Origin of the sequence: Kitasatospora phosalacinea (assembly GCF_000717185.1) — a bacterium.
GTDB classification, from domain to species: Bacteria; Actinomycetota; Actinomycetes; order Streptomycetales; family Streptomycetaceae; genus Kitasatospora; species Kitasatospora phosalacinea_A.
In genome coordinates this window covers 1-51,493 of the sequence record NZ_JNYE01000085.1, presented here as the reverse complement: position 1 = coordinate 51,493, position 51,493 = coordinate 1, and the positions used below count along the sequence as shown (strand labels likewise).

The 51,493-nt window shown below is 75.1% G+C and carries 54 protein-coding genes and 2 pseudogenes; 25 read left to right on the top strand and 31 right to left on the bottom strand.

All coding sequences use genetic code 11. The annotated features are described in order from the left end of the window. Window positions 1-92 precede the first annotated feature (92 nt). From OO57_RS28940 to OO57_RS28925, 4 genes are all read right to left on the bottom strand, one after another. Window positions 93-692, bottom strand: a complete 600-nt coding sequence (locus OO57_RS28940) for a hypothetical protein (protein ID WP_033255641.1) — start codon at window positions 690-692, stop codon at window positions 93-95. Between the two features lie 45 nt (window positions 693-737). Beyond that, complete coding sequence (locus tag OO57_RS28935; protein WP_051778370.1) at window positions 738-1,673, bottom strand: WXG100 family type VII secretion target; 936 nt, start codon at window positions 1,671-1,673, stop codon at window positions 738-740. Continuing rightward, entirely contained in the window at window positions 1,670-1,996 is a 327-nt protein-coding gene (locus OO57_RS28930; protein WP_033255640.1) for a type VII secretion target, read from the bottom strand. Before OO57_RS28930 ends, OO57_RS28935 begins: the two co-directional genes overlap by 4 nt. Before the next feature lie 144 nt (window positions 1,997-2,140). Continuing rightward, entirely contained in the window at window positions 2,141-2,497 is a 357-nt protein-coding gene (locus OO57_RS28925; RefSeq protein ID WP_033255639.1) for a DUF6204 family protein, read from the bottom strand. Between the two features lie 94 nt (window positions 2,498-2,591). On the opposite strand from OO57_RS28925, the pseudogene purB reads away from it, so the two are divergent. Next, window positions 2,592-3,839: pseudogene (purB, locus tag OO57_RS28920) on the top strand (adenylosuccinate lyase); the annotation flags it as partial. A gap of 85 nt (window positions 3,840-3,924) precedes the next feature. Here the strand turns inward: purB and OO57_RS28915 are convergent. After that, window positions 3,925-5,400 carry an MFS transporter gene (locus OO57_RS28915; RefSeq protein ID WP_234337546.1) on the bottom strand — a complete coding sequence of 492 codons (1,476 nt, stop codon included), beginning with the start codon at window positions 5,398-5,400 and terminating at the stop codon, window positions 3,925-3,927. Between the two features lie 56 nt (window positions 5,401-5,456). Continuing rightward, window positions 5,457-6,383 carry an AurF N-oxygenase family protein gene (locus OO57_RS28910; protein WP_033255638.1) on the bottom strand — a complete coding sequence of 309 codons (927 nt, stop codon included), beginning with the start codon at window positions 6,381-6,383 and terminating at the stop codon, window positions 5,457-5,459. Window positions 6,384-6,528: 145 nt separating this feature from the next. On the opposite strand from OO57_RS28910, the gene OO57_RS28905 reads away from it, so the two are divergent. Next, window positions 6,529-7,533, top strand: coding sequence for a PHP domain-containing protein (locus OO57_RS28905; RefSeq protein WP_033255637.1), 1,005 nt, complete (start codon window positions 6,529-6,531; stop codon window positions 7,531-7,533). A gap of 66 nt (window positions 7,534-7,599) precedes the next feature. Then, window positions 7,600-8,274, top strand: coding sequence for a VOC family protein (locus tag OO57_RS28900; protein ID WP_033255636.1), 675 nt, complete (start codon window positions 7,600-7,602; stop codon window positions 8,272-8,274). A gap of 7 nt (window positions 8,275-8,281) precedes the next feature. Here the strand turns inward: OO57_RS28900 and OO57_RS28895 are convergent, their stop codons facing one another. Beyond that, the gene (locus tag OO57_RS28895) at window positions 8,282-9,082 is read right to left on the bottom strand and encodes a tyrosine-protein phosphatase (protein WP_033255635.1); all 801 of its coding nucleotides are present in this window, start codon (window positions 9,080-9,082) and stop codon (window positions 8,282-8,284) included. 261 nt (window positions 9,083-9,343) lie between these two features. Between OO57_RS28895 and OO57_RS28890 the strand changes: the two genes are divergently transcribed. Both OO57_RS28890 and OO57_RS28885 read left to right on the top strand, forming a co-directional pair. After that, the gene (locus OO57_RS28890) at window positions 9,344-9,910 is read left to right on the top strand and encodes a DJ-1/PfpI family protein (RefSeq protein ID WP_033255634.1); all 567 of its coding nucleotides are present in this window, start codon (window positions 9,344-9,346) and stop codon (window positions 9,908-9,910) included. Between the two features lie 57 nt (window positions 9,911-9,967). Further along, entirely contained in the window at window positions 9,968-10,567 is a 600-nt protein-coding gene (locus OO57_RS28885) for a TIGR03086 family metal-binding protein (protein WP_033255633.1), read from the top strand. Between the two features lie 15 nt (window positions 10,568-10,582). Here OO57_RS28885 and OO57_RS28880 read toward each other — a convergent pair whose 3' ends face one another. Continuing rightward, a complete protein-coding gene (locus tag OO57_RS28880; protein ID WP_033255632.1) occupies window positions 10,583-11,161 on the bottom strand; it encodes a TetR/AcrR family transcriptional regulator in 579 nt (192 codons plus the stop codon). A 320-nt stretch (window positions 11,162-11,481) separates the two neighbouring features. Between OO57_RS28880 and OO57_RS28875 the strand changes: the two genes are divergently transcribed. Further along, window positions 11,482-12,930, top strand: coding sequence for an MFS transporter (locus OO57_RS28875; RefSeq protein WP_033255631.1), 1,449 nt, complete (start codon window positions 11,482-11,484; stop codon window positions 12,928-12,930). Between the two features lie 353 nt (window positions 12,931-13,283). On the opposite strand, the gene OO57_RS28870 is transcribed toward OO57_RS28875, so the two are convergent. Next, a complete protein-coding gene (locus OO57_RS28870) occupies window positions 13,284-14,858 on the bottom strand; it encodes a glycoside hydrolase family 53 protein (protein ID WP_033255630.1) in 1,575 nt (524 codons plus the stop codon). Window positions 14,859-15,052: 194 nt separating this feature from the next. Continuing rightward, window positions 15,053-15,442 carry an SCO5389 family protein gene (locus tag OO57_RS28865; protein WP_033255629.1) on the bottom strand — a complete coding sequence of 130 codons (390 nt, stop codon included), beginning with the start codon at window positions 15,440-15,442 and terminating at the stop codon, window positions 15,053-15,055. Window positions 15,443-15,623: 181 nt separating this feature from the next. On the opposite strand from OO57_RS28865, the gene OO57_RS28860 reads away from it, so the two are divergent. After that, a complete protein-coding gene (locus tag OO57_RS28860) occupies window positions 15,624-15,902 on the top strand; it encodes a DUF2630 family protein (protein ID WP_033255628.1) in 279 nt (92 codons plus the stop codon). Between the two features lie 35 nt (window positions 15,903-15,937). On the opposite strand, the gene OO57_RS28855 is transcribed toward OO57_RS28860, so the two are convergent. Together OO57_RS28855 and OO57_RS28850 are read right to left on the bottom strand one after the other, a co-directional pair. Beyond that, window positions 15,938-16,438 carry a hypothetical protein gene (locus OO57_RS28855; protein ID WP_051778369.1) on the bottom strand — a complete coding sequence of 167 codons (501 nt, stop codon included), beginning with the start codon at window positions 16,436-16,438 and terminating at the stop codon, window positions 15,938-15,940. Between the two features lie 94 nt (window positions 16,439-16,532). Then, the gene (locus OO57_RS28850; RefSeq protein ID WP_051778368.1) at window positions 16,533-17,012 is read right to left on the bottom strand and encodes a MarR family winged helix-turn-helix transcriptional regulator; all 480 of its coding nucleotides are present in this window, start codon (window positions 17,010-17,012) and stop codon (window positions 16,533-16,535) included. A 105-nt stretch (window positions 17,013-17,117) separates the two neighbouring features. Between OO57_RS28850 and OO57_RS28845 the strand changes: the two genes are divergently transcribed. After that, complete coding sequence (locus OO57_RS28845; protein WP_033255627.1) at window positions 17,118-17,528, top strand: organic hydroperoxide resistance protein; 411 nt, start codon at window positions 17,118-17,120, stop codon at window positions 17,526-17,528. Between the two features lie 122 nt (window positions 17,529-17,650). On the opposite strand, the gene OO57_RS28840 is transcribed toward OO57_RS28845, so the two are convergent. Continuing rightward, the gene (locus tag OO57_RS28840; RefSeq protein ID WP_033255626.1) at window positions 17,651-18,433 is read right to left on the bottom strand and encodes an SGNH/GDSL hydrolase family protein; all 783 of its coding nucleotides are present in this window, start codon (window positions 18,431-18,433) and stop codon (window positions 17,651-17,653) included. Between the two features lie 149 nt (window positions 18,434-18,582). Here OO57_RS28840 and OO57_RS46090 point away from each other — a divergent pair, with 149 nt between their 5' ends. After that, window positions 18,583-18,717 (top strand): DUF6126 family protein, encoded by a 135-nt coding sequence (locus OO57_RS46090; protein ID WP_234337545.1) that lies wholly within the window; start codon window positions 18,583-18,585, stop codon window positions 18,715-18,717. Between the two features lie 36 nt (window positions 18,718-18,753). Here OO57_RS46090 and OO57_RS28835 read toward each other — a convergent pair whose 3' ends face one another. Then, entirely contained in the window at window positions 18,754-19,077 is a 324-nt protein-coding gene (locus tag OO57_RS28835) for a MazG-like family protein (RefSeq protein WP_033255625.1), read from the bottom strand. A 127-nt stretch (window positions 19,078-19,204) separates the two neighbouring features. Further along, a complete protein-coding gene (locus OO57_RS28830) occupies window positions 19,205-19,567 on the bottom strand; it encodes a UBP-type zinc finger domain-containing protein (protein ID WP_033255624.1) in 363 nt (120 codons plus the stop codon). A 261-nt stretch (window positions 19,568-19,828) separates the two neighbouring features. Between OO57_RS28830 and OO57_RS28825 the strand changes: the two genes are divergently transcribed. Together OO57_RS28825 and OO57_RS28820 are read left to right on the top strand one after the other, a co-directional pair. Next, window positions 19,829-20,404, top strand: coding sequence for a TerD family protein (locus OO57_RS28825; protein ID WP_033255623.1), 576 nt, complete (start codon window positions 19,829-19,831; stop codon window positions 20,402-20,404). Between the two features lie 183 nt (window positions 20,405-20,587). Beyond that, a complete protein-coding gene (locus OO57_RS28820; RefSeq protein ID WP_033255622.1) occupies window positions 20,588-21,583 on the top strand; it encodes an aldo/keto reductase in 996 nt (331 codons plus the stop codon). A gap of 135 nt (window positions 21,584-21,718) precedes the next feature. Here OO57_RS28820 and OO57_RS28815 read toward each other — a convergent pair whose 3' ends face one another. The 9 genes and pseudogenes from OO57_RS28815 to OO57_RS28775 all read right to left on the bottom strand — a co-directional run. Then, window positions 21,719-21,949 (bottom strand): DUF6296 family protein, encoded by a 231-nt coding sequence (locus OO57_RS28815; protein ID WP_033255621.1) that lies wholly within the window; start codon window positions 21,947-21,949, stop codon window positions 21,719-21,721. A 337-nt stretch (window positions 21,950-22,286) separates the two neighbouring features. Continuing rightward, window positions 22,287-23,186, bottom strand: a complete 900-nt coding sequence (locus tag OO57_RS28810) for an NAD(+)/NADH kinase (RefSeq protein WP_033255620.1) — start codon at window positions 23,184-23,186, stop codon at window positions 22,287-22,289. Continuing rightward, on the bottom strand, window positions 23,183-24,253 hold the full coding sequence (locus OO57_RS28805) for an SPFH domain-containing protein (RefSeq protein ID WP_051778367.1): 1,071 nt from the start codon (window positions 24,251-24,253) through the stop codon (window positions 23,183-23,185). Before OO57_RS28805 ends, OO57_RS28810 begins: the two co-directional genes overlap by 4 nt. 113 nt (window positions 24,254-24,366) lie before the next feature. Continuing rightward, a complete protein-coding gene (locus tag OO57_RS28800) occupies window positions 24,367-25,275 on the bottom strand; it encodes a CehA/McbA family metallohydrolase (RefSeq protein WP_033255619.1) in 909 nt (302 codons plus the stop codon). Window positions 25,276-25,468: 193 nt separating this feature from the next. Next, window positions 25,469-26,365: an NAD(P)-dependent oxidoreductase gene (locus OO57_RS28795; RefSeq protein WP_267884994.1), complete on the bottom strand. Its 897-nt coding sequence runs from the start codon at window positions 26,363-26,365 to the stop codon at window positions 25,469-25,471. Window positions 26,366-26,815: 450 nt separating this feature from the next. Beyond that, window positions 26,816-27,400, bottom strand: coding sequence for a S1 RNA-binding domain-containing protein (locus OO57_RS28790; protein WP_033255652.1), 585 nt, complete (start codon window positions 27,398-27,400; stop codon window positions 26,816-26,818). 206 nt (window positions 27,401-27,606) lie between these two features. Then, window positions 27,607-28,503: an SGNH/GDSL hydrolase family protein gene (locus OO57_RS28785; protein WP_081974033.1), complete on the bottom strand. Its 897-nt coding sequence runs from the start codon at window positions 28,501-28,503 to the stop codon at window positions 27,607-27,609. Between the two features lie 78 nt (window positions 28,504-28,581). Next, window positions 28,582-29,781 carry a glycosyltransferase gene (locus tag OO57_RS28780; protein WP_033255617.1) on the bottom strand — a complete coding sequence of 400 codons (1,200 nt, stop codon included), beginning with the start codon at window positions 29,779-29,781 and terminating at the stop codon, window positions 28,582-28,584. Between the two features lie 218 nt (window positions 29,782-29,999). Next, window positions 30,000-31,136 (bottom strand): annotated as a pseudogene (locus tag OO57_RS28775) (glycosyltransferase family 4 protein); the annotation flags it as partial. Between the two features lie 174 nt (window positions 31,137-31,310). On the opposite strand from OO57_RS28775, the gene OO57_RS28770 reads away from it, so the two are divergent. Both OO57_RS28770 and OO57_RS28765 read left to right on the top strand, forming a co-directional pair. Further along, a complete protein-coding gene (locus OO57_RS28770; protein ID WP_051778366.1) occupies window positions 31,311-32,414 on the top strand; it encodes a hypothetical protein in 1,104 nt (367 codons plus the stop codon). Between the two features lie 157 nt (window positions 32,415-32,571). Then, window positions 32,572-33,318 (top strand): nucleotidyltransferase domain-containing protein, encoded by a 747-nt coding sequence (locus OO57_RS28765; RefSeq protein ID WP_033255649.1) that lies wholly within the window; start codon window positions 32,572-32,574, stop codon window positions 33,316-33,318. Window positions 33,319-33,427: 109 nt separating this feature from the next. Here OO57_RS28765 and OO57_RS28760 read toward each other — a convergent pair whose 3' ends face one another. Beyond that, window positions 33,428-35,191 carry a PP2C family protein-serine/threonine phosphatase gene (locus OO57_RS28760; protein WP_051778365.1) on the bottom strand — a complete coding sequence of 588 codons (1,764 nt, stop codon included), beginning with the start codon at window positions 35,189-35,191 and terminating at the stop codon, window positions 33,428-33,430. A 295-nt stretch (window positions 35,192-35,486) separates the two neighbouring features. Between OO57_RS28760 and OO57_RS28755 the strand changes: the two genes are divergently transcribed. Both OO57_RS28755 and OO57_RS28750 read left to right on the top strand, forming a co-directional pair. After that, window positions 35,487-36,317: a pentapeptide repeat-containing protein gene (locus OO57_RS28755; RefSeq protein WP_033255647.1), complete on the top strand. Its 831-nt coding sequence runs from the start codon at window positions 35,487-35,489 to the stop codon at window positions 36,315-36,317. Between the two features lie 134 nt (window positions 36,318-36,451). After that, on the top strand, window positions 36,452-36,691 hold the full coding sequence (locus tag OO57_RS28750) for a hypothetical protein (RefSeq protein ID WP_158715258.1): 240 nt from the start codon (window positions 36,452-36,454) through the stop codon (window positions 36,689-36,691). Between the two features lie 202 nt (window positions 36,692-36,893). Here OO57_RS28750 and OO57_RS28745 read toward each other — a convergent pair whose 3' ends face one another. From OO57_RS28745 to OO57_RS28735, 3 genes are all read right to left on the bottom strand, one after another. Further along, window positions 36,894-37,469 (bottom strand): rhodanese-like domain-containing protein, encoded by a 576-nt coding sequence (locus OO57_RS28745; RefSeq protein WP_033255614.1) that lies wholly within the window; start codon window positions 37,467-37,469, stop codon window positions 36,894-36,896. A gap of 168 nt (window positions 37,470-37,637) precedes the next feature. Beyond that, on the bottom strand, window positions 37,638-38,621 hold the full coding sequence (locus OO57_RS28740) for a sulfite exporter TauE/SafE family protein (RefSeq protein ID WP_033255613.1): 984 nt from the start codon (window positions 38,619-38,621) through the stop codon (window positions 37,638-37,640). Continuing rightward, window positions 38,618-38,992 carry a rhodanese-like domain-containing protein gene (locus tag OO57_RS28735; protein WP_033255612.1) on the bottom strand — a complete coding sequence of 125 codons (375 nt, stop codon included), beginning with the start codon at window positions 38,990-38,992 and terminating at the stop codon, window positions 38,618-38,620. The genes OO57_RS28740 and OO57_RS28735 overlap by 4 nt, the downstream gene beginning before the upstream one ends. A 231-nt stretch (window positions 38,993-39,223) precedes the next feature. Between OO57_RS28735 and OO57_RS28730 the strand changes: the two genes are divergently transcribed. Together OO57_RS28730 and OO57_RS28725 are read left to right on the top strand one after the other, a co-directional pair. Continuing rightward, on the top strand, window positions 39,224-40,597 hold the full coding sequence (locus tag OO57_RS28730) for an MBL fold metallo-hydrolase (protein ID WP_033255611.1): 1,374 nt from the start codon (window positions 39,224-39,226) through the stop codon (window positions 40,595-40,597). Between the two features lie 197 nt (window positions 40,598-40,794). Further along, entirely contained in the window at window positions 40,795-41,061 is a 267-nt protein-coding gene (locus OO57_RS28725) for a metal-sensitive transcriptional regulator (protein WP_033255610.1), read from the top strand. Window positions 41,062-41,158: 97 nt separating this feature from the next. Here the strand turns inward: OO57_RS28725 and OO57_RS28720 are convergent, their stop codons facing one another. The 3 genes from OO57_RS28720 to OO57_RS28710 all read right to left on the bottom strand — a co-directional run bounded on the left by OO57_RS28720 (window position 41,159) and on the right by OO57_RS28710 (window position 43,317). Further along, complete coding sequence (locus OO57_RS28720; protein WP_033255609.1) at window positions 41,159-41,425, bottom strand: metal-sensitive transcriptional regulator; 267 nt, start codon at window positions 41,423-41,425, stop codon at window positions 41,159-41,161. 63 nt (window positions 41,426-41,488) lie between these two features. After that, window positions 41,489-42,382: a lysophospholipid acyltransferase family protein gene (locus tag OO57_RS28715; protein WP_051778364.1), complete on the bottom strand. Its 894-nt coding sequence runs from the start codon at window positions 42,380-42,382 to the stop codon at window positions 41,489-41,491. Further along, window positions 42,379-43,317 carry a GNAT family N-acetyltransferase gene (locus OO57_RS28710; protein WP_081974031.1) on the bottom strand — a complete coding sequence of 313 codons (939 nt, stop codon included), beginning with the start codon at window positions 43,315-43,317 and terminating at the stop codon, window positions 42,379-42,381. Before OO57_RS28710 ends, OO57_RS28715 begins: the two co-directional genes overlap by 4 nt. A gap of 332 nt (window positions 43,318-43,649) precedes the next feature. Between OO57_RS28710 and OO57_RS44195 the strand changes: the two genes are divergently transcribed. The 8 genes from OO57_RS44195 (at window position 43,650) to OO57_RS28670 (ending at window position 51,415) form a co-directional block, all read left to right on the top strand. Further along, complete coding sequence (locus tag OO57_RS44195; protein ID WP_033255608.1) at window positions 43,650-43,850, top strand: hypothetical protein; 201 nt, start codon at window positions 43,650-43,652, stop codon at window positions 43,848-43,850. A gap of 41 nt (window positions 43,851-43,891) precedes the next feature. Beyond that, on the top strand, window positions 43,892-45,019 hold the full coding sequence (locus OO57_RS28700) for a DUF4037 domain-containing protein (protein WP_033255644.1): 1,128 nt from the start codon (window positions 43,892-43,894) through the stop codon (window positions 45,017-45,019). 169 nt (window positions 45,020-45,188) lie between these two features. Continuing rightward, complete coding sequence (locus OO57_RS28695; protein WP_418909918.1) at window positions 45,189-46,313, top strand: MFS transporter; 1,125 nt, start codon at window positions 45,189-45,191, stop codon at window positions 46,311-46,313. Continuing rightward, entirely contained in the window at window positions 46,310-48,610 is a 2,301-nt protein-coding gene (locus OO57_RS28690) for a molybdopterin oxidoreductase family protein (protein ID WP_033255607.1), read from the top strand. Before OO57_RS28695 ends, OO57_RS28690 begins: the two co-directional genes overlap by 4 nt. 5 nt (window positions 48,611-48,615) lie before the next feature. After that, window positions 48,616-49,233, top strand: a complete 618-nt coding sequence (locus OO57_RS28685) for a 4Fe-4S dicluster domain-containing protein (RefSeq protein ID WP_033255606.1) — start codon at window positions 48,616-48,618, stop codon at window positions 49,231-49,233. Next, the gene (locus OO57_RS28680) at window positions 49,230-49,901 is read left to right on the top strand and encodes a ubiquinol-cytochrome c reductase iron-sulfur subunit (RefSeq protein ID WP_081974030.1); all 672 of its coding nucleotides are present in this window, start codon (window positions 49,230-49,232) and stop codon (window positions 49,899-49,901) included. The genes OO57_RS28685 and OO57_RS28680 overlap by 4 nt, the downstream gene beginning before the upstream one ends. Window positions 49,902-49,958: 57 nt before the next feature. Further along, window positions 49,959-50,327, top strand: coding sequence for a hypothetical protein (locus tag OO57_RS28675; protein WP_033255605.1), 369 nt, complete (start codon window positions 49,959-49,961; stop codon window positions 50,325-50,327). Window positions 50,328-50,542: 215 nt separating this feature from the next. Next, window positions 50,543-51,415, top strand: a complete 873-nt coding sequence (locus tag OO57_RS28670; protein ID WP_033255604.1) for a hypothetical protein — start codon at window positions 50,543-50,545, stop codon at window positions 51,413-51,415. The last annotated feature ends 78 nt before the right edge of the window (window positions 51,416-51,493 follow it).

The window sequence follows — 51,493 nt, the reverse complement described above, 5'->3', positions numbered from 1 at the left end:
TGGCTCCACACCTACAATCACCACCGCGGACACACCGCACTCGCCGGCCAACCACCCGCCAGCCGCGTCCCCAACCTCACAGGACAGAACACCTAGGGCAGGCCGAACGCGGCGGCGAGTTCGTCCGCCGCGGACGGCAGCGGGGTGGTGAGGGCGATCCAGGAGCCGTCACGGAAGTGCAGGTCGACCCGGCCGCGCTGGGTGACGCCCTTGGCGTTGCGCCGCGCGGCGGTGACCTCCGGGCGCGGGAGCTCCAGTTGGAGGGCGTGCTGCTCGGTGAGCTGCCACGGCTTGGCGCGGTCGGCGAGCAGCAGCAGCCGCCGGTCGGTGAGGGCGAGCAGGGCACTGCCGTGGGCGCCGTCCTCGTGCAGGCGGATCACCAGGCGTCCGGCGGTGGAGTGCCAGCCGCCGTCCATCCCGGTGCCGTGCCACACCGATTCGGGCACCGCGTTCAGCATCCGGTCCTCGACCGCCCCGACGACGGCGGACGCCGGGTTGACCACCGCGTACGCGCGCCGCAGCAGGCCGAACGGCTTGGCGAGCCGCTGCTCCAGTTCACCGGGCTGCCGGGGCGTCAGCAGCTCTTCGGGCGGCCGCGGGATGCCGGGCGCGAGCGAGACCGGCGCGGCGGCCCGGAGCTGCTCCCCGGTGGCGAGGAACGGTGCGGCGAACTGGCGGTCCCGGTCGAGCACGGGTCAACTCCTCGGTGGGTGCGGGTCGGTGGAGCGCGGGCCTGCTCAGCCGAAGGCGTCCTCGAAGCGCTGGCGGCGCTCCTCGGGGCTGAGCGCGGGCGGCTGCGCGGGCTGGGCCGCGCCGAGGCGCTCGCGCAGCGCCGTGCTGGGGCCGGGCGTGCCGCCGATCCGGTCGTCGGCCTCGTCGCCGAGGATGCCCGCGCCGCTCTGCACCGCCTGCTGGACGGTCTGCCCGACCGGGTCGCCGGTCAGGCCGATGCCGTGCAGTCCGGCCTTGCCGATGGCTTTGACGCCGGTCTTGGCCAGGTACGCCTCGACGTCCAGCGGCTTGTTCCAGGTCCAGGGCTTCTTCGGGTTGAGGTGCGGACGCTTGGAGACCGCCTTGAGCGCCTTCATCGCGTCGGCGATCTTCTTCAGCGCGCTGGCGAGCTTGCGCACCAGGTTGGCTATCCGGACGCTGGCGATCGAACCCTCGGCCGCGGCCGCGGCCGCCTCGGCGGCGAGCGACACCCCGGCGGTGATCACGCTGAAGGCGAGCGAGGCGGCGAAGGTGATGATCGCCCATTCGATCAGCTCGCGGATCACCGTCTCGACCAGGTCCTGCGCCATCCGGCACTCGGCGGCGGCCTCGGAGAGCAGCTCGGCGGTGCCCTCCATGTCCGCCGCCTCGGCCTCCAGGGCCTGCTCCAGCTCGGCGAGTTCGGCCTGCAGGGCGTCGGCTGCCGCACCCTCCCACTCGCCGGCCAGCCCGGCCCGGTCGCGCCGCTGGTCGGCGATCAGCTCGCGCAGCTGCTCGGCCTGCCGCTGCCACAGCCGGGCGGCGTCCTCCAGCCCCTCGGGGTCGCCGGTGACGAACTCCAGGGGCTCCGCGAGCGGTTCCACGAGGGGCCGCATGATCCCGTCGACCACGCTGCCCAGCGGGCTCATCCAGCTGTTGATCTTCGTGTAGGCGTCGACCGCGCCCGAGACCGGCCCGCTCATCCGCCCAGCCCCGCCGAGATCGCCCGCATGTCCTGCCCGGTGGCCTCGTCCGCCCGCTCGTACGCCGCGGCCATGCCCTCGGCGTACTCGGCGATCCGGTCCATGGTGTCGCCGGCCGCGCCCGCGTTCTCGATCGCCGACTCGGACCGCTCCACGTAGTCGCGGCCGGTCTCGTCGGCCTCCGGGAGCTTCCCGAACGCCGACACCGACAGCTGGTGCGCGCCGAGCTCGGAGCGGATCGCCCGCAGCCGCTCGGCCCGCTCGTTGCTGGTGCGGGCGAACCGGCGAAGCGCGTCCGGATCGACCCTGAATTCCCCCGCCATCGCGGTGCCCCTCTTCTTCCCCGTTGCCCGGCCCGCGAGTATGGGTGGCACCATGCGCAGGCCATGAGTTGGTCAAGAAGCTAACACGGGGTCACCCGATCCAGACAGGGCGGGCGTCGGTCCGGCCGCCCGGGCCCCGGCGGCTCAGCCCTTCCTCCGGGCCTCCTGCTTCTGCCGCGCCCCCAGCGCCGCCAGCGCCATGTCCTGCGCCTGCGACTTCAGGTTCTTGTAGCCGTACCCGCGGTCGGTCAGCCACAGCTCCGCCGCCGTCTCGGCCCGCACCGACGCCGCCACCACGTCCTCCTCCGCCTCCCCGTGCTCCAGGAAGCGGAAGGTGAAGAACGGCCGCGCCGACAGGTCGTACACCAGGTGCCCCTCCTCGGTGAACTCCGCCCGCAGCACGTCGTGCTCGGCGGCCTCGGCCTGCAGCTCGGCCCGCTGCTCGTCGGTCAGGGCGTCGAAGGAGCCGCGGACCGTGATCCGGAAAGTGCGCTTGGTCATGCCCCGGACCCTAACCCGCCGCCCCCGCCGCGCTCATCCCGGTTTCCGGACGCGCTTCGTCCTCCCCTGAGCTTGACTGTTAGGCTTGCGAAACGTGAGCGCGAAGCCCAAGATCCCCAATGTCCTGGCCTCCCGGTACGCCTCGGCGACCCTGGCCCAGCTGTGGTCCCCCGAGCACAAGGTGGTCCTGGAGCGCCACCTGTGGCTGGCCGTCCTCAAGGCGCAGCAGGACCTCGGCATCGAGGTGCCGCCCACCGCGATCGCCGACTACGAGCGGGTCGTCGACCAGGTCGACCTGGCGTCCATCGCCGACCGCGAGAAGGTCACCCGGCACGACGTGAAGGCCCGGATCGAGGAGTTCTCCGAGCTCGCCGGGCACGAGCAGATCCACAAGGGCATGACCTCGCGCGACCTCACCGAGAACGTCGAGCAGCTGCAGATCCGCCAGTCGCTGGAGCACGTCCGCGACCGCACGGTGGCCGTGCTGGTCCGCCTCGGCCGCCTCGCCGCCCAGTACGGCGAGCTGGTCATGGCCGGCCGCTCGCACAACGTCGCCGCCCAGGCCACCACCCTCGGCAAGCGCTTCGCCACCGCCGCCGACGAGGTGCTGGTCGGCTACGTCCGGCTGGAGGAGCTGATCGCGCGCTACCCGCTGCGCGGCATCAAGGGCCCGGTCGGCACCGCCCAGGACATGCTCGACCTGCTCGGCGGCGACGCCGACAAGCTCGCCGAGCTGGAGCGCCGGGTGGCCGGCCACCTCGGCTTCGAGAACGTGTTCACCTCGGTCGGCCAGGTCTACCCGCGCTCGCTCGACTACGACGTGGTCTCCGCGCTCGTCCAGCTCGCCGCCGGGCCCTCCAGCCTGGCCAAGACGATCCGCCTGATGGCCGGCCACGAGCTGGTCACCGAGGGCTTCAAGGCCGGGCAGGTCGGCTCCTCGGCGATGCCGCACAAGATGAACACCCGCTCCTGCGAGCGCGTCAACGGCCTGGCCGTCATCCTGCGCGGCTACGCCTCGATGACCGCCGAGCTCGGCGGCGACCAGTGGAACGAGGGCGACGTCTCCTGCTCCGTGGTGCGCCGCGTCGCGCTGCCGGACGCGTTCTTCGCCTTCGACGGCCTGCTGGAGACCTTCCTGACCGTCCTCGACGAGTTCGGCGCCTTCCCCGCCGTCATCGAGGCCGAGCTGGACCGCTACCTGCCCTTCCTGGCCACCACCAAGGTCCTGATGGGCGCGGTGCGGGCCGGCGTCGGCCGCGAGGCCGCGCACGAGGTCATCAAGGAGCACGCGGTGGCCGCCGCCCTCGCCATGCGCGAGGGCGCCCGCGAGAACACCCTCGTCCCCCCCCCCGCCCCCCCCCCCGCCCCCCCCCCCCCCCCCCCGGGCGCCCCCCCCGGCCCCCCCCCCCGGGGGGGGCCCGCCGTCGTCAGCGCTCCTGGTCCGGGTGCATCGGGGGCGTGGTCGGGGCGCAGTACCAGTCGCAGTCCGGTTCGGCGACCGGGTGCGGCGGGGCGAGGGCGTCGGAGCGGACGGTGGTGAGGGCCAGGACGGCGCCGGCGGCGAGCAGGGCGGCGCAGATCAGCACGGCGGTGGTGAAGGCGGCGTCGACCTCGGCCGGGACGCGGTAGGCGTCGCCGCTCAGGCCCGCCAGCGGGGGGATCGCGGCGACCGCGAACAGGCCTGCGGCGCGGGCGGCCGCGTTGTTGACGCCCGAGGCGATGCCCGCCCGCCGGACGTCCACGGCGGCCAGCACCGTCGCGGTCAGCGGGGCGACCAGCAGGGTCATCCCGGCGCCCTGCACGGTGACGGCGGGCAGCACGTCCAGCCAGTAGTTCGCGTCCGGCCCGATCCGCAGCATCAGCAGCACGCCCGCGGCCACCACCAGCGGCCCCACCGTCAGCGGCAGCCGCGGCCCCGCCTTCCGGCCCAGCCGCCCGGCCCGGCCGGAGAACAGCAGCATCAGCACGGTGATCGGCACCAGCGCGACCCCCGACAGCAGCGGCGTGAACCCGGCCACCACCTGCAACTGCACCGTCAGCAGCAGGAACACCCCGCTGAACGCCCCGTACACGCAGAGCGTGACCAGGTTGACGGAGGTGAACAGCCGGGAGCGGAACAGCGACAGCGGCAGCATCGGGTGCGCCGAGCGGTGCTCGACCAGCAGGAACGCCCCGGTCAGCACCAGGCCCGCGACCCCGGCCGCCACCGCGCCCGGGGCCGGCCCCGCACCGGCCTCGGTCAGCGCGTAGGTGATCCCGGCCAGCGCCAGCGCCGCGAGCAGCGCGCCCAGTACGTCGAAGCGGCCGGACGCGTCCGGGTCGCGGCTCTCCGGGACGTGCCGGGCCGTCACCGCGACCACCGCCGCCGCCAGCGGCAGGTTCAGCAGGAAGATCCACCGCCAGCCCGGCCCGTCCACCAGCCAGCCGCCCAGGAACGGCCCGACCGCGGCCGCGACCCCGCCCAGCCCCGACCAGGCCCCGACCGCGCCCGCCCGGTCCTCCTCGGCGAACACCGCCTGCAGCATCGCCAGCGAACCGGGCGTCAGCAGCGCCCCGCCCACCCCCTGCAACGCCCGTGCCAGCACCAGCAGTTCGACGTTCGGCGCGGCCGCGCACCCGGCCGAGGCGAGCGCGAACCAGCACACCCCGATCAGGAACACCCGCCGCCGCCCGTACCGGTCGCCGAGCGAGCCGCCCAGCAGGATCAGCGCCGCCAGCGTCAGCATGTAGGCGTTGACCGTCCACTGCAGCGCCGACAGATCGGCGCCCAGGTCCTCGCCGATCCGGGGCAGCGCCACGTTCACCACCGTGCCGTCCAGCATCGCCATGCCGGAGCCCAGCGCCGTCGCCGCCACCACCCACCGGCCGCGGCCCGTGCCGAGGCGGATCCCGTTGTCGTCCACGGTCAGAGTCTCGGGCAGCGCGGGTGGTGGCGGGGGCGCGGCGCGCAGGCGGCGGGTCAGGGGAGCAGGTGGGCGCGGCGCCAGGCGCGGGCGGTGGCCGGGGTGAGGACGCCCAGGTCGGCGAAGAACTCCAGCGCCTTGCGGGCCCAGTCGATCCGGGCCTGCCGCCAGTGCGGGTTGGCCTCGGCGGCGCGGCGGGCCCCGGCCGGGTCGAGCCCGGCCAGCGCGTACACCCGCGGGTGCACGATCTCGGCCACCGCCTGCCGGGCCAGCAGCGCCAGCGCCCGCCGGAACACCGCCCGCCGGGCCGCCGTCATCGCCGCCCAGCGGCGCTCCAGCTCCGGCTTGGCGTAGCCGATGTGCCGGGCCTCCTCGACCACGTGGATCCGGGCCACCGAGCGGGCCAGCGGCTGCAGCGACTCGTCGCGGACCATCTCGCGCTGCATCGCGTCGGTGAACTCCTCGACGAAGATCGCCCCGGCGAAGGTCATGGTGGTGTCGTTGAGCAGGAAGTGCAGCTTCCCGAGGCGGTCGGCGCGCCGGGTCGGCCGGGCCGAGGGGTAGCCGGTCGCGGTGATGTAGCGGGCGAACATGGTCGAGTGCCGGCACTCGTCGGCGACCTCGGTCAGCGCGTACTGGGCGTGCCCGGTGGTCAGGTCGCCCGCGTAGACGTGCCGGATCAGGCCCTCCATCAGCACCAGTTCGAACCAGATCCCGGCGGCCGTGGTGGACGCGAACTGGTGCACGCTCAACCGGGCCCTGGCCCGCTCGTCCAGCCGCTCCCACAGCGGGGTGCCGTACAGCGCGACGCGGTGCGCGGGCAGCGCGTAGTGGTCCGGGTCGACGGGGGCGGACCAGTCGATCTCGGTGAGCGGGTCGTACGAGTGCTTGGCGGAGGCGCGCAGCAGGCGGGCGGCGTTGAGCTCGCGGTCGGCGTTGCGCTGCCGGGCGGGGGAGTGCGGCGGGGTGGTGGTGTCGGGCACGGGCGGGCTCCGGAGGGTGGGGGTGCGGCGGGGGCTCCGGGACGAGTAAACCAATGAGACAGACTGTCAACAAGGGGTCGGGGCGGATCGGCGGCGGCGGACCCGTCCGCGTGCGACCCCGTCCGGCCCCGCGCAGACTGGCCGCATGGACCCGGTCACCGCCCTGGAACGCATCGCCTTCCTGCTGGAACGCGAACTCGCCTCCCCCCACCGGGCCGAGGCGTTCCGCACCGCCGCCGTCGCCGCCGCCGCCCTGCCCCCCGAACCGATCGACGCCGCCCAGGCCGAACGCCTCCCCGGCGTCGGCCCCGTCACCGCCCGGGTGATCGCCGACGCCTCGGTCGGCCGCACCCCCCAGTACCTGCTGGAGGCCGAGGCCCGCGCCGCCGCCGGACCCGCCCCGTCCACCGCCGCGCTCCGGCTGCGCGAGAAGCTCCAGGGCGACTGCCACCTGCACTCCGACTGGTCCGACGGCACCGTCCCGGTCGAACGGATGGCCCGCACCGCCCGCTCCCTCGGCCACCACTGGGCCGTCCTCACCGACCACTCGCCCCGCCTCACCGTCGCCCACGGCCTCAGCGCGGACCGCCTGCGCGAACAGCTCGACCTGGTCGAGGAGCTCAACGCCCGGCTCGCCCCGTTCCGGCTGCTCACCGGCATCGAGTGCGACGTCCTCGCGGACGGCACGCTCGACCAGGACGAGGAACTGCTGGGCCGCCTCGACGTGGTGGTCGCCTCCGTCCACTCCGAACTGCGGATGGACGCCGACGCGATGACCCACCGGATGCTCGCCGCCGTCCGCAGCCCGCTGGTCGACGTCCTCGGCCACTGCACCGGACGGCGGCTGGGCGACGAGCCCCGCCCGCCCTCCGCGTTCGACGCCGAGGCCGTCTTCACCGCCTGCCGCGAGCACGACACCGCCGTCGAGATCAACTGCCGCCCCGACCGCCAGGACCCGCCCGACGACCTCCTCGCCCTCGCCGCCGACCTCGGCTGCCTGTTCGCCATCGACACGGACGCCCACGCACCGGGCCAGCTCGACCGGCAGGTCGACGGGTGCGAGCGGGCGGTGGGGGTGGGGCTGGGGGCGGAGCGGGTGGTCACGGCGTGGTCGGTGGAGCACCTGCTGGCGTGGGCGGGGGCGCGCTGACGCGCTGCGCGCTGCGTGCCGGGGGCGCGGTGACGTGCTGTCAGTGTGGGGCGGTAACCTGCGCGGATGGCTGACGTGTACGAAGAGACGAGGATCAGGCCGCTGGCGTTCCACGCCGCGGGTGGGACCGAGGACTGGCGGGTGCTGGGGGAGGGGGCGTGCGCGTTCTTCCGGACGGGGTCGTTCGGGGCGGGGGCGCGGCTGGTCGGTGCGCTCGGGGAGGCGCTGGACGGGGTCGGCGAGGTGGACGTGGACCTGCGGCCGGAGGGCGTGACCGTCCGGCTGGTCGAGGTGGGCGAGGAGTACTACGGCCTGACCGGGCGGCACGTCGAGCTGGCCCGGCTGGTCTCGGCGACCGCCCGCGGGCTCGGCGCGGTCGCCGACCCGGAGGGCCTGCAGACCGTCCAGGTCACGGTCGACGCGCTGGACGTGCCCGCCGTGGTCGCGTTCTGGCGGGCGCTGCTCGGCTACCGGGACCGCTCCGGCAGCCCGGAGGACCTGATCGACCCGGCCCGCCGCGGCGCGCCGTTCTACTTCCAGCAGATGGACGCGCCCCGCCCGCAGCGCAACCGGGTGCACGTGGACGTCTGGGTGCCGCACGACCTCGCCGAGGCCCGGATCGCCGCCGCGATCGCCGCCGGGGGCCGCCTGGTGACCGACGAGCACGCGCCGAACCACTGGGTGCTGGCCGACCCGGAGGGCAACGAGGCCTGCGTCGGCGCCGCCGGGGCCGCGGGCTGACGGCCGCTCAGGCGGCCCCGACCAGGCGCTCGCGCAGGCTGTCCAGGGTGTCGTCCTTGAGGCCGAGCCCGGCCCGGGCGTAGCTCTCGGCGTCGCCCCAGTGCCCGGCGAGGACGTCCAGCGCGGCGTCCAGGTACTCGGCGCGGACGGAGAACACGGCGTCCGCGACCTCCGGGTCGCCGCCCGCCGCGACGAAGCGCTCCACCAGCGGGGCGTAGTGCGTGCGCACCGCCGGGTCGACCGCCAGGTACTCGGTGCGGACGGTCTCCTCGTCCGCACCGAGCAGCAGCAGGACCAGGGTGGCGCCCCAGCCGGTGCGGTCCTTGCCCGCGGTGCAGTGGAAGAGCACCGGGCCGCCGCCCTGGTGGGCGAGCGCCGTGATCAACTGCTTGTAGGCCTGCCGGGCGGCGGGCGAGGTGACGAACGCCCGGTAGTCCTCGCGCAGGGCGCCCGCGGCCCGGCCGCCGCCCAGGGCGCGGTTCGCGCCGGACGGGTCGGCGAGCGCCGCGGTCAGCGCGGCCGTCGCACCGCTGCCCGCCTCGTCGGCGAGCACGTCCGCGACCAGCAGGTGCGCCCCGCCGGGGACGCGGTCGGGGAAGGCGGCGCGCTCGGCTGCGGTGCGCAGGTCGACGACGGTGCGCACGCCCAGCGCGTCGAACACCGGGTCGCCCGCCGGGTCGAGCCGGTCCAACTGGCCGGAGCGCAGCGCCAGTCCGGGCCGGACCCGGGCCCCGCCGGGCAGGTCGATGCCGCCGAGGTCGCGCAGGTTGGCGACGGTGGCGGAGTCCACGAGGTGCGAGTGCTGCATGACGGCCTCCCTGTCGACGGACCCGGAGAACGGGCGGACCTTGCCAGCACGCTAGGCGCGCCCCGGGCGGGTCGCCCCCGGAGTACCCCCGGCCGGGGGCCCCGCGCGGCGGACGGCGGAGCGGTCGGGGAGCGCGCGCCCGTGCGCCGCGCCGCGCCGCGCGCGCCCCTTGATTGACGCGGCGTCAGCGGGCAGGGTGGTCACCGCCCGGCCCCGTCGGGGCGGGGCGTGCCTGGTGCGACGAAGGGACGGAATCCCCGGATGGCAGCGAAGATCCTGATCATCACCGGTGACGCGGCGGAGTCGCTGGAGGTGTTCTACCCGTACCAGCGGCTGCTGGAGGAGGGCTACGAGGTCGACATCGCCGCGCCGACCAAGAAGACCCTGCAGTTCGTGGTGCACGACTTCGTCCCGGGCTACGACACGTACACCGAGAAGGCCGGCTACACCTGGCCCGCCGACCTGGCGTTCGCGGACGTCGACCCCGCGCAGTACGTGGCGCTGGTGCTGCCCGGCGGCCGGGCGCCCGAGTACCTGCGCAACGACCCGGAGGTGCAGCGGATCGTCGCCGCGTTCGTCGAGGAGGACAAGCCGCTCGCGCAGATCTGCCACGGCCCGCTGATCACCCTGCGGACCGGCTCGCTGGCCGGGCGCCGCACCGCCGCCTACCCGGCGCTGGAGCCGGACGTGGCCGCGGGCGGGGCGGACTTCGTCGACGGCGACGCGGTGGTGGACGGCGTGGTGGTCTCCGCCCGGGCCTGGCCGGACCACCCGTCCTGGATGCGGGCGTTCGTCAAGCTGCTGCGCGAGAAGGCCCCGGTCGAGTAGCGGCCGCCCGGGGTGTCGGCTTGCCCGCCCCGCCCCGGGCGGGCAAGCGTGTACCCCATGGCAGCACACCTCGACGGACCGGCCCTGCTCGCGCTGCACGCCCGGGCGCTGGAGCACTTCGGCGACCTGGTCCGGGCCGTGCCCGACGGCGCCTGGCAGGCGCCCACCCCGTGCACCGACTGGACGGTCCGGCAGCTGGTCGGCCACCTGACCTCCGAACAGCTCTGGGTGCCCGACCTGCTGGCCGGGGCCACCGTCGCCGAGATCGGCGACCGCTTCGACGGCGACGTGCTGGGCGACGACCCGGTCGCCGCCTGGACGGCCGCCGCCGACGCCGCCCGGGCCGCGTTCGCCGCCCCGGGCGCGCTGGAGCGCACCGTGCACCTGTCGTACGGCGCGCGGCGGGCCGACGGGTACGCCCGGGAGATGACCGTGGACGCGGTCGTGCACGCCTGGGACCTCGCCCAGGGCACCGGCGCCGACCCGACCGTCGACCCGGCCGCCGCCGAGTTCGCGCTCGCCGAACTCGCCCCGCAGGCCGACGCGTTGGCCGCCTCCGGGCTGTTCGCCGACCCCGTCCCCGTCCCGGCCGGTGCGGACGCCGCGACCCGGCTGCTGGGCCTGGTCGGCCGCGACCCCGCGCACCCGCTGGGCTGAGGACCCGGGCCGCGCTCAGCGGCGGGTGCGTACCCCGTCCAGGGCGATGGCCAGCACGCGGTCGCGCTGCCCCTCCTCCGGGAACGCCACCGAGGTGATGCCGGAGACCATCCGCAGCAGGTCCTCGATGCTCATGTCGCTGCGCGCCTCGCCCGCCGCCTGGGCGCGCAGCAGCAGCGGGGTGCCTCCGGAGTACATGGACTGCAGGCAGGCCTGGAAGACGTCCGACTCCTCGCCCGCCAGGGCCTCGCGGATCGCCCGCTTGGTCGTCGCGTAGTCGACGAAGCGGCGCAGCCAGGTGGTCAGCGCCTCCCAGGGCGGCAGGTCGGCGACCGCGAGGGAGGCCTGGTAGAGGTCGTCGACCTCGGCGGCGTACACCGCCTCGAACAGGTGCCGGCGGGTGGGGAAGTTGCGGTAGAGGGTGCCGATGCCGACGCCGGCCCGACGGGCGATGTCCTCCAGGGAGGCCTCGGCGCCGTGCGCGGCGAACGCCTCGCGGGCGGCGGCGAGCAGCGCGTCGAAGTTGCGGGCGGCGTCCGCGCGGCGCGGGCGCTGGGCGGCGAGGAACTCGCTCACCACGATCTGATCCGGCACGGGGACCTCGTTCTCGACACATCCGGGAATTCGAATTGAACCGGAGGCATGCCTCCGCTAATCTGGAGGCATGCCTCGACTTTAGCACCGGGGCCCGGACTCCGGCCCGCCCGCGTACGGGCGGACCTGCCGTTTCGCCGTGCCCGCACACCCGCCCGACGACGCCGGGTGACCGCACGGCGACCGTGAGCACCGCCATCGTCCCACTGCTCCGCTGCCCCGCCGTTCCTGCGTTCCTCCGTCCTACCGTTCTGATGCCCGGCCGCCGCGGTGCACCCCGTGCTGCCCGCGTGCGCCGTCCCGAGTCCCGAGAGGGTTCGATGAACCGCCACTCCCCCCGCCTGACCTTCGGCGTGCTCGCCGTCGGAGCGGGCGTGTACGCGCTGCTCCAGTCGCTGATCACGCCCGCCCTCCCGATCGTCCAGGAGGAGATGCACACCACGCAGTCCACCGTCACCTGGGTGATGACCGCCTACCTGCTCTCCGCCTCGGTCTTCACCCCGATCCTCGGCCGGGTCGGCGACCTGGTCGGCAAGAAGCGCACCCTGGTCGCCGCGCTGGTCGCGCTGCTGGTCGGCTGCCTGGTCGCGGCGCTCGCGCCGAACATCACCGTGCTGATCGTGGCCCGGGTGATCCAGGGCATCGCCGGTGCGCTGTTCCCGCTCTCCTTCGGCATCATCCGCGACGAGTTCCCGCCCGGACGGGTCTCCGGCGGCATCAGCAACATGTCCGCGGTGATCGCCGTCGGCAGCGGCCTCGGCATGGTCCTGGCCGGGCCGATCGTCGGCGCCCTCGACTACCGCTGGCTGTTCTGGCTGCCCGTCATCGTGGTCGCGGGCACCGTCCTGCTGGCCCACCGCTACGTCCCCGAGTCGCCCAACCGCAGCGAGGGCAGCGTCGACTGGCTCTCCTCCGTCCTGCTCTCCGGCTGGCTGGTCGCCCTGCTGCTGCCGGTCAGCCAGGCCTCCCAGTGGGGCTGGGCCTCGACCAAGGTGCTCGGCCTGCTCGCCGTCGCCGTGGTGCTGTTCGCCGCCTGGGCGTTCAACGAGTCCCGCTCCCGCAACCCGCTGATCGACCTGCGCGTCATGCGACTGCCCGCCGTGTGGACCACCAACACCGCCGCCCTGCTGTTCGGCGCGGGCATGTACGCGGTCTGGGCCTTCCTCCCGGGCTTCGTCCAGATGCCCACCAGCGCCGGGTACGGCTTCGGCTCCAGCGTCACCGGCGCCGGACTGCTGATGCTCCCGATGGTCGCCGCCATGTTCGTGGCGGGCGTGGTCGGCGGACGGCTGGCCGGACGCTTCCCCGCCAAGGCCCAGCTGGTCACCGGCGCCCTGTTCGGCGCGATCGCCTGCGCGCTGCTCGCCGCCCGGCACGGCAGCCCCGCGGACGTCGCGGTCGCCGCGGGCGTGTTCGGCCTCGGCATCGGACTCGCCTTCGCCTCGATGAGCAACCTCATCGTGCAGGCCGTCCCCGCCGCCCAGACCGGCGCCGCCACCGGCATGAACGCCAACATCCGCACCATCGGCGGCTCGATGGGCGCCGCCCTGATGACCGGCCTGGTCACCGGCCACCTGCAGTCCGACGGCCGCCCCGCCGAATCCGGCTACACCCACGGCTTCGCCCTCCTGGCCGCGTTCTGCCTGGCCGCCGCCCTCGCCGCCCTGCTCGTCCCGGCCCGCCGGGCCACCGCGGCGACCGTGCCGGTGGAGGCCGCGGCGGCGGAGCGGCAGGCCGCGGCCGCGGAGCGCGAGACGGTCGGCGGCTGACCCGCGGCGGCCGGGAAGCGGCAACGGCCGCCAGGCGGGCCCGGGGCTGTGCCCGGGTCGGCCGGTCCCGGGGCTCGGCCCAGGGGGCTTGGGAGTGGCTCGGGGCCGGCTCGGGGCTGATCCCCACGGGCCCGGGGCCGTGCCGGGGCGGCCCCGGGCTGTGCCCGTTGGTTTCGTGGCTGCGCCTGGCGGGTCGGAGCGGTGCCCGGCTGGCGCGGGCCGAGCCGAGCCGTCCTGGGGCAGCGCCCGGGGCGGCTCTGGCGGGGGTGCGCCCGGCTGGTTCCGGGCCGGGCCCGGCCGATGGGAGGGGTGCCGTCGGCCGGGCGGTGGCTCGGTGGTGGGTCAGCGGTGGGTCAGCGGTGCTTCAGCCAGCTCATGGCGCTGGTCGGCCTGTCGTTGTAGTCGAACAGCGCCTGGTTCTCCCAGGCGTCCCCGGACGCCGGGTCGGTCGGGTCCCAGCCGTTGCCCGTCACGGCCGTCCAGGTGGGCTCCCAGTAGAAGACGCCCAGCCCCCGGCCGTTCGGTACGGCCTCCACCACGTTCATCACGTCGCGCAGGTTGGCGGCCTGCCCGGCCTGGGTGGCGGGGTAGCCGGCCACCAGCTGGGAGGAGGTCGCGACGTTGTTCTCCAGCGCGTCGTCGTTCGCCAGGGTGAAGGCGTACGCGGTCTCGGCGACGAACACCTGCTTGCCGTAGCGGGCGGCCATGTCGTCCAGGGTGGTCTGCAGGTCGCTCAGCGGGCCGTGCCAGTAGCCGTAGTACGAGAGGCCGATCAGGTCGAACGGCACCCCGTGCGAGACCGCCTGGTCGAAGAAGGCCCGGGCCCCGGCGTCGTCGCCGCCCTTCGCGAGGTGCAGCGCGACCTTGGTCGAACTGCTCACGGCCTTCGCCGCGTTCGCTCCCTGGGTGAGGAGCGCCGCCAGGTTGGACCAGTTGGCGGTGGAGCCCTCGTTCCACAGGATCCCGGCGTTGATCTCGTTGCCGATCTGCACCATGTCGGCGGTGGTGCCCTGGGCCTTCAGCGCGTTCAGCACGTCGTAGGTGTGGTTGTAGACCGCCGACTTCAGCTGGGCCAGCGAGTAGCCGGACCAGGCGGCGGGCTTGGTCTGCTTGCCGGGGTCGGCCCAGCTGTCGGAGTAGTGGAAGTCGATCAGCAGGCCCATGCCGAGCGCCTTGGCGCGCTTGGCCATGGCCAGGACCCTGTCCTTGTTGTTGTAGCCGTCGGCGGGGTTGACCCAGACCTTGAGCCGCACGTAGTTCGCGCCGTTGGAGTGCAGGATGCTCAGCGCGTCCCCGGCGGTGCCGTCTGCCCAGCGGTAGGTGCCGCCCTTGTCCTCGCTCTTCTTCAGCGTGGAGACGTCCACGCCGCGGGCGGCCAGGCCGGTGCTGCCGGGGGTGAGGGAGAGGTCGTCGACGTTGATCCAGTTCCCGGCCTTGGCGTCGGAGTTGATGCTGACGGTGCACTGGCCGCCGGTCACGGCGACCGAGGTGACCAGCCGGATCCAGGCGCCGTCGGGGGTCGGCGGCAGGTCGGTGCGCTGCTCGGCGGAGCCGCAGTTGCGCAGGGCCAGGTACGCCGAGTTCTGCCCGCCGCTGGAGCGGACCCAGGCGGTCAGCGTGTAGGTGCCGTTGGCCAGCCCGGACAGGTACTGGTAGGTCTCGACCTTGTAGGCGGCGGCCGCGTAGTGGGTGAGCCGGTACGAGCCGCTGTGGCCCCCGGCCTCGGTGTACGAGGCGCTGTTCTGTCCGGCGGCCGAGTAGGTGGACCAGCCGGCGGGGGCGGCCGTTCCGGTGCCGCCGGACTCGAAGCCGGTGTTGGTGAGGGTCGCGGCGGCGCCGGCCGCGGTGGGGAGGCCGGTGACGGCGGTGGCGGCGAGCGGGAGTGCCGCCGCGGTGGTGATGAGTGCGCGCTTGATGCCCTGGTGCATCGTCGTCCTTGGCGGGGAGTGGGGGCGGGGTGGGGGAGTGCCTGTGAACGTACACAGAAGTCGTCTGTAGCGTTCCGCCATAGGAAACCCCAATATTCGGTGGGGCTGCAAGCACTAGGAGCCATTTTCTTGTGAACGTTCACAGGAAAGGGAGGGCGGTCCGGGTAGGCCCGCGACCACCCTCCCGGGCGGGCTCAGCAGTCGCGCAGTTCCGGTGACTGGTTCAGCAGTTGGGCCCGCGGGGAGGTGAACTCCCGGTAGGCGGCGGTGTGTTCGGCGTGCGGGTGGAAGGCCGCGAGGCGGTGGCAGTTCTGGAAGGCCAGCTTCACCGAGAAGTGCCGCTCCAGCGCGCCGCGGATCGAGTCGCTGGCCAGCGCGCGCAGCAGCTGGGCCCGTTCGGCCTCGCTCGGGGCGACCGTGTTGTCGGCGAACTCGGCGTCGGTGAGGGCGAGTTCGGCCGTCAGGTCGTTGACCAGGCGGTAGGCGTAGGGCAGCGAGGTGCGGACGGTGGCGAGGAAGTCGGCGTCGGCGACCTCGTCGCGCTCGGCCAGGGCCAGCAGGGTGGGGGAGACGTCCAGCGACATGGCGGATCCGGCCTTCCGGGGTTAGTGGTAGTGGGAGTCGTTTTCAGTAGGTGATCCTTTCGCCCGCCTGACGCCCTGTCAATTACGCTCCCCGTTCGGTGCGGCCCCGCGTCGCCCGGCTCGCGGCCGCCACCGCCCCTTCCTAGAGTGGAGGGGCCGGACGACCGCGAGGAGGCCACCGATGGACGAGCAGAGCCGCGACGGCGGCAGCGGCAGCACCGACCGCCGCATCCTGGAGCGGATCAGCGAGATGGTCGAGGCCGAGCGCGACCTGCGCGCCGCCCTCGTCGAGGGCCGGATCGACCAGTCCACCGAGCACCGCGAACTCAAGGACATCGAGGAGCAGCTCGACCAGTGCTGGGACCTGCTCCGCCAGCGCCGCGCCCGGGTCCGGGCCGGTGAGGACCCCGACGGGGCGAGCGTGCGCAGCGTCGAAGAGGTCGAGCGCTACGAGTCGTAGGCGCGGGCGCGGGCGCGGGCGCGGCGGGGTGTGGGTCAGCCGGTGTGCGCGCCGTGCCGCCAGACGGCGTGCTCCAGCCCGGCGCGGTCGTGGCCGAGCGCGTCGGCGGCCCGCTCGTACGCGGCCCGCAGGCCTTCGTAGCCCAGCTCGGGCAGGCCCGCCCCGGCGGCGAAGGCGCGCAGGTGGGTGTCCACGGCGACGTGCGAGCGGCCGACCAGGTTGGCGAGGTAGTCGACGGTCTTCGGGCCCACGCCCGGCACCTGGCGCAGGGCGGCGCGGTGCACCGGGGCGTCGAGCCAGGCGTGCAGGTCCGCGCGGGTCTCGACGCCGTGGGCGGCCAGCAGGTCCGCGAGGCCGCGGGCGGTGGCGACCCGGCGGGGGCTGCGGAACGTCATCGCGGTGGCGAGGTCCTCGGTGGCGATCCGGGTCCGGAAGGTGCTGACGGTGGTGGCCTCCGGCCAGGCCGCGACGAGCCGGAGCAGGGCGGGCCGGACCTGGCAGACGGGGGCGGGGTCGGGGGCGGTGGGAGCGGTCATCCGGTCATCATGGCGGCGGGCCGGGTGCGGCGGCGGCCGATCGGCGGATCCGGGTCTGGGTCCGGCTGTGCCGGTGTGCGGGGCGTTGCGGGGGTCAGGCTCCGGCCGCGTCCAGGTTGGCCGTGACGCGGGTGAGCAGTTCGCGCAGGGCCCGCAGGTCGTCCAGGGGCAGCCCGGCGGCGGCCAGGATGCGGCGGGGGACGGCCAGGGCGCCCTCGCGCAGCTCGCGTCCGGCCGCGGTGGCGGCGACGATCACCGAGCGCTCGTCCTCCGGGCAGCGCGCGCGGGTCACCAGCCCGGCCGCCTCCAGGCGCTTGAGCAGCGGGGAGAGGGTGCCGGAGTCCAGGCGCAGGCGCTCGCCGAGCTGCTTGACCGGCACCGCCCCGTCCTCCCACAGCACCAGCATCACCAGGTACTGGGGGTAGGTCAGGCCGAGGTCCTTGAGCGCGGTGCGGTAGACGCCGCCGAAGGCGCGGGAGGCGGCGTTCAGCGAGAAGCAGATCTGCTGGTCGAGTAGGAGCAGGTCCGCGCCCTCGTCGCGGGGGGAGCGGGGGTTCTCGCCGTGCCAGGTCATGGCTCCAGGGTAGCAAGCGGCCGATTGAGTTGTGCGCAATTGAATTGTGTGCTGTAGTTCTGGGGTAGGAAGCAGTGCAGCAGAAGGACGAAGGAGACAGTCGCGATGAACCCGCTCTACACCGCAGCCGCCACCGCGAACGGCCGCGAGGGCCGCGCCGTCAGCTCCGACGGCAGGCTCGACCTCAAGCTCTCCCCGCCGCCCGCGCTCGGCGGCGACGGCGAGGGCACCAACCCCGAGCAGCTGTTCGCGGCCGGGTACGCGGCCTGTTTCGCCAGCGCGCTGGGCGTGGTCTCCCGCCAGCAGAAGGTCGACGTCTCGGACGTGTCGGTGACCGCCGAGGTCACCATCGGCAAGGACGACAGCGGTTTCGGCCTCTCCGTCGTCCTGCGGGTCGAGCTGCCGGAGTCGCTGGCGGGCGAGGCCGGCGAGCTGCTGGTCAAGCAGGCCCACCAGGTCTGCCCGTACTCCAGGGCCACCGCCGGGAACGTTCCGGTGGAGCTGGTCGTCGAATAGGCGAGGCAGGGGTCTCACTGGGGTCTCCCGGTGCCCTCCCGGTGCCCTCCCGGTGCCCTCCCGGTGCCCTCCCGGTGCCCTCCCGGTGCCCTCCCGGTGCCCTCCCGGTGCCCTCCTGCGGTTCAGAGCGGGAGCAGCTCCGGGCGCTTGGCCTCGACGTGGTCGCCGGAGGACTCGCCGCGCAGGCGGCGGCCCACCCAGGGCAGCAGGAAGGTGCGGGCCCACTGCAGGTTCTCCCGGCGCTGGTCGGCCGGGGTGAGGACGGGCGCGGGCGGCCAGGCGGCCTCCGGGTCCGCGTCCACCGGCAGGCCGAGCGCGCGCGCCGCCAGCAGCGCCACCCGCTGGTGGCCCTCCGGCGACAGGTGCAGCCGGTCCTCGGACCAGGCCCGCCGGTCGTGCACCGCCCGCAGCGACCACAGGTCGGCGACCGCGAGGCCGTTGCGGTCGGCGATCGCCCGCAGGTGCGCGTTGTACGTGGCGATCTTGCCGCGCAGGTGGCGCAGCACCGGGACGTTGCGGGTGTCGAAGCCGGTGCAGATCAGCACCGTCCCGGCGTTCTCGCGCAGCTCCAGGACGGCCGACTCGAAGTGCTCGGCGATCAGGTCCGGGTCGCTGCCCGGGCGCAGGATGTCGTTGCCGCCCGCGCACAACGTCACCAGGTCGGGCCGGAGTTGACGGACCTTCGGGACCTGCTCGGCGACGATCTGGTCCAGCAGGCGGCCGCGGACGGCCAGGTTGGCGTACCGGAAGTCGTGCTCCGGTCTGCGCGCGGACAGCATCCCGGCCAGGCGGTCGGCCCAGCCGGCGAACTGGCCGTCGGGGCCGGGGTCGTTGAGGCCCTCGGTGAAGCTGTCACCGAGGGCCGCATAGGAACTGAGGTCAAGGGTCTCCTGGTAGTCGGCCATGCAGGAGATAGTTCACCTTGTGAAGTGACTTACGCCACCGTAGGTGCCCCGTGGCGCAGCGTGATCTCCGCCACGGGGGCGGGGCCGGTACCCTGCAAGGGTTCCGGGCGGTGGACGACCCGGCGGGCAGGCGGACAACGAGGGCGGCCGTGACCAGTGACGGAGTGCGCGAGGAGAGCTCGCGCCGCAAGCAGATGCTGATCCGGGCGCTGATCTACATCGCCGGGACGCACGTGTTCGCGGGCTTCGTCGTCCTGCTGTTCGCGGTCGGCGGCCGCCACTGAGCCGCGGCGCTGCGGGTGCTGAGGGCTCTGCGGCCGCTACGGGTGCCGGGGCAGGGCGCGCTCCGCGACCTTCGCCAGGTGGGCGTCGAACGCGGCGGGCGGGTCGGGGTGGACGCGGGCCAGGGCGACCAGCGCGGTGATCACGACGTCGCACAGCTCGTCCGCGACGTCGTCCCAGGTGTGCGAGAAGCCCTTGCGCGGGTTCTGGCCGAGCGCACCGATCACCGCCTCGGCGACCTCACCGGCCTCCTCGCTGAGCTTCAGGCACTGCAACACCCGCTGCATCTCCGGGGGTTGGGTGCTGCCCTCGGCCAGCCAGTCGGCCAGCCGCCGCACCGTCTCCCACTGCCGCTCGTCCACGCCGCACCGCCGATCGCCGGAGCCTCCGGCGGTGCGGGCGCCCCGGGCCGACTGCCCGCCGCCCGCACACCGCCCGCCCGCCGCTCGACGACGATCGTACCGACCGGGGCGGCCCGCTGGCGGACGGTCAGCGCAGGCGCTGCTGCCAGTCGATCGGGACGTGGCCGACCGGGCCGGGCGCGGGCTGGGTGACCGGGTGGGCGGTCGGGCCGGTCAGTGGCGGGCCCTCGTAGAACTGCTCGGTCTCGGTGTTCCAGAACCAGTCCTCGCCGGGCTCGAAACTGGTGAGGAACGGGTGTCCGGCCGACCGGGCGTGCGCGGTGGCGTGCTGGGACGGAGAGGAGTCGCAGCAGCCGATGTGCCCGCAGGCGGCGCACCTGCGCAGGTGGAACCACCAGCCCTGGCCCTCGCCCGCCAGGCACTCCACGCAGCCGTCGCCGCTCGGCGGGACGGTGGGGTCGATGCCGGGGATCGTCGTGTCGTCGCTCATCGTTGCACCTCCTCGGCCAGGGTATGCCCGGGGCGGCGGGCGCGCGGCGGAAGCGGATCCGGCGCGGCGGGGTGGGGCCGCGCCCGCCGGGGAAAAGGACGGGTGGGGCGGCGGCGCGGAGGTGGATTCCGTACTGATCTACAGTGCTGTAGATTCGGTGCGGGCCCGGGCCCGACCGAGGGGCCGGGCGGCGGCCGTCCGCGCGGAGCGGAACCGGCCGAACTGCCGGGCCCGGTACGGGGAAACCACAGGAGGGCACACATGGGAGTCTCGCTCGCCAAGGGCGGAAACGTCTCGCTGACGAAGGAGGCCCCGGGGCTCACCAACGTCATCGTCGGCCTGGGCTGGGACGTGCGGGCCACCACGGGCGCCGACTTCGACCTGGACGCCAGCGCGCTGCTGTGCAGCGAGGCCGGCCGGGTGCTCGGCGACCAGCACTTCGTCTTCTACAACAACCTGCGCAGCCCCGAGGGCTCCGTCGAGCACAGCGGCGACAACCTGACCGGTGGCGGCGACGGCGACGACGAGCAGATCAAGGTCGACCTGACGGCCGTCCCGCCGCAGGTCGCCAAGATCGTCTTCCCGGTGTCGATCTACGACGCGGAGAACCGGCACCAGAGCTTCGGCCAGGTCCGCAACGCGTTCATCCGGGTCGTCAACGAGGCCGACGGCAGCGAGGTCGCCCGCTACGACCTCTCCGAGGACGCGTCCACCGAGACCGCGATGGTCTTCGGCGAGCTGTACCGGTACGGCAGCGAGTGGAAGTTCCGCGCCATCGGCCAGGGTTACGCCTCCGGCCTGCGCGGCATCGCGCTCGACTACGGCGTCAACGTCTGACCTGCCGCCTCCGCCCGTACGGGCTCCGTCCCGCCGCTGGCGCTGGCGCTGGCGCTGGCGCTGCCGCTGGCGCGGCCGCGGTCGCGTCAGCGGTGCGCCGGGGCGGCCCGTGCGCGCCGTCCGCCGTTCCCCGGTGGGGTGTCGGCGTGTGAGCGGCGCGCGGGGCTGTGGCAGGCTCGGGGCATGGAACAGCGTGTACTTGGCAGGACCGGGCGCCCGGTCTCGGTGATCGGTCTCGGAACGTGGCAGCTCGGCGCGGACTGGGGCGCCGTGCTGGAGGACGACGCCCTCGCGGTGCTGGACGCCGCGGCGGACGCCGGGGTGACCTTCTTCGACACCGCCGACGTCTACGGCGACGGCCGTAGCGAACAGTTGATCGGCCGCTTCCTGAAGGGGCGCCGCAGCGGCGGCGACGGCGGCGAGTTGACGGTCGCCACCAAGCTCGGCCGGCGGCTGCCGCAGCTGCCGGAGAACTACACCCTCGCCAACTTCCGGGAGTGGACCGACCGTTCGCGCCGCAACCTGGGCGTCGAGCGGCTCGACCTGGTGCAGCTGCACTGCCCGCCCAGCGCCGTCTACTCCGACGACGAGGTGTTCGACGCGCTCGACACCCTGGTCGCCGAGGAGGTCGTCGCCGCGTACGGCGTCAGCGTGGAGACCTGCGAGGAGGCGCTGACCGCGATCGCCCGGCCCGGCGTCGCCAGCGTGCAGATCATCCTCAACCCGTTCCGGCTCAAGCCGCTCGACCGGGTGCTGCCCGCCGCCGAGAAGGCGGGCGTCGGCATCATCGCCAGGGTGCCGCTGGCCTCCGGGCTGCTCTCCGGCAAGTACACCAAGGAGACCCTGTTCGGGAGCGACGACCACCGCAACTACAACCGGGACGGCTCCGCGTTCGACCAGGGCGAGACCTTCTCCGGCATCGACTTCGAGACCGGCGTGGAGGCCGCCGACGAGTTCGCCCGGCTCGCCCCGCCCGGCGCCAGCTCCGCCCAGACCGCGCTGCGCTGGATCGTCCAGCAGCCCGGCGTCAGCACCGTCATCCCCGGCGCCCGCACGCCCGAGCAGGCCCGGGCGAACGCCGAGACGATGGCGATGTCGCCGCTGCCGGAGCAGACCCTGCAGGCCGTCCGCGACCTGTACGACCGGCGGCTGCGGGCGCAGGTGCACTCGCGCTGGTAGTGCGCGGGCGGCGGCTCGGGCGGGGCGCTCGCCCGGCGGCTCGGGCGGGGCGCTCGGTGGTGGGCGCCCCGCGGGCCGCGTCGCGACGGGCCGCGACGGGGACGGGATGAGCCGGGCGGGGACGGGGCGGGGGGCTCAGGGCAGCGGTTCGGCGTGCAGCGGGGTGCGGGGGAGCTGGTGGCCGCCGCTGGCCAGCATCCGGACCTCGCCCCGGTCGCTGATCTCGGCCTGCACGATGCCGGACGGGTCCGCGTACACCGGGTGCCCGCCCGGGCCGCGGGCGCCGGTCGCCTCGACCACCACCACGTCCTGCTCGGCGTGGCCGCCGGTCTCCCCGGGGAACGTGAGTGCGAATCGTTGAGTCATTGCCGAGCCTTCTTCCCGTGGGCGTCGTTCCATCGTAGGCAGGCCGGGGCGAGCGGTCGCGACCTGGCGGACCGGGCGGCGTCGCGGCGGCGTCCGGGCGTACGGGCGGCCGGGCGGGTGATCAGGCGGGGCGGGCGGGTGCCGGGGGTGCTCAGGTGGGTGTGCAGGGCCCGGGTGGACGGCCCGGGCGCCGGAAGGGGAGCCGTCGGCGCCGAGCGCGACCGGCACGAGGTCGGCCAGCCCGCTGCGGGCGGCGTCGGCGCCGTTCGCCGGGGGCGTCGGCAGGCGCAGCAGCAGGGGCGTGGCGGGCGCGGGGCGTCGGTGGGGGCGGCGGTGGTCAGGCCAGCAGGTGCAGGCGTTGCGCGGCCGGGCCGATCCGGACGGTCTGGCCCCAGGTGAGTTGCAGGGCGTCCGACTCGATGCCGTCGCCGAACGCGACCAGGAGTTCCGACTCGACGGTCAGGACGAGCTGCTGCTCGGCGTCCAGCAGGCCCTCGACGCGGGAGGTGCCGGTCACCGGGGACGGCCAGGCCTCGCGGACGAACCAGGACAGGCGCGGGGCGGTCGGCGCGGGCAGGTCCAGGCGGCTGGAGCGCTCCAGCCAGGCCGAGCGGCACCACCCGGTGGCGCCGGTGCCGGTGCCGACCAGCACGCCCGAGGAGGCCTGCGACTCCGCCGCGCCGCCGGGGGCCGCCAGCCGGTAGCGGGCGGTCTGGTGGCCCGGCTGCCCGAGGTAGATCTCGTTCAGCGCGAGCAGCCGCTGGGTGTCGTCCGCGACCGCCTCCACCATCGTGCGCAGCTCCAACCGCCGTTCCGCGCCCGGCAGTACGGCCGCCCGCAGCAGCGGCCCGGCCTGCTCGGCCCGGTGCCGGACCAGGACGCCCGCGTTGCGGCCCGGTTCGGCGTCGATGCCGACCACCGGCTGGCCCGCCAGGTACTTCGCGGCGTTCGCGACCAGGCCGTCCTGGCCGACCACCACGACCACGTCCTCCGGAGCGAACAGGAAGCGGTCCAGGTCGGAGCGTTCGACCCGGGCCTGCCGCCAGTCCAGCGGTACCGCGGCCGACACCTCGGCGAGCGCGGCCCGGGCCCGGTGGTGGCGCTCCTCGGCCTCGGCCAGCGAGCGGCCGCGCCGGGAGAGGAAGAACTCGGCCTGGCCACGGGTGCCGTGCCGGGCGATCAACTCCTCGTACTCGGTGCGCCGGTGGATCAGCACCACGCGGGGGGAGAGGCTCACCGGACCGGGCCCTCGGGGGCGGCCGGGGCAGCGGGCGCGGCGGGGGTGCTGAGGCGGCTGAGCAGGCCGGTCAGCACGTCCGGGGTGAGGGTGATGCTGTCGATCCGCGGCAGGTGCTCGGCCAGTCGGATCAGGGCCAGCGCCTGCAGGACCTCGGGGCCGGCCTGCTGGTGGGCGGCCAGCCAGGCGGCCTCCGCGGCGGCCTTCGCCTCACCCAACGACCGTACGGCCTCGGCCTGTTGGGTGGCCAGGGTGCCCGCGGCCTCGGCCTCGGCGACCGCCATCCTGGTCCGGCGGGCCGCGTCCGCGTCGGTGCGGACCGCGTCCGCGGCGGCCTTCTGCTCCGCCTCGCGCCGCGCGTTGGTGCCTCGCTGGCCGACCAACTCCTCCTCGCGGCGCGCCAGTTCGATCTGGCTGGCGAGTTCGTTCTCGGCGATCGTGCGCTCCCGCTCGACCGCGACGGCGCGGCGCTCGTACGTGGCCCGGTCGGCCTCCTGCTGGACCTGCTCGCGGGCCGGGGTGCGCAGCGCCCGCTCCATCTCGGCCTCCGGCCGGACGGCGGTGACGCGCACCGCGAGCACCGACACCCCGATCTCGGCCAGCCGGGGTTCGGCGGCCAGGCCCTCGGAGATCCGCTCGCGGACGGCCGTGACGCCGTTGACCAGGGTGTCGGCGAGCGGGGTGCGGGCGATCAGCTGGAGTGCGTGCTGCTGGGCGGTCTCGGTCAGCAGGGTGCCGAGCTGGGCGAGCGGTTCGGCGCGCCAGCTGCCGGTGTCCGGGTCGATGCCGAAGTCGAGGCGGGTGGCGGCGGTGGTCGGGTCGCTGATCCGGTAGGTGACGGTGGCCTGCACCGCGAGGTCCTGGAAGTCCGCCGTGCGGGCGTGGAACATCATCGCCAACTCGCGGTCGTCACCAGGTACTTCGGAGATGGCGGCGGTGAGCGGCCGGAACCAGAAGGCCAGCCCGGTGCCCTCGTGGGCGAGCTGTCCGCCGCGCAGGTGGCGGATGTGGCTGGTGGGGGTGGAACGGAGGTGGCGGAAGCCGAAGCGGCGCGTGATGTCGGCCATGGGAGTCGCGGTGTCCTTTCTTTTCGTCGAGATGACGATAACTGGAGGACCTGCTTGTCGTCAATACGACGAAAAGGGGGGGTGGAGGTGGGGCGGCCGGGGACGGCCGGGGCTCAGCCCAACTGGATCGGGTTGCTCCAGGCGCGCCGGCCGCGCGCGTCCTCCACCGTGACCCGGCACCAGGTGTCACGAAACATGGCCAACGGCAGTGTGCAGTCGGTGAGTTCGCCGTCGGCGGGGCCCGTGGCGACCTGCTTGCCCGGGCGGCCGCCGGTGACCAGCACCTTCCGGGCCGGGGAGCAGCGCACCGTGATCCGGCCGCCGGTGAGCGAGACGTCGAACAGCTCGGGCCCGGTGCTGGAGTAGTAGTGGCCCGCCTTGAGCGCCGCGAGCAGCGCCCCGGGAGCGAGCTCCGTCGCGCGCACCTGCACCCAGGCCGCGCAGCCCGGCGGGTCCTGCGGCTGGAAGTGCGCGTCGTCGGCCGCGTACGCGTGCAGGCGACGGCCGCGGTTGAGCAGCGTCTCGGTCAGGTGCCAGCTGTCGCCGCGGTCCTCGTACGCGGACAGCGCGTTGTGCACCTCCACGGCGTGCGCGGCGTCCAGGCGCTGCGCGTCGGCCTCGGTGAGCAGCGAGGCCGCCGGGTGCGCCATGCCGACGAACGCGCCCGCGGCGCGTGCCCGGCGGGCCAGCTCGGGGCCGCTCTCGCCGGGCGACGGCGGGGCGAAGTCGAGCGGCAGGCCGACCGCCAGGATGTGCCACTCTGAGGTGAACTCAGTGCGCGGGGCGTGCAGTTCGGCGCCGATCAGGGTGGTGAAGCCGGGGGTGCGCAGTGGCCGGGTGTCGGTGACCGGGTAGCCGTGGGCGGGCCGGAAGTGATCGGTGACGGCGAGGAAGTCGTACCCGGCGTTCCGGTAGCGTCGGGCCGTCTCCTCCGGCGACAGCGCCCCGTCCGAGCGGTCGGTGTGGGTGTGCAGGTTGCCGCGCCAGAACCGGCCCGGCCGGGCGAAGGGCAGCGCGATCACGGTCGACCTCCCTGGCGGGTGCGGCAGTTGGCGCGGCGCGGGGTTTGGAGGGGGTGGGGTGCGGGGGTTCGGGGTGCCACCCTAGCGAGGCCCGCGGGCGGGGTCGACGGAATTCGGGCGTCCGGCGCCGGGCGGGTGACGGGTGCGCTGTTCCGTCCGCCCGCCCGGCGGCCGATCTGCAAGTGGCGAGACGTCAGATTCCGGCGCGGGTCCGGGAGGTGGTGGAGATCGCGGCGAGGTCCTGCTCGCCGCGGCCGTGGGCGACCGCCTGGAGGAGCGAGTCGCGCAGCAACGAGGCCAGCGGGAGCGGGACTTCGGCGGCGGCCCCGGCCTCCAGGGCGAGGTTCACGTCCTTCAGGCCCAACGCCAGGCGGAACCCAGCCGGTTCGAAGGACTGCTTGGTGATCATCCCCCCGTAGCCCGCGTACACCGGGCCGGGGAACAGGGAGTCGGTGAGCACCGCCAGCAGCGCCGCCGGGTCGAGCCCGCTGGCCTCGGCGAGCGCGGCTGCCTCGGAGAACGCCTCGATCGCCGACACCAGCAGGAAGTTGGCGCTGATCTTCGCCACGTTCGCGGCCGCCGGGTCCTCCCCGAGCGGCCAGGTGCGACGGCCCATCGCCTCGAACAGCGGTGCCACCCGGTCGAGTTCGGCCGACGGACCGGCCGCGAGGATGTTCAGGTTCCCGGCCGCCGCGACGTCCGTCCGGCCCAGCACCGGCGCCGCGACGTACCCCAGGCCGTGCCGGGCGTGCAGTTCGGCGGCCCGGCGGGCCAGCGCGGGCGAGACGGTGGCCATGTTGACGTGCGTCACGCCCCGCGCACCGGACAGCAACTCCTCGTCCAGCAGCAGGCTTTCGACCACCCGGTCGTCCGCGAGCATGGACACCACCACCTGCGCCCCGAACGCCTCGGCGAGCGTCCCGGCCGCCACCGCCCCGTCCGCGACCAGCTCGGCCACCGGCTCCGGCGAGCGGTTCCACACCCGCACCGCGTGACCGGCCGCCAGCAGTCGGCGGGCCATCGCCCGACCCATTCCTCCCAGGCCGATGAAACCGACGTCCATGCGCTGTCCTTCCCGTCTCCGGTGGATCTTGGTCGTGCTCCGAGGGCGATGCTACGGCCCGGACCGGCGGACGGTGCGGATTGCCCGAGGGACGGACCGTTCGGATCGGATCGGACGGGCGGGGTGCGGTGCGGTGCGGTGCAGTGCTGCCGTCGGTGGCGTCAGCTCCGCGAGGACGCGGGCGCGGGCGCGGGCGCGGGTGCGGGCGCGGGTGCGGGCGCGGACGCGGGCACGGTGACGGTACGGACGGTGCACACGGCGGACCTCGGGCCCTCGGCCCGCACGGGCGGCAGCGCACCGCCGAGGAGGACGGCTGGATCTACCTCCTGGGTGGTGAAGGGGAGTTGGAGCCGTCGGCCGACCTGGTCTGCGACTGGCGCGAGGGCGACCTCTGGTGACAACCGTCCGCCGCAGGCGGGAGCGCGACAGGCGGGTACGCAGGCAGACGGGTACGCAGGCAGACGGGCGGTCGAGTGGTCAGGTGAGCGGCGCGGCACCGGCCTGCCGGGCGTCCTCCGGCCCGGAGAGGAACACCCTCCGCCCCGACGGATCGACGTCCGTGACCACGACCGATGTCTCGTCGCCGACCCGGAAGGCCTCCGGCAGGCCGGCCGCGGGCCTGCCCTGGCACTCGCGGAAGGGCACCAGGCCCACGACCCCGTCCCCGAGTGCCACGCAAGCGCCGAAGGGGAGCACCTTGACGACCGTCCCGCGGAGCGTCCGCCCCACCATCGTGCCGTCGGTGAAGGTCTGGAAGGGGTCGGGCGACAGTGCGCACAACGACAGCCTGGCCTCCGCACTGTGGGTGTCGAACTGGAGGAACTCGCACGAGACGCGCTGTCCGACCTCCACGACGTCGGTCGCGGATTCGACCGGCTGCCAGGACAGTTCGGGGAGCGTGATGAACCCGACGCCGGGGAACAGGGGATGCCCCGGTCCGTCGTCCAGGGAGACGAAGACCCCGAACCGCTCGATCGCCGCGACGGTGCCGGACAGGATCTCGCCGCGGTGCAGTGACTCCAGGAACGCCCAGAGGCCCGGGCACTCGGACTGCCAATCCATGCCCGCCACTCTGGCACACGCCGCAGGTCCACGACATCCGCCCGGGGCGGCTCCGCGCTCGACACCGGCGCGACCGCCGCCCCGTTCACCGACGACGACGGCCGGAGCGCCACCTGCAGCGGCTCCCCGAGCCTCGAACCTGCCACCGCCACCGCCACCGCCGGGGTGCTCCGCTGGGCTGATCCCAGCAGGCCTCGGCGGGGCTCTCACGGCTGCCGGGCGTGTCCGTCGGTAAGAACGTGCCCGTCGGTGTAGACGTGTCCGTCGGCGTGGACGTGCTCGTCGGAGGTCAGGCGGGCGACGACCGCGTCGGTGGCGAGGGCCGCCGCGCGGTCGAGCTGCCGGGTCGAGCCGCGCAGCAGGTGGCGGGCCTCCAGGGCGGCCAATGCGCACAGTCCGGGCAGCAGGTCGGTCGAGCGGGCCGCCACCCAGCGGGTGCCCCGGGTGGCCATCCACCACAGGTCCGCCCCGCGGCCGGGCGGCTCCGTCGCCAGCGGGTCGGGCGCCGCCCCGACCCGGTGCCCGGCCCCGGCGAGCAGGGCGTGGAACTCCCGGGCGATCAACTGGTGGCCCGCGGCGCTCGGGTGCAGCCGGTCCACGCTCAGCAGTTCCCGGTGCTCCGTCCAGGGCAGCTCCGCCAGGTGCAGGTGCACCGCCCCGTGGCGCGCCGACAGCGCGTGCACCACCGTGTTGACGCTCCGCATCCGCCGGGCCAGCGGCCGGGCCAGTGGCGCGGGCAACCCCAGCAGCCGCCCCGGACCGGGCAGGCAGGCGGTCAGCGGAACCGCCCCGACCGAGGCCAACGAGGAGAGGACGGAGGCGAATTGGCGGGCCGTCGACTCCAGGTCGAAGGAGTCCCGCAGGGTGTCGTTGCCGCCGACCAGCACCGCCGCGAACTGCGGGCGCAGCGCGAGCGCGGCGGGCAGTTGGGAGAGCAGCAGGTCACGGCTGAGCGCGCCGCTGCTGGCGAGGTTGCGGAACTCGACGGGATCCGGCGAGAGGGCGGGGGCGAGCAGCGCCGCCCAGCCCCGCCACCCCCCTGGTACCGGATCGCCGATCCCCTCGGTGAGGGAGTCGCCGAGCGCAGCGAATCGAACCGTCATCACGTCCCTCCGGTGGGGCGGGAAAGGAGGCCGAACGGGGTTGCAGGAGATGGAGGTTGGAGGCGCGGGGAGGCGTGGTCAGTCGACTGCAGGGGTGGGTGCGGGCCTGGGTGCGGGTGGGGGTGTGGGTGCGGGGGCTCGGTGGGCGGCGAGGAACGCGGCGGTGGCGGCGTCCCAGCCGAACTCCTCCGCCCTCGCACGGGCGGCGGCCCGCCGTTCCGTCTCCGGCCGGTCCAGCAACTCCCGTACTGCGAGCGCGAATCCGGCGCCGCTGTCGGCCGCCGCGGCCCCGGCCCCGCCGACCACCTGCGGCAGCGCGGAGGACCGGCTGACCGCGACGGGAGTGCCGCAGGCCAGCGTCTCCAGTGCGGCCAGGCCGAAGGTCTCCACCGGGCCCGGAGCGATCACCGCGTCCGCCGTGGCCAGCAGGGCCGCCAGCTCGGAACGCCCCGCCAGATGCCCCAGGAACCGCACCGGGAGCCGGAGTTCGGCCGCCCGCCGCTCCAGCCGACCGCGCAGCGGGCCCGCCCCGGCGACCGCCAGCACGGCCGGAACCCGGTGGCGGCGGCGCAACTCGGCCAGCGCCTCCAGCGCCCGCTCGGGCCGCTTCTCCCCGGACAGTCGGGAGCACATCACCAGCAGTACCTGCTGCGCATCGGCCAACTCCGCCCGCAGCGAAGGATCGTGGCACTCCGGACGCATCGTCTCCAGGTCCACCCCCAGCGGTGCCCGCTCGATGTTGCGGGCACCGATCCGCTCGAACTCCTCGGCCGCCCACGCCGTCGTGCACAGCACGGTGTCGTAGCCGTGCGCGGTACGGGAGTTGAGCCGGTCCGCGAGCCGCCGCGCGCTCTCGGTCGGCACGCCCCACGCGCCGAGCACCCCGGTTGCGCTCTCGTGCGAGACCATCATCGACCGCACCCCGTGCGCCTTCGCCCACGCGCCCGTCCAGCGCAGCGTGGTGCGGTCCGACACCTCCAGCCGGTCCGGCGCCAACTCGTCGAGCAGCGCGGCGAGTCGGCGCTTGTCGCGGAGCACCCGGTAGCCCCCGCTGCCCGGGACGCGCGGACCGGGCAGGGTGATCACCCGCCCCTGCTCGGTCCACTCGTCGCCGCGGACCGGCCCCGGCACCACCAGGACGGGCCGGTGGCCCGCGGCCAGGTACCCCGCGCCGAGGTGCCGCAGCGTAGTCCGCAGGCCGCCCGAGACGGGCGTGACGAAGTTCGCCAGCCGGACGATGCACAACCCGCCGTCCGTGCGGGCCGTTTCGCGGTTCACGCGGGCTGCTCCTCGACCGGGGCCGGGGCCGGGGCCCGGGTTGCGGCCGGGACGGGCGCGGCGGTGGGTGCTTCCGCTCGGCGGGGCGCCGGTATGCCGTCGAGCAGCGGCTGCGGAGCCGGTTCGGCGGCCGGTGCGGTCGCGGGTTCGGCGGGCGCGGGGGCGAAGGGAGCGGCAGTGGCGGGGGACGGTTCCCCCGTTCGGGCGCGGTGGCGCTGCCGGTGCTCGGCGAGCACCTCCTCGTAGTGCCGGATCAGCTGGTCGCCGACCGCCTCCCAGCTCCGGTCGGTGACGTCGGCCCGGCCCGCCGCGCCGTACCGGGCGCGCAGTTCGGGGGCGGCGGCGAGGTCGGCGACGGCCCGGGCGACGGCGCCCGCGTCCCGCGGGGCGACCAGCAGCCCGGTGCGGTGGTGGCCGACCAGGTCGAGCGGGCCGCCGACCGCCGGGGCGACCACCGGGACGCCGCTGGCCATCGCCTCCTGGATGGTCTGGCAGAAGGTCTCCAGTGGGCCGGTGTGCACGAACAGGTCCAACGAGGCGAAACAGCGGGCGAGTTCGGCTCCCGTGCGGCGGCCGAGGAACACCGCGCCGGGCATCGCGGCCTTCAGTGCGGGCGCGCTCGGGCCGTCCCCGACCACCACCACCCGCACGCCCGGCAGCCGGGACGCCTCCGCGAGCAGGTCCACCCGCTTCTCCGGGGCGAGCCGCCCGACGTACCCCACCAGCACCTCGCCGCCCGGGGCCAGCGCGCGGTGCAGCGCCTCGTCGCGGTGGTCGGGGTGGAAGCGCACCGAGTCGACGCCGCGCGCCCAGAGCCGGACCTGCCGCACCCCGTGCGCCGTCAGGTCCTGCGCGGCCGGGGTCGAGGGGGCGAGCGTGCGCGCGGCGGCGCGGTGCACGGAGCGGATCCGCGCCCAGGCGATCGCCGAACCGGCCCCCCGGCCCATCCGGTACGCCTGCGCGTACCCCGCCAGGTCGGTCTGGTAGACGGCCACGGTCGGCAGGTCCAGGCGCTCGGTGAGCCGGGCAGCCCGCGCGCCGAGCACGAACGGACTGGCCAGGTGCACCACGTCCGGCCGGTGGGCCGCCAGCGCGGCGGCCAGCTTGCGACTGGGCAGGGCGATGCGCACCTGCGGGTAGCGGGGGAGCGGGACGGAGGGGACGCGCACCACCGGCAGCGGTTCCCGGTCGGGGCCGAAGGACTGCGGCGGGCAGTGCGCGCTCCGCGCCGGGGCGGGGGTGATCACCAGGGGCTGGTGGCCCCGCCGGACGAGGTGCTCGGCAGCCCTCAGCACGCTGTGGGCCACGCCGTTGACCTCGGGCGGGAAGGACTCGGTGACGATGGCGACTCGCATGCCAACGTTGTGGCCAACCCAGGCGTGCGGTCAGTCAAAGGGATCTTTCGCGGAGGCGAACGTCTGCCGCCATTTCCGCACTGGTGTGTGAATGCGGGGACCGGGCGGCCCCGGACGGTTCCGGACGGTTCCGGACGGGTGTTTTCCGCGGTTTTGTCCGAGTAGTCTGGCGGGATGGAGCACGCGGGAGGGGAAGCGGCGCAGTCGGCCGACGGACCACCGGCGAACGCCCCCGGCCCCGACGAGACCGGTGGCGGGGCCGGTGGCGGGGCCGGTGGCGGTCGCGGTGGCGGGGCGGCCGGCGAGCTGTGGCGGGCCGTCCGGCACGACGCCGTGCGGCTGCCCGAGCACCTGGCCGAACTGGCCGTCCACCAGGAGTCGAAGCCCGCCGCGAAGGCGGTGGCCGGGCTGGCCGGGGCGGGCACGCTCGCCGAGCGCCGCGCGGCCGTCATCACCCACGGCATCCGGCTGACCCTGGTCGAGGGCTGCGTGGTCGGCGGGCCGCTGATCCTCCTCGTCCCGGTGGCGTTCTGCGCCGGGATGCTCGCCCAGGCCCGGATGGTCCTCGAACTCGCCCTGCTCGCCGGAGCGGAGGGCGACCAGACCGAACGCAGCGCCGAACTCCTCGTCCTGCAGGGCGTGTACGCCACCGTCCCGGACGCCCGCGCCGCGCTGGCCGCCACCGCCGCGGAGGACGCCGCACCCAAGGCCGGGCCGCCGTCCCGCCCGTCCCGGATCGACATGGTCCGGCGGATGGTCTACCTGCTCGGGCTCATCGCCATCGGCGAGGACCACCGCGGCCGGATCCGCCGGATCGCGGGCTGGGTCGGCACCGCCCTCCTGGTGGTCTTCGGGCTCGCCTTCCCCGTGGTGTGGATCCCCGTCATGGGACGCGCCAACGTCCGCGCCACCACCGCCCTCGCCCAGCGCGCCACCGCCTTCTACTGGCCCGACGAGGCGGACGGCCCCGGCGCCGCCCCCCAGCCCGGGGAGAAGTACGCCCGCACCGCCACCATCGCGGTCCTCGGCCAGACCCTGCTCGCCCTGCTGCTCCCGGTCGCGGCCTTCCTGTTCGTGCTCTTCCTCGGACTCGACCTGGCCGGCGGACACCTCGCCACCGCCCTCCTGGTCGCCCTCGCCGCGGGAGCGGCCTACGCCGCCGACCGCGCCCGCCGCGCCCGCGGCTCCCGTGGCCCCGACAACCCCCGCCGCGGGAGCCGCACCCGCCACGGCGACCGGCCGGACGGGCGCGACGGGGCCGACGACACGTCCGGCTGACGATTCGTCAGGGCGGCTCCCGAATTCCCGCGACCGACCGCGAGCAGCTGGGACCGACCGCGAACGGCTGGAACCGACCGCGAACGGCTGGAACCGACCGCGAACGGCCGCGAACGACCGGGACAGGCCGGGACCGGTCGTGTGGGAGGCTGTGCGGGTGCGAGAGGTGTTGATCGACCAGGCCAGACGGTTCGTCGCCGAGCGCCACCCCGACGCGTCGGCCGTGGTGCTGGCCGGTTCCGTGGCGGCGGGACGGGCCCGGGCGGGCAGCGACCTCGACCTGGCCGTCCTGCTACCCGACGGCCGGGAGACCCACCGCGAGACGCTCCGCCACGAGGGGCGGGTGGTCGAGGTGTTCGCGCACACCGGGGCCGGGCTCGCCGAACTGCGCGCCTTCGACGCCGCCTCCCGCCGCGGGGTGGTGCAGCAGCTGTACGCGACCGGGCTGGTCCTGCTGGACCGCGACGGCCGCGTTGCCCGGATCGTCGCGGACTGCCGGGCCGAACTGCTGACCGGCCCGCCCCCGCTCGGGCCCGAGCAGCGCGAGAACCTGCGGTACGCACTGACCGACCTGCTGGACGACCTCGGCGACGCCCCGGACCGCCTGGAGGCGCTCGCCATCGGCGCCGAGGTCCTCCGCACCGCCGCCGACCTGCTCAGCGACCACCACCGGGCCTGGATCGGAACCGGCAAGTGGTTCCCGCGCCGCCTGCTCGCCGCCGACCCGGACCTCGGCCGCCGCCTCCTGGAAGCCCACCGCGCCCTGGGGGAGACCGGCGACCCCACCGCCCTCGCCGCGGCCGCCACCGCCGCGCTCGCCCTGGCCGGCGGCCCGCTCTCGACCGGCTACCGCCGCGGCTGGCCCCCGGCCGCCCGGGGCGCGGCACCCGGCGGCAAGCAGTAGCGCAGTAGTAGGAGGGCAGTAGTAGGAGGGCAGTAGTAGGAGGGCAGTAGTGGGAGCGCAGTAGCAGGAGGGCCGCGGAAGGAGAGGCGGAGCGCCGGGGGCGGCCCGGTCAGGACGGCGACGTACGGTGGCGGACCCGGGCCACGAGCAGGGCGATGTCGTCCTCGGCGTCCTCCGGGGCGAGCGCGGCGAGGGTGGCGTCCAGCAGGGAGTCGAGCGAGGAGCCGGGCGGGAAGCCGGGCGCGCTGCCGGAGCCGAGCGCGCCCCCGGCGGGGAGTCGGAGTGCGGACAGGCGGGCCAGCGAGGCGTCGATGTCCTCGCCGCGCCGCTCCACCAGGCCGTCGGTGTACAGCAGCAGGGCGTGGTCGGTGCGCAGCTCCATGGTGGTCTGCTCGTAGCCGCCGACGCCGGTGCCCAGGGGCGGGCCGGTCGGCACCGCGATCAGCTCGGTGGCGTGCGGGGTGAGCAGCGCGGGCGGCAGGTGGCCCGCGCTGGCGAGGGTCCAGCGGGACCGGGCGGGGTCGGCGAGAGCCAGCACGCAGGTGGCGGGGCGGGCGTTCTCCTGTTCGGCGATCAGGGTGTCGAGCTGGCGCAGGATCCGGTGCGGCGGCAGGTCCATCGCGGCGACGTAGCGCAGCGTGGAGCGGTAGTTGCTCATGTCGACGGCGGCCTCGACGCCGTGCCCCATCACGTCGCCCATCGCGAGCAGGGTCCGTCCGAACGGCAGCCGCACCGTCTCGTACCAGTCGCCGCCGACCACGGAGGTGATGCCGGACGGCAGGTAGCGGGAGGCGAGTTCGAGGTTGGGGTGCGGGTTGCCGGGTTCGGCGAGCAGGGCCCGCTGGAGTTCCAGGGCGGTGTTCTGCGAGCGGGCGTAGCGCCGGGCGTGGTCGAGGGTGAGCGCGGCGCGCCCGGCGAGCGCGGCGAGGAGTTCGGTGTCCTCGTCGGTGAAGCCGAGCGAACTGCCGTGCGCCCGGCCCAGGGTGAGCACCCCGAGGGGCCGTCCGCGGGCGATCAGCGGCACCGCGAGCAGGCAGTCGACGCCCGCGGCCCGGCACGCGGACAGGGCGGCCCGGTCGGGTACGAGCGCGGCCAGTTCCTCGGCGGACAGCAGGTTGGCGGCCACCGGACGGCCCTCGGCGAGCGCCCGGGCGGCCACCGAGCCGGGGCGGTGCCGCACCGCCGGGCCGCCGGGGGGCACGGTCGCCAACGGGTCGGGCCGGTCGGGCAGGTCGGGCAGCTCCTTCCCGCAGGCCGTGGCGGCGCGCCGCAGCCGGGGGAGCGTACGGGCACTGCCCGGCGTGGTGGTGGCGGTGGCGGTGTCGCCGGTGTCGGGCGTGTCGAGCGGCAGCACGTCGACGAGGGCGAGGTCGGCGGAGCCGGGGACGGTGAACGCGGCGAGTTCCGCGCAGGTGGTGTCCGGGTCGAGGGTGGTGCCGATCCGCTCCGAACCGGCCTCCAGCAGGGCGAACCGGGCCCGGACGCGTTCGAGCTCGGCGCGGTGCGTGCCGGCGCCGCCCGGCAGCACGGCCAGCAGGCCGACCGGCGCGCCGTCCACCTCCAGCCTGCGGAAGTCGGCGGGCCGCCCGGCGAACGTCCCGGAACGCGGCCGCCCGTCGGCCAGGACGCGCGGGAGGGCCCGGTCCGGGTCCTCGACGGGGCGACCCGGCACGGCCGTCGGCGACACGCCCGTGACCTGCTGGAACGGCGGGTTCAGGTAGCGCCAGCGCAGCTCGCCGTCGAGCACCGCCACCGCCACGGGCAACTGGCCGAGCAGGGCGCCGACCAGCGCGTCACGTTCCACCCGCAGGGCCGCGGCGGCAGCCGCGAGCAGCGAATCCGTCGAGCCGTCGCCCGCCGATTCGGGCCGCACCCGTGACTCCTCCCTCAGCACGTCCCCCGTGGAGCCGCGGCGGGCCCGGTGCGCCGCCGTACCGCACGGCCCGGCACCCCCGCAGCCCGGGCGATCCGCACCCGGGGACCGCGCCATACTCGCCGGATCCGCCGAAGCCGAACCCGACACGGGGAGTGCTGTCGCCTCGCGGTGCGGGTGCGGGTGCGGGCGCAGGTACGGGTGCGGGTGCAGGTACGGGTGCGGGTTCGAGCACGGCCGGTCCGCCGGGGAGAATGGGGTGCACCACCACCCCCGCGACCGGAGGCTCCGCACCGTGACCGACCAGCAGCACCCCGTCCCGACCGGCCGTCGACTCGACCTGCTCGCCGACTGCTCCGCCTGCTTCGGGCTGTGCTGCGTCGCCCTGCCCTTCGCCAAGTCCGCCGACTTCGCGGCGAACAAGAACGCCGGCACGCCCTGCCGCAACCTGCAGGCCGACCACCGCTGCGGTATCCACTCCGTCCTGCGCGAGCGCGGCTACCAGGGCTGCACGGTCTTCGACTGCTTCGGAGCCGGGCAGAAGGTCTCCCGGCACACCTTCGGCGGACGCAGTTGGCGGGAGGACCCGCAGACCGCCGGGCAGATGTTCGAGGTCTTCCCGGTGATGCGCCAACTCCACGAGCTGCTGCGGTACTTGGCCGAGGCGCTGGAACTCCCGAAGGCCCGGCCGGTGCACGCCGAACTCCGCCGGGCGTTCGACGGGATCGAGGAACTGACCCTCCGGGACGCCGCCGCGCTGATCGCCGCCGACGTCCCCGGGATCCGGGCCGGTGCCAGCGAACTCCTGCTCCGGGCAAGCGAACTGACCCGGAACGCACTGCCCGGCAAGAAGCGCAACCACCGGGGCGCCGACCTGATCGGGGCCCGCCTGCGCGGCGCCGACCTGCGCGGGGCCAACCTGCGGGGCGCCTGCCTGATCGCGGCCGACCTGTCCGGCGCGGACCTGCGGGAGGCCGACCTGATCGGCGCGGACCTGCGCGACGCCGACCTGCGGGGCGCCGACCTGACCGGCGCGCTGTTCCTCACGCAGCCCCAACTCAACTCCGCCAAGGGCGATTCCGAGACCCGCATCGGCGCCGCACTGGCCCGCCCCGCGCACTGGTGAGACCCGTCGCGGGGCGCGGAAGGGGGCGCGCGGGGGCGCGCGCAGGCCGGTGAATCGGGATTAATTGCCTGCGGTCGGGGCGGAACCGGGCGTATGGTCATGAACTCCCCGACGCGAGAGGAGGATCATCCGCGATGGGAATGTTCAAGGACGCACCGCCCAGCGAACACCCGGACTTCACCCAACTGCGGTTCATGGCCGCGGGCACGCCCTCGTGGTGGAAGCGCAACCGCCACAAGGCACTCGGCGTGGCGGGCCTACTGGCCGGTTTCTGGCTGGCCAACCACTACGGCACCGCTGCCCCCGCCGCTTCCTGCACCCCGGCCGCCACCACGACCACCCCCGCCCCCCAGGGAGCGGCCGTCACTCGCTGAACCGCCCCACTGCGGCGCCGAGTCGGCCCCTCCCCGGCCGGCGCACGAAGGCCCCCGGCACCCCGCCCCGACCAGGGGAGGGGTACCGGGGGCCGAACTACCCGCAACTGCAAGAGAACTGACGAGAGATCAGGGAAAATGCGCGGACACCATCCGCTGCGCCCGGGCCGCCCGGAATTCCCGAACTACCGCACTGAAGACGTCACTTGCTGCCGTCGCGCAGCGCGGTGAGCGTCGCGCCGAGTGCGGCACCGGAGTTGCGCGGGCGGTTGTACGGGAGCTTGCCCAGCAGCGAGCCCATCGTGCAGGTGTTGCTGACCGCCGAGAACAGCAGGCCGCCGCCCATCGCGGCCGACACCCAGCGCACGCCCGGGACAGCCACGTCGACGACTATGCCCGCGAGCACCAGCGAACCGGCCACCAGCCGGACCTGCCGCTCCATCGCCCAGCGGGCCTTCTGGCCCGGCACCCGGTTCAGTGTTCCACCATTGGCGGCCCAGGCGGAGGTGCCGCCGTCGATGAGCAGCGCCTGCACGCCGGCCGAGGACAGCTGCTCGCAGGCGTTCAGGGCCCGGGCGCCGGAGGTGCAGGCGACGGCCAGCTCGCCGCGCTCGGCAGCGGCCCGCAGCGCGGGCAGGGCCTGCGTCAGCTGGTCGAGCGGCACGTTGTGGGCGCCCGGGATGTGCCCCCCGGCGAACTCGCCGGGGGAGCGGACGTCGATGACGGTCAGCTCGTGCAGTCGGGGCTGGAGCTGCTCGACGGTCAGGGGCGTGGTCATGGGGCGGGTCGGACCTTTCGGGAGGGGATGTCCCCGGCGCGCGGTGTGGACGGGCCGGGCAGGGAGGGGAGGAAACGGGACAAAAGGAGAGGGGGAACGTCCAAGGATGCCCGAGCGGTGCCGGGGACCGGAGGGCCGGAGAACCTGGGAGCGGTGGCCATGCAGGCGTCAGAGCACGGCGTCCACCAGCATCAGGGCGGCGACCGCCAGCAGGGCCCCGGCGAACAGCCGCTGCAGCGTGCGACCGGACAGCTTGGCCGCGAGCCGCTTGCCGTCCCAGGCGCCGAGGATCGCCGCGGCGGCGAACGGGCCGACCGTCGACCACGGGATCTCGGCGGCCACGCCCAGCCGGGGCAGCAGCGCGGCCAGCGAGTTCAGGGTGATCGCCAGCAGGCTGGTGCCGATCGCCTCGGCCATCGGGAACGCCAGGAAGGACACCAGTGCGGGTACCGCGAGGAACCCGCCGCCGACGCCCAGCACCCCGGTCGCCGCGCCCAGTCCGGCCCCCGCCAGCGCGGCCCGCCGCGCCGGAATGGGCACCCGGGGCGCGGGCCCGGCAGCGCCCGGGAGGGGAGCCGGAACGGAGTTCGTCCCCGCAGGGATCATCTCGGTCGCGAGGGCGACCGCCGCCCCCGCGCCACCGGGCGTCCGAGCGACCGCGGCTGCGGGCACCACCGGACGCGCCGCGCCACCGACGCCGACCTCGCACCCGGCGTCACCGACCTTGCACCCGGCGTCACCGACGTCACGGCCGGCGTCACCGATGCCGTCACTCGCGCCGCCCGCCGTCCGCCGCCCGCCCGCGAGCATCCGCCAGGCGGCCAGTGCGGCCAGCAGCGCGAACGCGGCGGTCAGGGCGGGGCCGGGCAGGTGGCGGGAGAGCGCGCCGCCGAGTGCGGCGAACGGGAGTCCGGCCGCGCCGAACAGCAGCCCCTCGCGCCAGCGGACGCGTCCGGCCCGGGCGTGGGCGACCAGGCCGGTGAGCGAGGTCACGGCGACGATCAGCAGGCTGGCGGTGGTCGCGGTGCCGGGCGTCAGCCCGATCAGGTAGATCAGCGCGGGGACGGCCAGCATGCTGCCGCCGCCGCCGAGCCCGCCCAGCGCCAGGCCGACCACCGCGCCGGCGGCCAGCGCGAGCAGGACGGTGCTCATATCGCGCCGCCGCAGCGACACGCGTCCCGGTGCACGGGCAGCCCGGCCCGCAGCCAGGCGCGCATCCCGCCGACCACGTTCACCGTCGGCAGCCCGTGCGCGTTCAGCAGTTCGGTGGCCGTCTGCGAGCGGCTCCCGGAGCGGCACACCGCCAGCACCAGCCGTCCGCCGCCCGCGGCCCGCGCGGCGCCGAGGCCCGCGGCGGTGCCGAGGTCGCCGAGCGGGGCGAGGGCCGCGCCGGGTGCGTGCAGTTCGGCGTGCTCCTCGGGCTCGCGGACGTCGAGCAGCACCGCCTCCCCGGCGGCGGCCAGACGGTGCGCCTCGGCGGGGTCGATCTGCGCGGGCGCGGGTGGCTGAGGGGTCCAGGCCACGGTGTCCTCCTGGGGCTGGGCGGGCGGTACGGGGGGTTCCGGCGGGTCCCGGGGCGGTGGACCGTCCTCGGGAAGATACCGGCGGGGGTATATCGTTGGTTTCGAGCATATACCCCCACCGGTATCGCCCCGGCGGGCCTCCTGGCCGAGAACTGCCTGCAACAATACCTACGGGGGTATCCGGGCCCGGATGTGGCCGCACCCTCACCCGACGCAGAGAAGAGGACTCCCGTGTTCTTCGCCCAGTACTACCTCGACTGCCTCTCCCAGGCCTCCTACCTGATCGCGGACGAGACCACCGGCCGCGCCGTGGTGGTCGACCCGCGGCGGGACGTGGACGAGTACCTCGCGGAGGCCGGGTCCCGCGGCTTCACGGTCGTGGGCGTCATCAACACCCACTTCCACGCCGACTTCCTCTCCGGCCACCTCGAACTCGCCGACCGCACCGGCGCCTGGATCGGCTACGGCCGCCGCGCCGAGACCGAGTACCCGATCCGCAAGCTCGCCGACGGCGAGCGGATCAGCCTCGGCGACGTCGTCCTGGAGGTCGTGGAGACGCCCGGTCACACCCCCGAGTCGATCAGCGTCCTGGTCCGCGAGCACGCCGAGGACGCCGTCCCGTACGGGGTGCTCACCGGCGACGCGCTGTTCGTCGGCGACGTCGGCCGCCCCGACCTGCTGGCCTCCGCGGGCGTCACCGCCGACCAGCTCGGCCGGATGCTGTACGACAGCGTCCAGCGCAAGCTGATGGCGCTGCCGGACGAGGTCCGGGTCTTCCCCGCGCACGGCGCGGGCTCCGCCTGCGGCAAGAACCTGTCCACCGAGCGGCAGTCCACCATCGGGCAGCAGCGCGCCACCAACTACGCCTGCGCGCCGATGACCGAGGACGAGTTCGTGGCCATCGTCACCGCCGGACAGCCCACCGCGCCCGGCTACTTCGGCTACGACGCCGACCTCAACCGCCGCGAGCGCGACCTGTTCGACGCCGCCGCGCTCGCCGTCCCGCTGGACGCCGGGGCCTTCCTCGCCCGCCGCGCCGAGGAGGGCACGGTGGTGGTCGACGCCCGCGACCCGCTGGAGTTCGCCGCCGGGCACCTCGCCGGGGCCGTCAACGTCCCCGCCGACGGCCGCTTCGCCGAGCAGGCGGGCACCGTCCTCGACCCGGCCTGGCCGCTGCTGGTGATCGCCCCCGGGGGCCGTGAGCAGGAGACCGTCACCCGGCTCGCCCGGATCGGCTTCGACCGCGTCGCCGGATACCTCGCCGACCCCGAGACGGCCTTCCGCGCCGTCCCCGAGCAGATGCGCCGGGCGCCCCGCCGCACCGTCGCCGACCTGCGCACCGAACTCGCCGGAGCCGAACCGCCGCTGGTCATCGACGTCCGCGGCGAGGGCGAGCGCGCGGACGGGCACATCCCCGGCTCCGTCCACCTCCCGCTCGCCGAACTCCCGCACCGCATCGCCGAGGTGCCGCGCGACCGCCAGGTCGTCGTGCACTGCGCGGGCGGCCACCGCTCCTCCATCGCGGCCAGCCTGCTGCGCCACCACGGCCACCCGCACACCTCCGACCTGCTCGGCGGCTACGGCGCCTGGGAGGCCGCGGCCTGAGCCGCCCGGGGGCAGCAGAGGACAACAGGGGGCAACGGGGGCAACGGGGGAGGGCCGGGGCGTCCGGCGGGCGAGGGAATGCGCCGCCCGCCGGGCGGGTTGATACCGGAGGGGGTATGGGTGCCGCGCCGCACGGTGCGGTACGGACCCGGGGGCGGGCCGCGACCGGCGCCCGCCGAGGACGAGGAGGAGACCCGATGCAGGTGGGCGACGAGGCCGTCGGTGCGGTGCTGAACCGGCTGCGCCGGGCACAGGGCCAACTGGCCGGCGTGATCGCGATGATCGAGGCCGGCCGCGACTGCAAGGACGTGGTGACCCAGCTCGCCGCCGTCTCCAGGGCCCTGGACCGGGCCGGGTTCAAGATCGTGGCCAGCGGCATGCGCCAGTGCCTGGCCGAGTCGGAGGAGGGCGCGGCCCCGATGAGCGAGGCCGAACTGGAGAAGCTCTTCCTGGCCCTTGCTTGAGCGGGCGGAAAACCGCTCGCGTGCACCGCTGCTTGAGCGAGCGGAAAGCCGCTCGCGTGCACCGCGTTCCGGCGCGGTGCACGGCGGGCGGCAGCGGTCAGGCCAGGGTGAGGAACATCTTCTCCAGCTCCGCCTCCGTCATCGGGGCGGTCCCCTCCTCGGCCTCCGCCAGGCACTGGCGCATGCCACTGGCGAGGATCTTGAACCCGGCCCGGTCCAGCGCGCGCGAGACGGCGGCGAGCTGCGTGACCACGTCCTTGCAGTCGCGCCCGGCCTCGATCATCGCGATCACGCCGCTCAGCTGGCCCTGTGCCCGGCGCAGCCGGTTCAGCACCGCGCCGACGGCCTCCTCGTCCACCTGCATCGAGCACCTCCTCGCCCTCTTCTGAACTCGCCCGATCATACGGGAGGCACCCGACCCGCCCGCCTACCCGCCGACCCCCACCGCCCGCGCGGGCCCCGCCACCCGGGCCGGACGTTCCACGGGGTGCGCGCGGGCAGTGCGGCCGGGAGCGCCGGAAGAGTCCCGCAGGTGCTCCACCACCCGCTGGGCCGCCGCCGCGAGCCGGCGCCGGTCCGGGAACAGCGCGGGCGGCAGCTGCGGCAGGAACTCGACCTCCGCGCGCAGGCCCCGCACCGACACCACCCGCCACACCGAGGCCAGCAGCCCGTCCTCGCCGACGAACGCGGGCGCGGTGCTGGGACGGCCGTCCGCGGTGCGGTAGCGCAGCGCCACCGGCTGCACGGGGACGTCCGCCCGCACCGCCGCCTCGAACAGCGCCGGGCGGAACCGCCCGCCCCCGCGCCCGCACCAGGTGCTGCCCTCCGGGAAGACCACCACCCGCCCGCCGCGGCGCAGCACCGCCGCGATCTCCTCGACCGTGCCGGGCAGCGCCCGCAGCCGCTCGCGGTCGATGAAGATCGTGCCGCCCCAGCAGGTCAGCGGGCCCAGCACCGGCCAGCGGCCGACCTCGCTCTTGGCCAGCATCCGGCCCGGCCGGACGGAGCCGACCAGCAGGACGTCGAGCCACGAGACGTGGTTGGACACCAGCAGCGAGCCGCCGGAGTGCCGCCCCGGCACGCCGACCGCCCGCACCCGCACGCCCAGCACGGCCAGCAGCAGCCGCGCCCACCAGCGCACCAGCCGCTCCGCGGGCAGCCACGCCAGCGCCCGCACCACCGGCACCGCCGCCAGCCCGGCGGCCAGCACCAGCAGGCAGCCGGCCAGCCGCAGCACCCGCACCGGCAGGCCCGCCCGCGGCCCGGCGACCGTCACGCAGTCGCCGGGCGTGCACGGCGCGGTCGGCAGCCAGGCGCTCATGCCGCCGTCCCCGCGGACGCCGTTCCGCGCGGCGACGCCACGGCGACCGGCGGGACGGGAGCGGGCCCGGGGACGGGAGCGGGCCCGGACCCGCCCGGGGCGCCCCCGAGGACCGCCGAGACCGGCAGCTCCGCCGCGGCCGCCAGGAAGTGCCGCAGGTAGCGCGGGTCGGTGCGCTCCAGCGACAGCAGCACGTACAGGTCCGCCACGCCGAAGTCCGGGTCATAGGCGGGCTCGCCGCACACCCACGCCCCCAGCCGCAGGTAGCCGCGCAGCAGCGCCGGGACGGGCGTGCGGCCCTCACGGGACACGCCCCGCGCCGACCACGGGCGCAGCGGGGTGACCCGGTACTGCGGCGGGGCCAGGTGCTTGGCGGAGACGGCGTCCCACACCCCGGCGGCGGTCGCGCCGCCGTCGGCCAGCGGCACCGAGCAGCAGCCCGCCAGCCAGGCGTTGCCGGTGGCGGTCATGTAGCGGGCGATGCCGCCCCACATCAGGTTGATCACGGCGCCGTTGCCGCGGTGCGCCGCGGCGATGCAGGACCGCCCGACCTCCACCAGCCCGTCCCGCAGCCCGCCCAGCCGGGCCAGGTCGAACTCGCTGTCGGAGTACAACCGGCCCGCCCGGCGCGCCTGTTCGGGCCGCAGCAGCCGGTACGTGCCGACCACCTCGCCGCCGGGCTGCTCGCGCACCAGCAGGTGGTCGCAGAACTCGTCGAACGGGTCGGCGTCCAGGCCGGGCAGCGGCGAGTCCAGCACCGCGCCCATCTCGTCCGCGAACACCTGGTGGCGCAGCCGCTGGGCGTCCCGCACGTCCTCCATGGTCCGGGCGAACGCCAGCTGGTACGTGGGCGGTTGGGGCTCGGGCCGCCGGTCCGACGACGGCCGGGCGGGCTGGGCGGGGAACTGTCCGGGACGGGCGGGGGCGGTGGTCATGGCGGGACTCTCCGGGATCTCGGGGCGCGGTAGGGTGGCGACGGACGGCACGGGACGGCACGCAACGACAGGGGCGCTCGCACCCGGACCGCCGGTCCGGCGGCGCCGGCCACGGGCGGCACCCGTATGTCTCCCCGACCCGACTGGCCCTGAGATGGCCGTCCGTGGGAGACCAGATGTGCACGTGCTGAATGCCGGGTTCGGCCCCGCGGCACGCCCCGGCCCCGGCACCCGCCGCGGCCTGCGCACGGCGTGATCCGGTCGCCCCCCGGCCATTTGGCGGACGCCGACTCTTCCCCCGGGAGTCACGCCCCTCTGCCAGCGTTCCCGACATGCCGCACACGGGCGCGAACGCCCACCCGGGCCGGTACCGGTGGCTCGGACTGCTGGGCTCGCTCGCCCTCGCCGCCGACGGACTCACCTCCGGCGCCCTGCCCGCCGCCACCACCGGCCCCGCGCTGCGCGCCTCCGGCGGCGCGGGTACCGCCCTGGTCTTCGCGGGTCTGACCGCCGCACGTCGAGCCGCCCGTTAAGCGGTGGCCCCCTCCGGTCGTGCTCCGCCACAGTGGGCCGCATGACCGCACCCGGCCCCGCCGCCCCGCCCTTCGTCCCCGGCCTCGACCTCGCCCGGGCGCTGTACGAGGAGGCCGTCCGCCCGCTCCTGGAGCGCGCCCACCCGGGCCTGCGCCACGCGGCCGCGCGGATCGGCCCCGGATCGGAGGTGCTCGGCTTCGACAGCGCCCGCTCCGCCGACCACGACTGGGGGCCGCGCCTACAGCTCTTCCTGGACCCGGCGGACGCCCGCCGCCACGGCCCCGCGATCCGCGAACTGCTCGCCGAACGCCTGCCCGGGCACGTCCGCGGCTGGTCCACCCACTACCGTGCCACCGGCGACCCGGACAACCCGGTCAGCCACCTCGCCCCGCCGCCCGCCGACGGCCCGGTCGACCACCGCGTCACCGTCCACGACCTGCCCGGCTGGCTCGCCGAGCGCCTCGGCCCGCCCGCCGCCGCCTGGGCCGACAGCGCCCCCGGCCCCGTCGACTGGCTGGCCCTCCCGCAGCAGCGGCTCGCCGAGTTCACCGGCGGCGCGCTCTTCCACGACGGCCTCGGCACCCTCACCGCCGCCCGCGAGCGCCTGCGTTGGTACCCCGACCAGGTGTGGCGCCACCTGCTGGCCTGCCAGTGGCAGCGGATCGCCCAGGAGGAGGCGTTCGTCGGCCGCTGCGCCGAGGCCGGGGACGAGCTCGGCGCGGCCCTGCTCACCGCCCGTCTGGTCCGCGACCTGATGCGGCTGGCCTTCCTGACGGACCGCCGCTACGCCCCGTACGGCAAGTGGCTCGGCAGCGCCTTCGCCCGCCTCGGCAGCGCCCCCGCGCTGGCCCCCGCCCTGCGCGCGGCCCTCGCCGCCCCCGACCAGGCCGCCCGCGAACGGCACCTGTGCGCGGCGTACGAGGCCGCGGCCCGCGCCCACAACGCGCTCGGCCTGACCGAGCCGCTCGACCCGGCCTGCCGCCGCTACCACGACCGCCCGTACCTCGTCCTGCACGCCGACCGCTTCGCCCGGGCCCTGCAACGGACCGTCACCGCACCGGAGTTGCGCGACCGGCCGCTGACCGGTGCCGTCGACCAGTGGGCCGACAGCACCGACCTGCTCGCCCACCCGCAGGCCGTCCGGGCCGCCGTCGACGCCCTCGGCTGAGCCCCGCCCCGGCGCCGCCGGGATGGTCGGGCGCGCCGACCGCTCGCCCGTTCGGCCCAGCGACGCGCCGCTGGTGGCGCAGTGGGCGGGCACCCCGCAGGGGTGATCGCTAGCGTCCGGCGGAGAGAACGTCAGATCGAGTGGCTCGTCGAGCGCTAGGAGAGTGCGCGTGGCCGGGACAGCGCCGCCCCCGCAGGGCAGACCGATCGGTGACAGCCAGGTCGAGGGCGGCGCGCCGGGGGTGGTGGCCTCGACCACCCGGACGACGGCGGTGCGGGCCTCGCTGATCGCCGGGGCGGCGAGCGTGCTGCTGGTGGTGGCGATCGTGCTGGGCAGCCGCCTGCTGCGGGACTTCGACTCGGCGCTGGTGCCGTACGCGGTGGCCACGGTGTTCCTCACCTTCGGCGTGGTGTACCGCTACGTGGTGTGGGTCTCCGCGCCCGCCGCCCGCCGGATGTTCGTGCAGGGCTGGAAGGCCGCGCTGTCCTGGGAGAACCTGAAGCGCTCGCCCGCCGCCCTGCCGAAGATGATCGCCACCTACCTGGGCTTCCAGAAGTTCCTCGGCGCCCGCTCGCACGCCCGCTGGGCGGCACACCAACTGATCTTCTGGGGCTGCCTGCTGGCCGCGGCGATCACCTTCCCGCTGACCTGGGGCTGGTTCACCTTCACCTCCGCCAGCGCGGCCGGGCCGGGCTACGAGATGCGGCTGTGGGGCCTGCGGCTGTTCGGCTTCGACTCCGGCAGCTTCCTCGGCTGGGCGCTCTACCACGGCCTCGACCTGGCCGCGGTGATGGTGATCGGCGGCGCCGGCTACTTCCTGTGGCGGCGGATGCGCGACCGCGCCGCGACCACCGGCCAGCGCTTCGGCTACGACTTCCTGCCGCTGCTGGCGCTGATCACCATCTCGGTCACCGGCCTGCTGCTGACCTTCTCGGAGATGTTCCTGCACGGCGGCGGCTACGAGTTCCTGGCGATCCTGCACATGGCCTCGGTCGTGCTGACCCTGGTCTACCTGCCGTTCGGCAAGTTCTTCCACATCGTGCAGCGCCCGGCCGCGGTCGGCATGCAGCTGTTCAAGTACACGGCGCGGCGCAAGGGTTCGGACGACCAGGAGCTGCAGGCGTGCAAGCGCTGCGGCCAGCCGATCGACACCGTCGCGGCGGTGGACAACCTGCGCGCCACGATGCGCGACCTGAAGCTGGGCTTCGACGAGTGGGCCGAGTACTGCCCCCGTTGCAAGCGGGTGCTGCGCGGCACCGCCTACCTGTCGAACGTCAAGCGGGGGTTCAAGTGAGCCACGAGCACGTCCCGTTGGACCCGAGCGTCGCCCCGCTCGGGACCCGCAACTTCCGCGACGCGGGCGGCCTGCCCGCCGCGGCCTGGCGGGCCGACCAGACCGAGCAGACCCTCGTCCCCACGCACTGCTGCTTCTGCGGCGTGCAGTGCGGCATGTACCTGCGGGTGAACGCCCAGGGCAAGGTGTTCGGTGTCGAGCCGCGCAACCACGACATCAACCGGATGCGCCTGTGCCCCAAGGGCATCAACGCGTACCAGCAGGTCAACCACCCCGACCGGCTGACCGCGCCGCTGATGCGCCGCAGCCGCGACGAGCCGTTCCGGGAGGTGGGCTGGGAGGAGGCGCTGGACTTCACCGTCGCCGAGATCAACCGGATCCAGGCCGAGAGCGGCCGGGACGCGTTCGGGATGCTCGGCGGGGCCAGCCTGTTCTCCGAGAAGACCTACCTGGTGGGCAAGTTCGCCCGGGTCGCGCTGAAGACCCGGCACGTGGACTACAACGGCCGCCTGTGCATGGTCAGCGCGGCGGGCGCCAACAAGCTGGCCTTCGGCATCGACCGGGCGGGCAACCCGTTCTCCGACATCCTGCAGACCCAGTGCCTCCTGATCGCCGGGTCGAACGTCGGCGAGTGCTTCCCCGTCATGACCCAGTACGTGTGGGGCGCCCGGGACCGCGGCGCCACCCTGATCGTCGTCGACCCGCGCGAGACCGCGGTCGCCCGCACCGCCGACATCCACGTCGCGCTCAAGTCCGGTACGGACTCGGCGTTCTTCAACGCCGTGCTGCACGTCATCGTCGAGGAGGGCCTCACCGACGAGGTGTTCCTGGCCGAGCACACCACCGGCTGGGCCGAGGTCAAGGCCGCCGTCAAGGCGTACCCGCCGAGCCGGGCCGCCGAGATCTGCGGCGTCCCGGCGGAGCAGATCGTCCAGGTGGCCCGGGTGTTCGGGACGGCCGACCGGGCGATGGCCTGGCACGCGCGCGGCATCGAGCACCACACCCAGGGCGTGGAGAACTGCCTGACCGTCATCAACCTGTGCACCGCCACCGGCAACCTGGGCCGCCCGGGCGCCGGTTACGGCACCATCACCGGCCAGGGCAACGGCCAGGGCGGCCGCGAGCACGGCCAGAAGTCCGACCTGCTGCCCGGCGGCCGCTCCATCAACGACCCGGTGCACCGCCGCCAGGTCGCCGCGATCTGGGGCATCGAGGAGTCCGAACTCCCGCAGGCCGGAACCTCGATGATGGAGATGGTCTGGCAGATGCAGCGCGGCGAGATCCGCGGCCTGATCGGCGTCTGCAACAACCCGTTCGTCTCGCTGCCCAACTACGCGGTGGTGAAGGACGGTTACGACAAGCTGGAGTTCCACGCCCAGTTCGACTTCTTCCTCTCCGAGACCGCCGCCAACGCGCACGTGGTCTTCCCGGTCACCACCTGGGCCGAGGACGAGGGCGTCATGGCCAACGCCGAGGCCCGGGTGGTCAAGCACAACAAGGCCCAGGAGCCGCCCGAGGGCGTGCGCACCGACACCTGGGTGATGTGCGAGATCGCCCGACGCCTCGGCCAGGGCAGCAAGTTCGCCTTCGAGGGCTCCAAGGACGTCTTCGACGAACTGCGCCGCGCCTCGGCGGGCACCGTCATCGACTACTACGGCATCACCTACGAGCGCCTGGAGGAGACCGGCGGCATCGCCTGGCCCTGCCCCAGCCTCGACCACCCGGGCACGCCCCGGCTGTTCGAGGGCGGCAGGACCTCCCACCCGGACGGCAAGGTGCACATGCAGGTGGTGGAGTGGCACCCGCCCGCCGACCCGTACAGCGACGAGTACCCGATGACGCTGACCACCGGGCGCACCGTCGCGCACTTCCTGTCCGGCAACCAGACCCGGCGCCTGGGCGGCCTGGTCGAGCAGACGCCCCGCCCCTGGGTGGAGGTGCACCCCTCGCACGGGTTTCGCAACGGGGAGCCGGTGCGGGTGGTGACCCGGCGCGGCAGCGAGGTGCTGCCCGCGCTGGTGACCGAGGCGATCCGCCCCGACCACGTGTTCGTGCCCTACCACTGGCCGTACCCCGTCGCGGCGAACGTCCTGACCGTCGACGCCCTGGACCCGCGCTCGAAGATCCCCGAGTACAAGGTGTGCGCGGTGCGGATCGAACGGGCCGAGGCCATCGACCCGGTGCCCGCGCCGCCCGTCCCGCCGGGTCGCGAGGCCTACCCGGAGGCCCAGGTCTCGCGCACCGACCCGCTGCCGCCGACCTCGCCGCAGGGCCGCGGCACCGCCGAGAGGGGCTGACCGAGATGCTGGGACGCACCATCTTCATCGACCCGGGCCGCTGCATCGGCTGCCAGGCCTGCGTGTCGGCCTGCCGCGAGTGCGACTCGCACCGGGGCAAGTCGATGATCCACCTGGACTACCCGGACGAGGGCCACACCGTCGCCTCGCTGCCGACCGTGTGCATGCACTGCGAGGACCCGGTCGCGCCGTGCGCCGAGGTCTGCCCGGCCGAGGCGATCCTGATCACCGCGGACGGCGTGGTGCAGGAGGCCGACCCGACCCGCTGCATCGGCTGCGCGAACTGCGTCAACGCCTGCCCGTTCGGCGTGCCCAAGATCGATCTGGAGGCGAAGCTCCAGATGAAGTGCAACCTCTGCTACGACCGCACCTCCTACGGCCTGGCCCCGATGTGCGCCACGGTCTGCCCCACCGGCGCCCTGTTCTACGGCACCGTCGAGGAACTGCAGGCCGAGCGGCCCGGCGTGGACGTCTCCACGATGTTCGCGTTCGGCGACACCGTGGTCTCCACCGGCGTCGCCATGGTGGTGCCGGGCGAGCGCCGAACTCCCGTCCCCGGCGGGATGCTGAACCTGATCGAGGTCAACGGGCGCCCCACGCCCGGGAACGGAGCCAGGGCGTGACCAGCCCCGCCAACTCCCCCCAGCCGTACGGCCCGGACGGCGGCCCCGGCGGCCCCGGCGGCCCCGGCAGCCCCGACGGCCCCGACGGCCACCGGGCCGAGCAGGCCGCGCTGAAGGAACGGATCAGCGCCGACTCGCTGACCACCCGGCGCGACTACCTGCGGATCGTCGCCACCGTCTCCGGCGGCCTGGTGGTCGGCTCCACGGTGGTCTCGGCCGGCGTGCTGCACCGCCACGGCGACGGCGCCGCAGCGCCGTTGAGGGTCGCCGACCGGCTGGAACCCGGCGACGCGGTCACCTTCGACTACCCCGGCGAGGACGACCGGGCGATGGCGATCCGGCTGCCCGACGGCACCCTGGTCGGCTACTCCACGGTCTGCACCCACCTCGCCTGCGGCGTGCTGTGGCGGCGCGACCACGGCGCCGACGGCGACCTCTACTGCCCGTGCCACGAAGGGCAGTTCGACTCCCGCACCGGCGAGGTCACCGGCGGCCCGCCGCCCCGCCCGCTGCCCCGGGTGGTGATGGCGGAACGGGCCGACGGCTCGGTCTGGGCGGTCGGCACCATCCGCTCCGGCGAGGAGACACTGACCGGCGTGTGCCGGACCCTGCGCGACCCGGAACTCATCGCCGCCGCCAACTGCCCCAGCCGCAAGAGCGGCAAGTGAGATGACCGGCACGCGAGTTGAACCGACGATCCGTCAACTCCCCTGTGGAGGTGCGTGATGAGCGTTCCCGAAGGCCACTACCCGGAGGGCTACCACCCCGGCAGCGACGAGCCCAGGCTCAACCGGCCCGTCCACGAGCGCTACCCGCAGATCCGGGCCACCTCCGGCTACGCCGACCCGCGGGTCTCCGCCACCGGCCCCGGCCCCGGCGCGGGCACCGACCAGCAGCCCGAACGGTCGGCCATCCTGTCCGCCCGGGTCGCCCTGGCCGTCACCATCGTGATCGGCCAGCTGTGGGCCCTGAACACCGCCACCAACGCCTGGATGAGCGGCCACACGGCCACCGCCTGGTGGTGCACGGGGTTCAGCGCCGCCTCCTTCCTGGTCGTCCTGCTCGCCTGGCGGATCTCCCCCAACGACCGCTGACCGCAGGAAGGTTGCGCGCCGTCGGCGGTGCACAGGGCACGAACGGTCACGATTCGCCGCCGTCCGCGCCACCGCGTTCCCGAACCGGCCGGCGCCCCGTACGCTGTCCCCCTGGCCGCGCGAACGGCCGACGGGACAGACCGCGGGGCGGCCGGCCGGACGCGTCGGCACCCGCGGGGGGTGCGCGCCGCACGGGCGCGGGAAGGGTACGGCGCATGTCGGAGCAACTCACCACCGAGGCGGTCCAGCCCAGGCCGTTCCCCGACCGGCAGGCCGTCCTCCGCGCGGCCGTCCTCGTCCCGGTCACCGTCGCCCACATGCACGACGCCCACCCCCACCGGCCGCTCGCCCTCGCCGCCACCGAACCCGTCGACGCCCGCACCGGCGGCCTCGACTGGGACCAGGCCACCCGCCGCCTGGTCGTCCGCCCCGAACCCGCCCAGGTGGTCGGCGCCCGGATCGAGATCCTCACCGTCGGCGACCACCCGCTCGGCCACGCCGTCAAACACCCCGGCGGAGAAGTGAGTTGGCCCGAGTGGGCCCAGCTCGGCGACACCCCCGTGACCTGGCACGGACAGCCCGAACTGCTCACCGAAGGCGCCGCCCACCCCTGCCGGCTGCACCTCACCGGCGAGCAGCGCGCCCTGCTGGTGCAGGCCGAGGGCGAACACGGACTCGACTTCAACGAGGCACTGCTGCGCGTCACCCGCCCGATCGCCGACGCCCTCGGAGCGATCCCGCCCGGCCTGGAGCGCACCGAGGCGCTCGGCCGCCTGGTCGGGGCGCTGATCGACGCCGGCGCCCGCTACCTCGTCCCCGCCGACCCGCACCACCTGCCCGGCTGGCAGCCGCACCTGCAGCGCGCCCTGCAGGCCCTCGACGCCCAGGCCCGCCGCCACCGCGACGAGCGGCCCACGCCCGCGACCGCCCCCCACCGGCCCGTCCGCTACGACGCCCTGGTGCAGGCCGGGTACGACGGGGAGCCGGAGATCGTGCTGACGCCGGTGCTGCGCCGGGGCGGGCAGTGGCTGGCGGCGATGGACCCGACCGCGCTCGACCTGCCGCATTACCGCGGCTCCGGCTGGTAGCCGGGGAGTGGGGGAGTGGAGAAGCCGGGGCCGGGGAGTGGGGGAGCGGGGAAGCCGGGGCCGGGGAGTGGGGGAGCG

Bases quoted from the DNA above. Each gene is read 5' to 3' on its own strand.
- OO57_RS28895 (WP_033255635.1), bottom strand. From the start codon at position 9,082: ATGCAGCACTCGCACCTCGTGGACTCCGCCACCGTCGCCAACCTGCGC.
- OO57_RS28790 (WP_033255652.1), bottom strand. From the start codon at position 27,400: ATGGATTGGCAGTCCGAGTGCCCGGGCCTCTGGGCGTTCCTGGAGTCA.
- OO57_RS28875 (WP_033255631.1), top strand. From the start codon at position 11,482: ATGAACCGCCACTCCCCCCGCCTGACCTTCGGCGTGCTCGCCGTCGGA.
- OO57_RS28715 (WP_051778364.1), bottom strand. From the start codon at position 42,382: ATGAGCGCCTGGCTGCCGACCGCGCCGTGCACGCCCGGCGACTGCGTG.
- OO57_RS28905 (WP_033255637.1), top strand. From the start codon at position 6,529: ATGGACCCGGTCACCGCCCTGGAACGCATCGCCTTCCTGCTGGAACGC.
- OO57_RS28830 (WP_033255624.1), bottom strand. From the start codon at position 19,567: ATGAGCGACGACACGACGATCCCCGGCATCGACCCCACCGTCCCGCCG.
- OO57_RS28870 (WP_033255630.1), bottom strand. From the start codon at position 14,858: ATGCACCAGGGCATCAAGCGCGCACTCATCACCACCGCGGCGGCACTC.
- OO57_RS44195 (WP_033255608.1), top strand. From the start codon at position 43,650: ATGCCGCACACGGGCGCGAACGCCCACCCGGGCCGGTACCGGTGGCTC.
- OO57_RS28700 (WP_033255644.1), top strand. From the start codon at position 43,892: ATGACCGCACCCGGCCCCGCCGCCCCGCCCTTCGTCCCCGGCCTCGAC.
- OO57_RS28840 (WP_033255626.1), bottom strand. From the start codon at position 18,433: ATGGCCGACTACCAGGAGACCCTTGACCTCAGTTCCTATGCGGCCCTC.
- OO57_RS28845 (WP_033255627.1), top strand. From the start codon at position 17,118: ATGAACCCGCTCTACACCGCAGCCGCCACCGCGAACGGCCGCGAGGGC.
- OO57_RS28925 (WP_033255639.1), bottom strand. From the start codon at position 2,497: ATGACCAAGCGCACTTTCCGGATCACGGTCCGCGGCTCCTTCGACGCC.
- OO57_RS28740 (WP_033255613.1), bottom strand. From the start codon at position 38,621: ATGAGCACCGTCCTGCTCGCGCTGGCCGCCGGCGCGGTGGTCGGCCTG.
- OO57_RS28770 (WP_051778366.1), top strand. From the start codon at position 31,311: ATGGAGCACGCGGGAGGGGAAGCGGCGCAGTCGGCCGACGGACCACCG.
- OO57_RS28885 (WP_033255633.1), top strand. From the start codon at position 9,968: ATGGCAGCACACCTCGACGGACCGGCCCTGCTCGCGCTGCACGCCCGG.
- OO57_RS28850 (WP_051778368.1), bottom strand. From the start codon at position 17,012: ATGACCTGGCACGGCGAGAACCCCCGCTCCCCCCGCGACGAGGGCGCG.
- OO57_RS28860 (WP_033255628.1), top strand. From the start codon at position 15,624: ATGGACGAGCAGAGCCGCGACGGCGGCAGCGGCAGCACCGACCGCCGC.
- OO57_RS28890 (WP_033255634.1), top strand. From the start codon at position 9,344: ATGGCAGCGAAGATCCTGATCATCACCGGTGACGCGGCGGAGTCGCTG.
- OO57_RS28805 (WP_051778367.1), bottom strand. From the start codon at position 24,253: ATGGCCGACATCACGCGCCGCTTCGGCTTCCGCCACCTCCGTTCCACC.
- OO57_RS28935 (WP_051778370.1), bottom strand. From the start codon at position 1,673: ATGAGCGGGCCGGTCTCGGGCGCGGTCGACGCCTACACGAAGATCAAC.
- OO57_RS28710 (WP_081974031.1), bottom strand. From the start codon at position 43,317: ATGACCACCGCCCCCGCCCGTCCCGGACAGTTCCCCGCCCAGCCCGCC.
- OO57_RS28815 (WP_033255621.1), bottom strand. From the start codon at position 21,949: ATGACTCAACGATTCGCACTCACGTTCCCCGGGGAGACCGGCGGCCAC.
- OO57_RS28745 (WP_033255614.1), bottom strand. From the start codon at position 37,469: ATGACCACGCCCCTGACCGTCGAGCAGCTCCAGCCCCGACTGCACGAG.
- OO57_RS28785 (WP_081974033.1), bottom strand. From the start codon at position 28,503: ATGACGGTTCGATTCGCTGCGCTCGGCGACTCCCTCACCGAGGGGATC.
- OO57_RS28930 (WP_033255640.1), bottom strand. From the start codon at position 1,996: ATGGCGGGGGAATTCAGGGTCGATCCGGACGCGCTTCGCCGGTTCGCC.
- OO57_RS28670 (WP_033255604.1), top strand. From the start codon at position 50,543: ATGTCGGAGCAACTCACCACCGAGGCGGTCCAGCCCAGGCCGTTCCCC.
- OO57_RS28820 (WP_033255622.1), top strand. From the start codon at position 20,588: ATGGAACAGCGTGTACTTGGCAGGACCGGGCGCCCGGTCTCGGTGATC.
- OO57_RS28725 (WP_033255610.1), top strand. From the start codon at position 40,795: ATGCAGGTGGGCGACGAGGCCGTCGGTGCGGTGCTGAACCGGCTGCGC.
- OO57_RS28825 (WP_033255623.1), top strand. From the start codon at position 19,829: ATGGGAGTCTCGCTCGCCAAGGGCGGAAACGTCTCGCTGACGAAGGAG.
- OO57_RS28900 (WP_033255636.1), top strand. From the start codon at position 7,600: ATGGCTGACGTGTACGAAGAGACGAGGATCAGGCCGCTGGCGTTCCAC.
- OO57_RS28675 (WP_033255605.1), top strand. From the start codon at position 49,959: ATGAGCGTTCCCGAAGGCCACTACCCGGAGGGCTACCACCCCGGCAGC.
- OO57_RS28720 (WP_033255609.1), bottom strand. From the start codon at position 41,425: ATGCAGGTGGACGAGGAGGCCGTCGGCGCGGTGCTGAACCGGCTGCGC.
- OO57_RS28855 (WP_051778369.1), bottom strand. From the start codon at position 16,438: ATGACCGCTCCCACCGCCCCCGACCCCGCCCCCGTCTGCCAGGTCCGG.
- OO57_RS28685 (WP_033255606.1), top strand. From the start codon at position 48,616: ATGCTGGGACGCACCATCTTCATCGACCCGGGCCGCTGCATCGGCTGC.
- OO57_RS28865 (WP_033255629.1), bottom strand. From the start codon at position 15,442: ATGTCGCTGGACGTCTCCCCCACCCTGCTGGCCCTGGCCGAGCGCGAC.
- OO57_RS28750 (WP_158715258.1), top strand. From the start codon at position 36,452: ATGGGAATGTTCAAGGACGCACCGCCCAGCGAACACCCGGACTTCACC.